The sequence below is a fragment of the Oceanobacillus sp. CF4.6 genome, from assembly GCF_051262635.1.
In the GTDB taxonomy this organism is placed as follows: Bacteria; Bacillota; Bacilli; order Bacillales; family Amphibacillaceae; genus Oceanobacillus.
On record NZ_JBIMEX010000012.1, the window covers coordinates 1 to 57,671 of the forward strand.

A 57,671-nucleotide genomic window follows, 5' to 3' on the forward strand; every position below is an offset into this window, starting at 1 on the left:
ACTGACCCTTAGGCTGGGCATTGGTTAATCTTTTTCGAATCAATCATTCCGACCATGGTGAATGTAAAATACATTGACAGAAGTTCTTATTTCTATATTCCGGTTGAAAATGTTGAATAACATCTTCTTTCATATTGCCAAAGGTCGTTTCTGGCTTATGCTTAAAGCCGTCATAAAACGCTGGAATAATATCCTTTTTGAAATTGTTTCGTGGATAGGCTTTTATAATTTCTTCACGCAAGTCGTCAGGGAATTGTTCAAATCCATCTCCCATCACATCTAATCCAACACCATGAAATAAGAGCGCCACTTCAGACTCTTTATGTTCTGCAACTCCTGGCGTTGTATGCAATGCAATAGCGTCCCATACAAGACGAATCGATTCATCTGGAATTTGGTATTGCTGCAGGAAACTTCTTGCTGTATTTGCACCGTCTACTTCAAACCGTAAATCAGGACTACTGTACTTTTTTGTTAAGCCTAAATCGTGGAATAAAGCACTGACATATAGCAATTCTAAATCATAACTCTGCTTCGCTTTTTGTCCGTTAACTGCACCAAATAAAAATACACGATTGGAATGATTCCACAACAGATCATTCCCGTACTCACGTAAGATATCGGCTGCATCCTTCGCCAGTTGAGAATCCGGAATTTTGATACCTGCTATTGATTGTTGCATGAATAAAAACCCCTTTACAATAAAATTTCTCATTTCAATGAGTTGTCTCCATTGTAAAGAGGCCTTCATCATTTGTCTATTTAATCATTTCTATGATAATGATAGATAAAAACTATAATATAGAACGTTGCAAAGAAGTAATCGCATCTTTCTCAGTGTGAAAATGTAGCTTTTCGATTTCGCGTATTAATAACTGAATATATTTACGTGCTGCATAATTAATAAAACAATTCTTTTTCATCACGAGATAAGCTGTCCTTGTCAAAAGCGGTTTTTCAATATGTTGGAAAAATAAATCTTCTGTATCATAAAATTCATATAATGTACGTGAAACAACACTACGACCTACACCACTTCGGACTAGATTCAAAATAGATTGAACACTAGACGTTTCCACAATAGGTTCTATTTGCTTGCCAACCTCATCACTCGTTATATCAAGTATCTTTCTACATTGATGCATACTAGGAAATAAAATCAGAGGACCATCTAAAACAGAGGAAAATGAAACCTTATCCTCTCCATTATTTTCATTACTAATCAGATAAAATTCTTCATCATACAACTTCGTGAATTGCAACCTATCACATGGATTAAGTTGGAAACTAATACCAAAATCAGCTTGATTCTCAAGAACGGACTTTTCCACCTGATCCGTAGTTTGAATGAACACATTAATGCTCGGATATAACTGGTTAAATTTAATACACAAAGTAGATACCAAGTCCGTTATTTCCCCTGGTAATACAGCAATTTTCAATTCCCCGATTTCTACTTTCGTGAATGCTTCTATTTGAGAGGACATACTTTGTAGGGAACCTTGAACATTCAAAGTTTCTTGTTGTACAATTTCCCCTACCTTAGTAAGCTCAATTTTCTTACCAACACGGTTAAAAAGTGGATAACCTACCTCTTGTTCGAGCATCTTAATTTGATGACTTAAAGTAGGTTGTGATATTCCTAATTTTTCAGCTGCTTTAGTAAAATGGAGTTCTTTACTAACCATTAAAAAATATTCTAAATGTCGTAATTCGATACTATTTCACTCCTTTCAAATGCAGAATCAATCTTTATTTACATATTTTTTTAATAAGAACTTCTATACATGAAGTTACTTTAATTGAAGAAATTAAACCACTAATTGGCCCGATTGTTGAACACATAAAATGGTATCTGCCTCCCACTACGCTATCGCTTTAACGTGGTGGCGGACTGACCCACCATTGGCCATCTCTTTCCATCCATTCCTTTTCTAATATACTCATTTCATACGAACTCCAATATTCATCCCCATTTTTTGCAGCGTCTCTAAGCAATCCCTCTTTTACAAATCCAACTTTTTCATAACAGGATATAGCAGGAACATTAAAGTCATAAACTCCTAGACTTATTCGATGTAAACAAAGATCATCAAAAGCAATTTGAAGGATTTCCTTTATCATTTGCTCCCCTATTCCTTTACCTCTTACGTTTTCATTACCAACTAATACTTTACCTATCCGTGCAGATCTGTTTTTTCGATCAATTTTCCCTAAAGAAATGTGACCAATAACAGCTTCAGTTTCTTTATCTATTACTTTATAAACCAATGTATCTGAGTTATCACAATTGGCATTCTCAATATATTTTTCTAACTGGTTTACAGTTAAAGGAAAGTCAAATGCAGGTCCTCCCCACTGCAGTAAAAGCTCTGGGGTTTCTATCCAATTAATAAGTTGCTGAAAATCCGATGTTTCGAAAAATTCTAATTGAATCATATTAAAATTCTCCTCGTTTCTTTTATTCATGTGGTCCATGGGTGGTCCATGGGGACAGGTTCACTGGTCCGTAGGTAATCAAACTAATGGAGCAAGGAACTGCGGTGTACTTTAAGCCCCACTGGGACAGGTTTATCGTAACTTAGATTAAACAATACATTAATTGAGACAAATTACCCACGGACCATATTAAGTTGTTTTATATTATTGAAAGGGATTTGTGATGTTTTAAGTCTAAAATAAGGCGGCGAAAGATTGATTGGTCCAAGGAACCTGTCCCCACGGGCCACTATCTCACATCGCCAAGTATCAATCTTTTATCCCCCTTGTCTCCTCATGCTCACATGTTTCGCAATAAAAGTAATGCAAGCATTGATGCGCTTCAAGTGAGTTCGGATCTCCATCAAAAAGCTTCATCATATCGATATCCATATAGGCACTATAGTCATCAAAATAATCGGTAATTTTCCCTTTATCTGTCAAGTCTGTCTGACATTTCGGACATGTAATTGTTACCGTTTCAAACCCATTACATAAAGGACAAAAATCCATCATTCCAGCTCCTTCACTTCCTACATACTTTTAGAATCTCACATGACAAATGGATTTATCCAAAAAGTTAAGGTGGTCCATGGGTGGTCCATGGGGACAGACAGGTTTACTGGTCCGGTGGTAACCCTAAAAATAATGGAACAAGGAACTGTGGTGTACCTTAAGGCCCGATTGGTCCAAGGAACCTGTCCCCACGGTCCACTAAAACAACAAATTTATCCCACCTAACGCCGCAAGTCCCAGAACAAGCCTTTGAAATACCTTCCTTGGTATAAGCGGTAGGATTTTAATACCAATAAATACACCAGCAATAATTGCCGGAAGCATCCAGAGGTTAAAAGTCAATGAAGCTTGATTAATCAACCCTAATTGCACGTAAAACGGAAACTTGATCACATTTACGAACAGGAAGAACCATGCAGCAGTACCGACAAAATCTTCCTTTGATAGACCTTTCACTAATAGATAAATGGTCATCACGGCACCAGCAGCATTTCCTACGATGGTCGTGAATCCGCCTAGAATCCCCATTAATGCTACAAACCAGAGAGATGTTGGCAAAAGTTGATTGAACCTTTCCCCGAATTTCTGCCGTGTTAGCTGAAGCACAATCATTGTCAGCACAATGATGCCAATGAGGGGTTTCAACTGATCACTGCTCGCCTGTGAAAGCACAAAATAGCCTGATAGAATTCCAATCAATACCCAAGGAATTAGTTTGATGAGATGTTTCCAAATGACATTTCTACGATAATATGTCACTGCAAATATGTCCCCTACCAATAACATAGGAAGCAGAATACCAACTGATTCTTTTGCTGGAAAAATGAACGTTAACACGGTAACAACGAGAATAATCATATTTGGCAATCCCGATTTTGAAAAACCTATGAAAATAGCACAAAGGATGACAATAAGCCATTCCATGATTGTTAGTTCAAACATATGTATACTCCCATTCTGAATCGTTTTAAAATTAGCTTATCACATTTGAGGATGTTTTGGTTTCTCATTTTGGTCCATGGGTGGTCCATGGGTGGTCCATGGGGACAGGTTCACTGGTCCGGAGGTAACACTTAAAACTAATGGAACAAGGAACCGTGGTGTTCCTTAAGGCACCACTGGGACAGATTTATCGTAACGTAGATTAAACAATAAATTAATCGGGACAAATTACCCACGGACCATATTAAGTTATTTTATATACAATATTGAAAGGGATTTGGGATGTCTTAAGTCAAAATAAGGGGCGAAAGATTGATTGGTCCAAGGAACCTGTCCCCACGGTCCACTTGCTTAAAAGCTAGATTTTTCTTTTCTATTTTGGATAAGATTAGCTGCAAGTTGGTTCGTACGTCTTTTATTTAGCGGATAAAAAATTGCCAGGACTAAAAATCCTCCTAAAAACAATACCCCTGGTACCAAGGTGGCAAGTGAATAAATGCCATCAAGTACATCACGCGACTGTGTTCCCTTCGCTGCATCGTACCCCACTGCCGTTATTGCAAACCCAGCAAGTCCACCGGCAAGTGCTTGACCGATTTTTCGCGAAAAGGAATAGATCGAATAAACGGTCCCGTCTTCCCTCATTCCAGTAATATACTCATGATAATCCGCAACATCTGTGACAAATGCCCAAGTGATGATGTTGAATAAGCTCATTCCAAACATACCTACTGCTGTTAACATGACGAACAAGGTTACGGAGACATCCGGTAAAATATATAATAGTAAATAGGCAACAGATGCGATAAGTAGTCCCGCCGAACCGATCTCTTTTTTTCCAAACCTCATAACTGCAGGGGTAATAATTGGCATCGCAATAAATACGGTAGCAGTCTGAATAAATCCAACAACACTTAATGCAATTGTTGTACCAAAGTAATTTTTAAACAAATAAATATTTACAACGCCAATCATCATCATCGTCGTCATCGAAATGAGTGAGACAAGTAACAACCACAGGAGCGATTTGTTTTTCATAAGCGCGCCGGCCGTTCGTTTTAAATCACCTGTTTTCTTTTCCATCTTAGGTACCGTAATTCGCTCCGTTGATAACCTGACACAAGTTTGAAGCAATGCTAGAGACAAGAATCCAAATAGAACTGCTGTCAACAAAAAGCGGTCCGCACTTGCTATATTATTTTCAAATAAAATGAGTGGTCCGCCAACACTAATAATTAACATGGCTATCGACGAACCCATCGTTCTCCAAGTGGATAGTGACGTACGCTCTACTGGATTATTCGTAATAACGGATGCCATGGAACCATAAGGAATATTCACGGTAGAATATAAAGTGCCCCATAGAATATACATGACAACTGACCATCCAACATAGAATCCATCCGGCATTCCAGGAATTTTCACAAACATGAGGACACCTGCAATGACAAGCGGAAATGACATACGGAATATCCATGAGATGAATTTGCTTTTGTTTCTATTTCTCCTTGAGTCTAGAAAACGTCCCCATAGTACATCAACACAGGCATTCCAAATATTTACAACCAAAAATAAACTACCAACCATTGCTGCGCTAACATGTAAGATATCCGTGTAATATATCATTAAGTAGGTAGTTACCAACATAAAAAATAAACTGCTTCCAAAATCTCCAAACATGTAACCTAATTTATCCCTTATACCAAAAGGCTTTACTGACCCTAAAGTATTATTTCCGTATTCCGCTTCTATTTCTTTCTGAGCCTGATCCATTATTTCATTGCCTCCTATTTTCCATTGTATTAGCGGGTATTGCAGCTTTTCATAAAGCCCTATTAGATGAAATATTCCGTCATAATAGAGTATAAAATATTAGGTGGAGTGAATCTTAATACGAGGCCTAAGTAGATGCATTTATAATTCGACCTTTTCATATATTTATATATTTTTCATATCTCAACGTACGTTGTCTATTTAGAGAAGCAATAAAAAAGAGGACACCTCCAGGATATTAAATCATTCCCCCACTCCTCTAATGCGTTAATACTTTACTACACTTGGTGTCAGGCACCTTCCAGAGCTAACTATTTGATTAAAAACGTAGAAGTTAGACAAAGCTAGTAAAAAAACTGTGCTTAATATTTTATTTGTTAAAGTGGAGGTTATCATATGGAACTAAGTTTGATGGATATATCTTTAAAAGTAATCTTCGGCTTTTTTTTACTCTTTTTTATTACGAAGATATTAGGAAAAACAACAATAAACCAATTGACACCTTTTGATTTCATCTCAGCAATTGTTTTATCTGAATTTTTAGGTAATGGTATATACGAAGAAAGGGTTAGTCTCTTATATATTATCTATACTGTACTTCTTTGGGGAATCTTAATGATCCTGATGGAAAAAATACTGCTTAAATATAAAGGATTCCGTGCTTTTCTAGAAGGAAATCCTTCTATTATTATTCGTGATGGTAGGATTGACAGAAATCAGTTGAAAAAGAACCGAATGAATATTAATCAATTATTAAGCTTACTTAGACAAAGTGAAATTTTTTCTGTCCGCGAAGTTGCCTTTGCCATCTTAGAATCAAATGGTTCTATAAGCGTACTGAAGAAGTCTAAGTATCAAAAGGTTACAAACAAAGATTTGCAATTGCCTGAACAGCCTACTTATCTTAGTTCAACATTAATTATAGATGGAGAAATTTTAGAAGATAACATAAAGGCGTTGGGTTTTAATGAAACATGGCTAAGCTCTCAACTCGCAACAAATGGAGTAAATAGTAGCGAAGAAGTACTTTATGCAGACTGGATAAATAATGATGGCATTTATATCATACCTTACCATACATAATACAATACCTACTAAGATAAAAAAATAGGTGAGATGTAAAAAATGGGTCCATGGGGGTCCATGGGGGTCCATGGGGACAGGTTCACTGGTCCGTAGGTAACACTTAAAACTAATGGAACAAGGAACCGTGGTGTTACTTAAGGCACCACTGGGACAGGTTTATCGTAACGTAGATTAACCAATAAATTAATTAAGACAAATTACCCTCGGACCATATTAAGTTATTTTATATACTATATTGAAAGAGATTTGGGACGTTTTAAGTCTAAAATAAGGGGGCGAAAGATTGATTGGTCCAAGGAACCTGTCCCCACGGTCCACCCACGGTCCAATAATCGTGGTGAAATAAAGGGGGGAAACTAGATGAAGATTCGATTCGGCTATGTAGCAAATGCATTAGGATTATGGGATGCCAGTCCTTCAAAGACGTTAACTTTTACACGCTATTCTGCGCTTTCTAAAAACGAGCGAATGGAAAAATTGAAGTCTATAACAGCACAAAATTTACATCATACAAAGCGAATTTTGCATTATAATATTGCACATGAAATAGAATTATATCGTTTTTCAAGCTCCCTTGTCCCTTTAGCAACCCATCCGGAAGTTATGTGGGATTTCATAACTCCATTCAAAAGCGAATGGAAGGAAATTGGAAATCTAGTCCGGCAATTCAATCTCAGAGTAAGCTTTCACCCAAATCAATTTACACTTTTCACAAGCCAAAGAGATGAAGTAACAATGAATGCAGTAAAAGATATGGAATATCATTATAAGATGCTCGAAGCGATGGATGCTCTCGATGCAGGATTAATTAATATTCATATTGGCGGGGCCTATGGCGATAAAAAGAAAACATTAGATCGTTTCCATGAAAACCTCAAGAAATTACCAAAGGAAATTAAGAAGCAGATGACCTTAGAAAATGATGATAAAACGTATGATGTTCGGGAAACACTCCTTACATGCGAAAAAGAAAACATTCCAATGATACTCGATTATCATCACCATATGGCGAATAACGTGGAGAATGATCTCCCTCAATACTTAGACCGTATATTTATGACTTGGAAGAATTTTAACATGGTACCGAAAGTTCACCTTTCTTCACCAAAATCGGAACAAGCTTATCGTTCCCATTCTGATTTTGTCTCCTTAGACTTTGTCCTCCCCTTCTTAAAGATGGCAAAGGAACTGGATCAGGACTTTGACATCATGATTGAAGCAAAACAGAAGAACCTTGCAATGCAGAGACTTGTAGAAGAAACAGCTGCCATTCGGGGAGTCAAACGTACCTCAGGTTCATCGGTGCAATGGTAACGATGTGGTACAACATCGTAGAGGACAGAGGATCAAGTTCATTGTCCCATTTGAAAATCATTGTAAAGGACTTTACGATTTAAAGTGGTAAGGTACCTGATTATTTGCTTCGCCCGTTTAATCGGCGCTCTCAACCGAGTGGAGGAAGCATGAGAACCGTCCCCATGCTTCCTTTCTTAACAATTAAGCGAGCTTTGCGCCGTCTTTGCTAAATTTGATGATTCCTTCTGAAGCTCGGTAGGCAAGCGCTGCTAAAGTATGCGTCGCATTGTAACCACTTTGGTGAGGGTATGCTGATCCACCAACAACGAAAACATTATCCGCTTCCCACATTTGCAGGTAATTATTGACAGCAGACGTTTCTGGGTCTGCTCCCATGATAACACCACCTGAATTATGTGTTGCTTGATATGTTGTAATGTCATAATGCTCAACGGATGTATTCTCAGAGACATGTGTTGCTCCCATTTCTTGCATAATTTTCTTTGTTTGGTCGTTCAGGAAGTGACCACGTTTACGGTCAGTTTCTGAAAAATTAAACGTCATGCGAATAAGTGGATTGCCGTGTACATCTTTATATGTCGGATCTAAATCTAAATAGTTATTCACATGAGGCATAACTGCACCATACGCATGAACGTTCAATGAGCGGTTATAGTACTTTATTGATTGCTTTTTAAATTCTTTACCCCATTTTGGTGTACCAGGAGGAACTTGGTTGTTCTCAATTGGTCTTTTTCCAGGTTGGTTTATGATTAATGCTCCACCATGTATAAAATCAAAATCAGTATGGTCAAAGTTATCGCCATTAAAGTTATCTACTGTTGCACCGAGTCCACCTGACCCAATTGCCGTATTGAACTTTCGATCATCGAAAAATCCATCTGTCCCGACAATTACTTGGTAACAGTAATTCTTGCCAATTGTACCTCTTCCAGTATCAGGGTTATAGGCGGTACCAAGTTTTGAATTAAGTAACAAGCGACTATTATTAAAAGTATAGCTTGTTATGGCAACGATTTCAGCTGGTTGTTCAAATCTTTCACCTGTACGTGTATTGACATAAATAACTCCTGTTGCCTTTCCACCTTTATGTAACACTTCGATAACTTCGGAATGTGTACGAAGGTCAAAATTTCCAGTCTTTAGTGCTGTTGGGACAACGGTAACGTTTGGACTTGCTTTTGCACCGTATTCACAACCGAATCGTTCACAGAATCCCTTCATTTGACAAGTAGCTATATTCTGACCGTCCGGATTTGTATAGGGTTGTGAGTTGTTAGCAGCTGGCATGGTAAAGGGATCCATTCCCATTTTTTTCGTTGCTTCTTTAAATAAATCAAGCTCTGGACCATGTAGCAATGCCGGATTTGGGAAGGTTTCTGAACGTTCTCCGCGAAGAGGCGTTTCGTCAGCAGAAATACCAGCCATTTTATCAAACTTTGTATAATATGGCTCCATTTCATCGTACGTGATTCCCCAATCTTGGATGAGTAGCCCATCCGCAATCTTACCCTCACCATATCTTTCAATTGTTTTTGATTTAATTTCAAAGTCATATGGTAAATAACGGTCCGTCATCCCATTCCAATGTGTACCTGCTCCTCCAACACCAGTTCCTAACAAGAAGGATCCATATTGACGCATTGGTAATGCACGTTGACCATTATTATGTCTAAATGTTAACGTTTCTCTTGATAAATCTTGCATCAATTCACCACGTAATGCATAACGAAGCTCATCATGCTTCATCGCAAAGTTTGCCGTCACACGATTTGGTCCACGTTCTAATCCGACAACTTTCAGTCCTGCTTTACTGGCTTCAGCAGCTATAATGCCGCCTGTCCAGCCTACCCCTAACGTTACAACGTCTGTTTTAGGCAGTTTCGTAACCATATTCAATTACCCCTTTTCCTGCTGTTAGTATTTTCTCAAGTATTAAACGTGGTATGAAGACTCGATGGGTTAATTTCAATGAATTCTTTAGATTCCACTTGTTCCGGTGTATAACTCAATTGAACACCTGGATACTCTTTCATCTTCCAACCTTGCATATCTTTATTCCCACCATAAAGCGGATCGGCATAGGCCCCCTCTAATGTCGACTGACGTAAAATATTAAAGAAGAAGCTTGATTTAATGCCAGGTATGTCCACTTCATCATTTTCAAGGGCTACTAAGACCTCGTCTTGTTGTTCACCATCTAATGCTGTAAACCCTTCATTAAAGGTCGCTTGACTATGATTCTCGATTGCTTCAATGCCTAAGTCATAAATCTGATGGTATTTTAATTGAGATTGATAGCCTAGGTTCGGCTGCTCCTGCTCCCGCCCTAGTCTCACCTCTCCCCCTAGGTCCGTCTTCCCATCAAAGAAAGGCCCCTGCCTATAATCCTTCGCGTTGATTCCCCATTTACCTGCTAATTGGTGATCAATATAGTAAGGAACTCCTAAACCAATCGCACCTGGTCCATTTTCATCTTCTGGAAAAATTCGCTCTGTTGCGTGCCCCAGCAAATCGAAATCCGCTCCATTCGTAAAATATTCTAAAGCCTGATCATGCTGCTGTGCAGGTTGTGTATCTTCTGTCGCTGTATCAGGAGTTGGTTGTTCACCTTTATCATTCATACTAAGTAAACCGCCTATTGCTCCACCAACTGCAATTCCCCCTACAGCCATCCCAGAACTTTTCAAAAATTTACGTCTTGAGGAACCCTTTGCATCAAGTTTTTTTTCATCTTTTGACATAAAAAAAGCCTCCAATAACTATAATGATATAGTTCTAAAACTAATTCACTATATCAGAAGATAATATTTGATTAATAAACGAACCAATATAGTCCTATTGCCCTTTTTACATGTTTTTTCATGGCATCCCATGAGTATCTATTTGCTTCGTGGAGATCGTTGATTGTTTCCATTGTAATTCGATTCATTCCTTTTCGGGGTTCAAAGAAATTCGGATCAACAAATCCATGAGATATAAATTCAGGTTAGCCTGAGGACTTTATTTTCCTGTTTACTCATCGGTATGCTAATCATGAGCATGCCATCCTATGAAATTTGTTTACGGTCAGTAACACAGTTTCCATATTCCATCCATCCATTCCGTCAACATAAGTATTACCACTCGGAATTGTTGTTATACTACGGTCAATAGAATTTTAAACCAGTCTGATTTAATAAAGTTTGATTAAAACACATTGTAAATTCGTATTTTACTGTAAATAAAAGGACTCCCATTTAGGAAGTCCTTTGCATGCCATAACCTTTAAGGGATGACTTTATTTCATTCTAATCTCTTTTTTTGGAGACATGATTGTCGTCATCTCTCTCTGTCTTGTTGTCCAGCTCGTCACCAACAGCACCTACAGCAGCACCAAATGGATCAAGAGCAGTAGCTATGTTATCTCCAGGAACAACACCTACACCACTTCCTACTCTTTTGCCAGCATCATTATCGTCACGTTTGCGTTTATTGTTATCAGCCATCTATTTCACTCCCTTGTTTTTTATAGGGAAGTACTATTTGTTTAGTAGCACTATCCTGTAATCTATTTTGTCCAATAGTTACAAATTTACGAGGTGGAATGAAGGAGCAGCTTTTGTAAATTTTTTCTTCTTTCAATTCTTCTGCCACGTTATCAAAAGAAAGACCGTGTATATTGATTGATAACGAATCCGTTACTCATCGCAAACATGTAAAAACTACAAATTCGTCTGCAAATTAGCATACATAAATATTGAAAATTGATTAGTTTTTGCTTGATTTCACAAGGGAATCTGAATATTTATTAAATCGTCTATGTTAGGCGATTTTTTATTTTTATGTATAAAAGGGAGAAAATATTTAAGGAAAAAACGTGGTTGATGAGGATTACGATAAACTGTGCAATTAACATAGTAAGAAAGAGTAGAAAAGTGGCTAAATTCAAACCAGAGTTTGAATCATAAAAGTTGAATTTTATATCATTATTATCCGCATCATGTGCTTTCACCATCGCATTCCCATACGCTCACATAAAGCTGATAATCTCGTATTTGTTTCCTCCCTTTTAACTTGTAGCGCTACCGCACCGCTTCCTCGTAATGTATCGAGAATAAATGGAGGTTGCAATGTTGTTATGGCAATAAAATTGCAAGGATATAGAAATACAAACATAAAATAATGTTGACGTTTATATTCCTATATCTTGCTTACTAATCTCCATTTCTGTTTACAGTTTTGGTAAAAGTTCGCATTAAACTATCTTCAAAATGTAGCTTTATTACCTAGTGATCGTTGGTTATTCTATTTTGTTTAAATTCTTTAAGTGATGATTCAGTGCCAAAAGGGATAAGTTCCTTCAGTTCATCTGTGTTATATTCTTCACTATTTTGTCCTCTCAGTGTCTTATATCTTATTTCAAATTCTTCTTGGAATCCAGGCATCTTTGTTTCTGAAGGTGATTGTTTCATGCCGGATATCCATGTTTCGAAGTCATTCATTCCTCTATCAATAATACCGCATAGATCTTCCAATGATTGAGTCAACTCCATCAAACAATCCAGTCCATTGTGTAAAACAATTCCTTTTTTCTTAGCTTTTTCAACAGAGTGTTCAAGTCTGTAAAAATTCTCATTGTAATGAAACTCAACAAAGCAGCTAGTGCGATCCCAATTGAAATTATAATTTTGTACCTTTAAACATTTCATAACGACAGTAAGGTTTTTTTCATACACGCTTTGCTCATTATTTGGTATCCATTTTAAAAATTTTTTTGCAAGAAAATTTTTCTTGAGCATATCATTCACCTTCCTTGTATATTCGGCTATTGTTTCGAGACAATGACCTTAATATTAATCAGTTCTACAAAGTGGACGAAATTCCTTTATTAATCGTTTTACATTTATCGACTATTTTTTCAATATAATTTGGAAATAAAAATAGTTTAATTGTATTTTCTATTTAATTTAGATAGCCTTGTCTATCTGAAGGAGTTAAATTAGGCAATCATAATTTGATAACCTTTTCTTTTTCTAATTGTTTTAAGAATATTATGTTAATGTTAAATAAAAGGCTGCTGAGCTATCTGGCAGGTTAATAAGAAAAATACTAAATATTGAAACATTACAGTAATTAAATTCAGGGGGGTTGCTTCATTAAAAGGTTCTTATATTATTTCGGTTGGACAGTCGTTATTGGATTTATTATTTTCTTGGGAACTAAATATCAGATTCGATTAGAAGAAGAAGCTAGTATAAATTTCGAATTGATGCCTGTTGTATTATTTGCAACAATATTTCCTATTGTTATTGGACTCTTTCTGAGATTACCTAGGTTGATAATTGAAATTAAAGAGAATAAACAATGGACATTTGATTGGGTTAAGTTTATTGCAATTGCATTACCGTCTCTTTATATAATATCAATGTCGATTTTACCATATTCTCCTTTAGGAGCAGGCTCGATTAAAATACCAGAGATAAATATGATTGGAAGTCCAACTATTCAAATAATCGCTGGCGTTGTTTTTGGATATACCTTATTGGATAGTTTAAAGAAATAAAGTTCATTAAATAACTGGTGCTGAGGTGGCAGGATTGTTGAATAAAGAGGAGTGATGTATTGGTAAGTATAGTTATCGGAATTGCGGGGATAATGATATCCATTTTAATGTTTATATTATTTATAATAGGACTTTGGATTAGTAAAATTCATTCTTTTAAACATGGTGTATATTTTTTTCTCCTTTTAATAATTCATGAAGTTTATTCATTTATAGCACCACCTTTGATACAAAAGTATATTGATATGCTTATGATTGAAAATAAAATACCAATAATGGGTATGACGTTGGGAGAATTTGTAGCATTCTTATCATATATTCCAAAAATTATTGTATTGATTGCATTCATTTGTCTAATTTTTGGTTTACGTAGGTTTTGGAACTTAAAAGTGTAATATTTTTTAATAGTAACTTGTGAGATATTCTACTTAAACAAATTGGTGCTCTACTACAATAAGTGGCGATGTTTTTTTAATTTTTAGTTTCTGGCAGAAAAGTTGAATAAATATTAGGAGGAGTTAATTTTGCGTTTAATAAAATTCACTCTTGGTTGGATTGTGGGAGTAATCGTTGGTGGTCCATAGGGACAGGTCCATTGGTCCATAGGCAACCCTAAAACTAATGGAACAAAGAACTGCGGTGTACCTTAAGGCCCCACTAGGACAGATTTATCATAAGGTAGATTAAAGATTGGTCCAAGGAACCTGTCCCCACGGTCCAAAAAAAAATTGAAAATCAATATTTAGCGCGGCATTTTCAGTTTTCCCAGTAAATTTGCTGTTTTGTGACAAATATTTAATAAAAAGTTCAAACAATTTTGATTTATAACGCGAAAAATAGGATATAATGTAGTTAGAACATAAGAAGGAGTGTCACATATGCGGCCAAGATCATTAAATTTCGAACAATTAGTTAATGTTAATAGACAAGAGCTTCTAAATGATAAAGAAAGTATATCAAAAATAGAGATGCGCTTAGAAAAGAAACAAGAAGCACTTGCCTTAAAACAACGTAAAGAATTTGAATATAAAAGTTAACTAATAAAGCAGGATGACTAGATGATTTAGATGATTAATTTGAATAACGTTAAAAGTATAAAAAAGCTGATTTTCTTATAAAAAGATAATCAGCTTTTTTATACTTATTTGATTAGCTTTTCGGTGTCGAACCTCAACAACTCGTCTATTTCAGAAGAACACTGAAATAGTACGCTTCACCTGTCTGTTTGTGTTTTCAAACAGCAGGGTTGTTTGCTTATTTCCTTTTCATTTGTTCCTGTGCCATCCTTACCATTTCTTTCACCATGTTTCCTCCTATTGGACCACCAACTTTTCCCACTTGTTCGGAGGTTAGATGTCCATTGTAGCCTTCCTTCAACGGGACTCCTTGCTCTTTTGCGACCTCGTATTTAACCGCATCCGGATTCTCATTGTCGATCGTGTACCCTTTCGCTTTCATGACGCGTCCTTTAAACTCGCTGAACTCATTTTTTTCCATTTCATTCGCCTCCTTATGTATAGATTTTCCTGAATGTATAAGATTACGCAAGCGAATTTGAAGGTGCCTGGAATCACCTGAGATATGGACAAATTAAGGGTCCTTTAGTGTAACTGGAGATTGTCAATAGGACAGTCTTTTTTACTAACGGGGAAGATTAGTTTTAGCTATATATATTTTTTATCGGGTACATTACTTCCAAGAAACAGTTAATAATATGTTTAAATACGTTTTCGGGAGAGATATATGTGATGGATAAAAAGAAGATATACCAATTAGCTGTGCTCATTCTGCCGTGGCTTACTGTTCCTTTCTTGAGAAGAAAATCCTTTTTTAGGTTTTTGCCTGCAGCAAGTTTTATTAGCTTATTTTTAAACCTTTTAAGCGTCACCTCTAATAAGCAAAGATGGTGGAAAACGAAAAACCCTCTATTTGGCGTGCCTATCGATTATCCATACATATTAGGAACATATTTTGTTGGAACATTATGGATATTTAAGTTAACTTACGGCAATTTTCCTAAATATATAATTACAAATTTATTAGTGAATTTGTTGAACGCTTACCCCTTCATGTACATATCGGAGAAATTAGGAGTAATTAAGTTTAAAAAGATGACGAAGACAATGTGGTATTTTATTACTGTGCTCATGTCACTTTGGATATATGGATTTCAGTTTATAGTGGAAAAAGCGATGACACAGAGACAAAAGGCAGATTGAGAAATGTATCTTCTTAGTATTATTTTGCTATACCGCTTAGTAAAGTTATGCTGATTATTCAAGAAAATGGTGCGTATCTTTAATAAGTATTTGCAAAATCTAAATATAAATCCATTCTCGAATAGTATAGAGAATGGATTTATATTTTTTCGGTATGAATTTCTATCACTGAAATAATTTCGTCAAATGTATATTTATGATTAACCAGAACAGCTCATGGTTGGAAAAATAATACTGTGATAACTACATTTAGTTATTAGAAGATATCCTAAAATACTATTCGTATTTTGTTGGCGGCATCCCCTATTGGAAAAATTAAAAAAACTGTAATAATTATTTTTAATAGTTTACAAACTGACTGTAGTCAGATACAATTTATCTGACTACAGTCAGTTAAAATAATTGTTATGGGACTAATTTTATTTTTAGAAGTGGGGTAATACCATTGATTACGATTGCGAATCAACGACCAAAAACAAAATTATGGAATCGTTCATTTATTTTTGTTTTGCTAGCAAATGCATTCGTATTTTTAGCATTTGAAATGCTGGCGCCTACATTGCCACTTTATGTTTCAAGTATCGGAGGCGAGGCAACACAGATTGGACTTGTGACTGGAATCTTTGTGATTTCTGCCATTTTAATTCGACCATTTACAGGCATCATGGCAATGAAAATGGATAAAAAATATTTATTAATAATAGGCGTAGCTATTGGGGCACTTGCGACTGGTGGATACTATTTAGCGACAGAAATCTGGGCACTAGTCCTGATTCGTATTCTACATGGCTTTGGCTTTGGCATTACGACGACATATTTCACAACAATTGCTGCTGAAAATATTCCTAAAGAACGACTAGGAGAAGGGATCGGATATTTTGGTGTAGGAGAAACGACCATGGTTTCCGTTGGACCATTAGTTGGTGTAATGTTTTTGGAAATATGGGATTTCAAAGGACTTTTCATGAGCGGAATGGCGTTTATGTTGTTGACGTTACTCATTACATTGTTTATATCACGTAAATCAACTGATTCAAAAGGCTTAAAGAAGCCAACACCGGCTATTCAATTTAAATTAATTGAAAAACGTGTGCTATTTCAATCGATTCTTATTGCACTAATAGGAATTGCTGCAGGTGGGATTATGTCCTTTATAGCATTATTTGCTGTTGAAAAAGGTCTTGATCAAGTAGCTTTGTTCTTTACAGTAGTAGCGCTAGCAGGACTTGTTGTACGTTTGTTCTCTGGCAGAATGTATGACCATTTTGGACCGGGTCTTATGTTAATTTTGTTTGGATTAGTTGCGATGGCTGGGCTTGTTTTACTTGTGATTGTACAAAATGATGTGCAGTTTTTGATTGCAGCGTTTCTCTATGGTCTTGGTTTTGGTGCGGTTTTCCCTGCAATTCAAGCTTGGTGTATCAGCTCTGTTGAAAAACATGAACATGAGAACGCAGTTGCATCATTTTTTAATTTTTTCGACATTGGTATTGGTATTGGGGCTATGGCACTCGGGATAGTAGCACAAGTGTATAATACATATGCAGCAGTATTTTATGTTTCTATTGGTGCCTATGTATTATTCCTATTGTTATCTATATTTTATGTTAAAAGGCGTACTGCGTAATGTAGAAGAAAGGGGATTTATTTTTGAGTAAAGGAAAAATTAAAAGAATTGCTGTCTCTCATTTTAACAAATTTGGTTATGAGGGGACGAAGCTTTCCCAAATTGCAGAAGAAGTAGGCATCCGCAAACAATCACTTGCATACCATTTCCCGAATAAACGATTGTTATTTCAAGAAGTGTATAAGGAAGCAGTAGAAGGAGAAGTACAATTTATTAAGCATTATTTTTTGCAACATGCAGAGAAACCGATTAAGCAGCGATTGTATCACTTTCTAACGGAACATAAAGTACGGTTTCAAACAAATCCAAATACACAACTGATGCTAACAATTTCTTTTCTTGTACCGGATGAGATGTATGAAGATGTTATCCAAAAACCGTATAAATATATAGATATTTTGACTGGTACATTAGAATCTTGCTTTGCAAAACAAACATTCCGTATAAATGCGATAGAGTGTGCTCTGGCTTTTGTCGCATTGTTAGATGGACTGGATATTCAATTAGTATATGAAGATAGTAAAAGGTATGAAAAATTACAAAAAATAACATGGGATATCTTTTGGACAGGTATCAGTTTATAAGATATTAGTACAATATTGTGAAAGGATGTACAAAATAATCTGGTGCAAGAGTTTAAGAGGGCGATCATCAAAATTGATTGTCCTTTCTTATTTGAAAACCATATGGAATATTATGTTAAGGTTAATTAAAAGATTATTGAGTAAACGTGGCAGGTTACTATAAGAGTCAATGATACGTTTTAATTTCCTTACAAAGTGGTCTAGGGGGTCAAGAATGTTTAGGAAATGGATTAGACTTATTCTAAGAGCAGTTCCATTAGGAATTGGTGTAGCTACAATTGTTTTGGTTATTCAAGGGTCTATTGAAGTAAGTAGCCCAATCACATTTTTATCAATTGGAATGATATGTTTAGCGATATTACATTATGAAGAAAAGTGATTAGTAAAGCTAACTGGTGCGAAACAGTTGTTTGATAGCATTTTTTCCAGCAAGGGTTGTCTCGATTGAAAAGTCTTTACCCTCATTATTGTTATATCTGATTGGTGGTTAAAGAAAAAGTGTAGCATAAAAAGGAAAAAGAGATAACAACCAAAAATGGTAGTCGCCTCTTTATTGTTTTAAAAATTTCTTTTTATTTCGATAATCCTAAAATTAACTCTTTATAGATATCGAAGAATGCAAAGTAGTAATCTTTGTAGACATATTCATCTGTTTTGTGTGCCATTTTTGTTTCGCCTGGACCATACATCATGAATGGGAAGTTATCATCTTTACCTCGTAATAAGTTTGATGCATCCGTCACCCCTGGCGAACCTTTAACAGAAATTTCTAAATCTAAATGTTTTTTACCGAGTTGTTTAGTAAGATCAACCATTTCAGACTGTCCTGAAGTGAAAACACTTGGTAATGACATTGTCACTTCAACATCAATTTCAGAGCCTTCTTTATTGTAAATGCTCGCTGTTGTGTTGAATAAGTCAATCACTTCATCGTTATCAAATTCTGGAATAGTCCGCACGTTTATTTCAGCTACTGCTTTTTCTGGAACGGAGTTTACTTGGTTCCCTGCATTAAAAATAGTTGTACTCATAACCAATTTATCTAGAACTTCATTTTTACGATCATCGCCATTCAATTTTCCGTCTACTTCTAATAGATATTCCATTAATGGATTAATCGCGTTATAACCTTGGTCAGGCATAGAACTGTGTGCTGCTTCACCAGTAGACGTTACACGCAAGTTTAGTGATCCTTTGTGAGAGTAAATAATCGTGTCATGAGAAGGTTCAGCTACCCATAGATAATCTACATCATCCATATAGCCTTCTTCGTATAGTTTTTTAGAACCTGCGCCACCGACTTCTTCACCAGTCGTTGCCATAAAACGGACAGTACCATTTTTTAGTTCATTATTTTCTTTGAGTTCAATCATCACTAAAGCAAGGTTTACTAAACCTGCTTTCATGTCATTTGTTCCACGTCCGTATAATTTTCCGTCTCTTTCTGTCAATGTGAACGGATCAGTTGTCCACTCGCTTTCATCACCAGGAGAAACGACATCCATATGACCAGAAACACCAATGACTGGGCTCCCGCTTCCAATTTCAGCCACTAAGTTAACACGAGTGTCTGTAACTGGAACAATTTTAGATTCGATGCCGTATGCAGCAAATAAATCTTTCAAGTAATTTGCCACTTCGATTTCGTTTTCATTAATAGTTTTAATCGCTATAATGTCAGATAAAATCGTTATCTTTTCTTCTTTTGTAAAATGTTTCATACTAAATCCCTCCAGTGTATTTAACCGAAAAAGTCCATTAATATGTTAGCCACTTCCGAAAATATTATACTCCTTTATACACTAGTGATGTGGCCTTTCTGTATTTGACAAGTAAAAAATGTATATGTATATAATGGCATTTAAAATTGTATGCCACTTGCCAGCACCGACTATCCATGTAATAAAGAATCTTCAGGCTTCACAGCTATAAATTCGTCAATAGTTTCAGGAGTGTTTTTTCCTTCTTTTCCTTGGAAAAGCTCGATATTAACGGTCACATCCATACAGCCAAGGTATTTTCCATTTTCATCACGTACTGCCATGAATTTTTGGTAAATTTGACCAGGTTCACCAGAGCGTTTTGGGAACCAAAATTCCCATTCGTCGCGTACTCCTGAATGGAAATCGTTCAACAATTTTTTAACGTGGTGAGTCACTTTTGGGTGAAGCTCAAGTACATGGCGACCAATCGCTTCTTTACGGCGACCATGCACGCGGTCTGGATTATTTGAATACCATCGGAAAATATCGTTGGCATCGCAAAAACCCATTTCAAATGGCAAAAGATTAATGATTGAATCCAAAGTGCTTGCTTTAATCGCACAGCTTCAGGACTAATTAATTCTGACAATTTTTCTTCAGACATTTATAAATCTCCTTTATGTAATCTCCTTTATAAGAAGAATAGAATAATTAAAATATTAGTGAGAAAAAAATCGCCCACTTCTAGGTGATCATTATTTAACCTCATAAATAATGATAGCACATTGTGATTTACTTCACAATGATTATTTTAGCCATTACTAATTCCTAATGGTTAGGAATACTAAAAATTTCGTTAATATTTCTAAGAATGAGTAGCATTTTGTTCCCTTTGTCATTCTATATTTATGGCTCGAGCCTGGCCTAAGAATTGGTTCAGATTAAGTGGTCCATAGGGACAGGTTCACTGGTCCGTAGGTAACCCTAAAACTAATGGAACAAGGAACTGTGGTGTACCTTAAGGCCCCACTAGGACAGATTTATCGTAAGGTAGATTAAAGATTGGTCCAAGGAACCTGTCCCCACGGTCCCTTTTATCAATGCTTACCATTCTGAGTAAAGAAAATTGGAGCCGAATCAACGTTCTTAATCCATATATGTTCCCGACCACTTAATCCTTCCTTCACTAATACATCACCTTTTGTATTATTTAATCCCTTTCGAAACCAAGTAAGTTTAGAATCAATAACTTGAGGTTCTCTGTCAAATTCATTTTTCTTTGGAAAAGAGATTTGTTTTTGCTCTTCTGTTTTAATATTGATAACATAAAGTGCTGTCAACATGGTTGGGACAGGTCCTTCATCCCATTCCTTGTTCTCTGTGGCACGAGCAACAATGACTTGTTCGGGTGAAAACCATTCCAAATCAAGATCGACATAACCTTTAGGTGTGTATTCCTTTTGCTGCTTTGAAGTTGGTATATCAGCAATTGTGGTGTTTTTGTTCTCAACAAAAAATCTTCCTTCTCCAGAAATATATGCGAGTTTGTTAGCCGATGGAGCCCACTTCATCCAGTCTTGATACCAAAGCATTTTCCCAATTACTTGAAAATCCTTTCCCTCTGATGACAAAACGCATAATGTATTACTATCATTTGACCAAGAAGATGTTGGAGTGGCTAAAAAGCTAACCCACTTTCCGTCAACGCTCCATTTAAAGTCAACTGCGGAAATAGCAAAGAAATCTTGTTTTTTTGTTTGAATGGTATAAAAAGGTTTCATTTTCTCTTCAGAAAGATTCGCATCTACGGGAACCTTATAAAGTGGTATTGGTCCCCACCCAGTTGGACGCAAACTGGCTTGGGAAGAAACGATAAATTCTTTTCCGTTTGGGAACCAATCAAAATCACTAACACCTAGAAAGACATTTTCAAAACCATGTGGACGACCATTTTTCATTTTTGTAACATTTAGTATCCCATTTGAATTATAAGCTAATTGATTTTTAATCGGGGACCATTTGAAGTTCGTTGTTTCAACCCTTACATATGGCTGGTAGTTTTCTTTTTCCTTTGTGTCATATATGAATAAGTCTGCTTTTTCTCCTTGCTCATCACCATCAACATAAGCAATAAATCGACCGTCATAGGACCATTTTGGAGAATACACATATTTGTCCTTTGTAAGTTGGATTTCTGTATCACCGCTTTTAATCCATAACTGGTTGTCACGAATAAAAGCTGCTTTTAATGGGGAACTTGCACTAACCATTGTTGTTAGATCTAAACTAATGAAAATAAGTATTAATAATACCCGAAGTATCAAGATCATCCCTCCTGCTTTTAGGATGACCTAATATTGGTTGAAAATTCTACTTAGACTATCTTAGAATAGATTATTTTCACTTATCTTTTTTTTAGCTACTCTGCCATTTGGAACACTAAAGGAAGCAATTTTTGGATACTATTTTTCTGTATAACTCTTATAATACATCCATTGTTAATTCTCCCTTTTTTCCTCCCAAAGCTGTAATCGTTCTTCATGACTAACTTCTTTATATACTTGATGCAGCATCCATACATAACCAAAGGGATCCATGAAAATAGCATTCGACACTCCGTAGTCAGCCAGTTCAGTCACTGGTTGTATCTCTGTACATCCCAAATCCATCGCCTTGTTATAGGTCTCCTTAATATCTGGGACAGTAACGTTAACCCAACTAGTTTTAGGGTCGTCAGGTTTTGGTGCGATTAAATGGAATTGTGGGTTTTCATCTAACATATGAAATTGAACCCCATATAGAGTGAAAACTGCTTCGTTTTCCCCTCGTGGTAAGTTGGAAACCTCAATCCGTTCGGTTTCAAATATTTTTTCGTATAATTCCAATGCTTTTAAGCTATCAGTAACTACCAAGTCTATTTCTACTCCAGTCAATCTGAACACACTCCTTTTACAAGTTAATAAATATTCTTTACTTTATCATTTTCCCCTGTTTATCAATTAAAGTATATCAAACTTCAATTAATAACACGGTGTTATATGGTTTCTTACTTTAAGAAAATTTCTTTACAATATCACCTATCAACAGCATTTTATTTATTATTAACATAACATTCCTACCATTATTCCCCCTTTAGTTAATGACCGCACTATCGACAATCCGGAAATTAAAGCCGTTTGAAAAAATTGAATAAATTATGTCAATTCTAATTTTTTATATGTAGAAGGCAGTAAAAGTAGTATAATATAACTTAATAATCATAAGTGGGGTGGATCTTAATGAGGTTAAAAATCATCATAGTTACTTTGCTGATTTCAGTTTTATTAGCTGCTTGTAATGGTAATAGCACTAATGAAGAATCAAAAGATAATGAAACGATAGATATTAAAGAATTAGTTCAAGATTATAGTACAGGTGAGGTAACAAACCAGACTGCTTCCATTACATCAACACAACTCGTAGTGACAGAAAACGACGATAATGAAACGGTCTATGATTTGCCTGAAGAAGAATTTTTTGTTTCTATTGCCCCTTTCATCAATGCAACTCACCCGTGCACCGATCATAGCTTGACAGGTTGCCAAGGGGAACTGGTCGATAAGGACTTCGGTATTTATATTGAGGATATGGAAGGTAATGTAATACTTGACGAAAAGATGAACTCCGAATCAAACGGATTTGTGGATTTATGGCTACCACGGGATAAGACATACCATGTAAAAATTACTCATGAAGGTAGAACAGTAGAATCAGAAATTTCTACTTTTAAAAATGATGGCACATGCATTACTACGATGCAATTAACGTAACATAAAAAGCACCTGTTGATACCAGGTGCTTTTATTCTATTTAAAGGAAAGGAAATGGTTTTCGTAAGGATAATTACTTCCGAAGACTTTTTCAACCCTCTCCTTGAATGGACAACGAAATTTATTTATTGAACAAATTACTTTCATTCTCATACATTATAATGAAATAACCTATATTGAATGGAAGAGGTGTCTTTATGGTTGCTTTGCCTGCTGTAGATCTTGGGCTAATGGCCAATCACTTATCAGCCCACGAAGGTGTGATTAATAAGTTAAAGGCTTACCGAGAAACAGTTACTAATCACCAGTTGAGAGATATTATTAGCTTGCAAGAAAACGTGATGCAAGCACATGTCTGGGTGATGTTGGCGTTAATTAACCCCGAATATAGCAATAAGGTTGAGGTGCCACCTTTAAATATTTATGATTTTAAACATAAATCCAATGGCGGAAGTAACGAAACGGGTAATGATAATAAGTGGATTGCTTTGGAAGTACGTCATACAGCCAAAAATATGTCTAGTACAAATTATAACTCTGCTCTAATGATGCAAAAGCCTAATGTGAAAACTGCACATATTGAAATGGCATTACAACAACTACAATTACAAAAAATATATGATGAATTTATAGAGAGTATAGGATGGAAGTTTGTTCCTCATGCATCTGTAGAGGAACAGGTTAACACCTTTTTACATTTCCAACATCTTTTATAATTTGATTTGATAGAACAACACAATGAGAGTCTGCCTGTTAATATGTCAACTTTATTGGAAAATTGTAGCAAAATCTAATTTTTATGGTTCCCCACAACCGATTACAACCTAGTATGGCAGTACACTTCTAGGTCAGTAATTTACCTATTGAATCTCTCACAACTGGCATCCCATCTTCCTGTCACCTAAAATAAATAGTTCCCTAATACCACAACGTTTCGTTAAAGTATATTAACTTTCCCCTTGAGAATACTACTATTGATAAATTTTTAGAGGGGAGGGATAGATGATGGGAGTTCTTTCTAATTCACCATCCAATATGGATCAATGTATTGAAAAATGTTTAAAATGTGCTCGTGCTTGTGAAGAGTGTCATACAGCATGTTTGCAAGAACCGGATGTTCAAGCACGTATTGCATGTATGAAGCACTTAAATGATTGTGCTGAAATATGTTTCCAGGCAGCAGGACTGATGGCTAGGAACAGCCATAGTTCCAAGGATTTTTGCAATCTTTGTGCAACTATGTGTGAGGGTTGTGCAACTGAATGTGACAAATTTCAAGATGAGCACTGTAAGGAATGTGCCAACATTTGTCGCTCATGTGCCAATGCATGCAGACAAATGGCTTCCTAATTTTACACATAAGTACGAGCTTTGGTTTACAATCCCTAAGCTCGTTCTTAATTTTTCCTATCTCCCGCAAGATCCTTCATTCTTTATTGAAAACCCTAGGTTAATGGAAGTTGCACAACACAGACTTCTTACCAAAATAGAAGATAATGGTTGGAACACAGAGGAAAACGAACCAATTGAAGACATTTCCCCATAAAATCGCCATTTCCCCTATACTGTACGCACTATTTTTACGAAAATAACTGTATTTGGGGTTTGTTTGATATTCATAAAAAATATAGCATTAAGTATGTTGCGTTTTGATGAATATGGTGTGCACCATTTATGACAGGTACAAAAATAGCAATATATAAAACGAAGGAGAGTTACAACATGTTTAACATCAAATGGAAAAAATTAGGGTTAATTGCTGGTTTATCCTTATCCCTTATCGCTGCAGGTTGCGGAACTGATGATGAGGATGCACAGACTGAAACCAATGTTAGTAAAGAAATGGAGTATACAATTACTGGTATAGAGCCTGGTGCTGGGCAATCTGAAACAAATGATGAGGCTATATCTACGTACGAGAGCCTTAATGGCTGGGAACATCAACTATCTTCAACTGGGGCAATGTTATCCGCGTTAGATGATGCTATGAAGACGGAAGAACCAATTGTCTTTAGTGCTTGGTCTCCTCATTATATGTTTGCCAATTGGGATATAAAATACTTAGAAGATCCTAAAGGTATATTTGGGGAAGAAGAAGCCATCACAACAATTGCAAGAAAAGGCCTAAAAGAAGAAATGCCTGAAGCTTATACCATTATTGATCGATTCAATTGGGAACTAAAAGACGTAGAATCGGCCTTGTTAAAAGCCCAAGAAAAGGAATTTGAAGAAGTAGCTCAAGATTGGGTAGATGAAAATCAGGAAACCGTTGCAGAATGGACAGAAGGGGTAGAGCCTGTAGATGGTACTTCCATAGAATTAGTTTTAACTCCTTGGGATGCAGAGGCTTTTACAACAAATGTAGCTAAAATTGTATTGGAACAACAAGGTTATAGTGTCAAAACTACATCCGTTGATCCAGCTATTTTGTTTGAAATCATAGCAGAGGGTGGTGCTGATGCATCTCTAGCACCATGGATGCCATCCACACATGGTGCATTATATGCTGAGTATGAAGGTGAATTTGAGGATTTAGGACCGAACGTAGATGGTGCCAAAATTGGATTAGCTGTACCATCTTATATGGACATTGATTCCATTGAAGATTTACAGCCAAAAGAATAACTTTCGTTAATAAATCTCTAATATTAACAGGACCACCCCTATTAGGTATAGCTAATAGGGGTGGTCCTGTATTGTTTAGTACAAATAATAAGCCCCTCTGACAATATGGCCTAGTTGAATAAATTTTTATTTATTTCATTTTTATGGTATATGCTTCTTCTATAAACTCCTTTAACCCTTCACATTTTCGGTGATCTCCCACCTCGTGGATGGTATTTTTATTAATTGCATTTATTTAAATCAACTCTTAATATTTTTTTTAAATAAGGGGAGAATAAATGTCATGATTTAAAATGCTTATAAATCATCCTACTTTTAGAATTAGCCATTGAAAGGCGGTCTTATATACTATGGATAAAAGAAAAGTTAAACTTTGGACAAGCCAATATTTAATTATTATATTATTGTCTTTAGTCATGTTCGCTTCTTTTTATATGATTACTGCAGGCTTCCCTATCTTTGTAACAGCCATTAGTGATGATCCTGCGATTGCAGGAATCATGACCACGACCTTAATGACAGCATCACTAATTACACGCTTCTTTGCAAGTATAATTATCCAAAAAGTTAATATGAAATTTCTCCTCATTATTTCCCTGCTTTATTTTATAGGCACTATCGCTCTTACTTTTGTAAATGACTCCATCGGATTTTTAATATTCATTCGAGCGCTACAAGGTATTGGTTTTAGTATGCTTACGATTTTAGTCTTTACGATATCAAGTAATATCGTTCCTAAATCTCGCTTAGGTGAGGGTATTGTTTTTTTCGCAATGTCTACAAGCGTTGGGACGACACTTGGACCACTAATTGCTATTTCTTATCTTGCAAATTATTCCTTCCAGTCGTTGATGATGTTGACGCTGGGCCTTATGGCTTTTTCACTTTTGTGCAGTTTTTTTACAAAGAATACGGTTAAACAAGAACAAAAAAAGGAACTTCCACAGACTACCGATAATGAACCTTTCTATAAGTATATGTTCGATAAGCGCGTCCTTCTTCCGAGTATTCTGGTATCGTTAAATTATATGACAATTGCAGGAACGGTAAACTTTATGGGGGCGTTTGGTAATGAGATTAATGTTGGCGGAAGTATTTCACAGTTTTTTATCGCACAAGGGATTGCAATGGTTTTAGTTCGGTCTTTCTCCGGTAAGATTTTCGATAAATTCGGTCACAGAATTCTTATTATTCCAGGTGCTATTTCAGGGACTGTAGGCTTAATCTTATTAGGTTTCTCTACGAGTATGTGGATGGTTCTCGTTTCCGGGGCATTATTCGGAATCGCTTTTGCCATTATCCATCCAATTACACAAGCTTGGGCATTAACTCTTGTGCCACCCGAGAAAAAAGCAACAGCCAATTCGATGCTGCTTATTTTTATAGACTTTGGTTTGGCCTTTGGATCATTTGGGCTTGGATTCTTAGCAAAATTTGTAGGATACGGCATGACCTTTACTTATTCTGCTGCATTTATGATTATTATTTTGTTGCTGTATCTAATCGGGAGCAAGAAAGCAGAACGAAACATCATAGCAAACGAACGGGATAAACCATAACAAGCTAGGGGTGCCAAAAGAAAAAGACCACCGTTTGATGATCTTACTTGTCCCACAATTAGCACCACCTCGTTTAAGTGTGGGTTAGACGATTAAGTAATGGAAATCCCTTTACTCCATACTCCCATATTGGTAAGGTATCTCCATATGTTCTCGTAACGTTGTGCCTTCATAATCTTCATGGAACAAGCCTCGTTCTTGTAGAATTGGAATGACTTGATCAACGAAATCGCTTATACCATCAAAGCTCACGTCTGGTTGAATGGCAAACCCATCACAGGCACCTTTAAGGAACCAATCTTCCATAAAATCAGCAACTTCTTCAGCAGTACCAACAATAACAGGGTGATAGTTAATCACGCCATGTGCCAAAACATCACGAATAGTTATACCAGTCTTCACGAGCTCTAATGCATAAGAAGAACGTGGATCTTGTGAGTTCGCATAAGCATGTTCAAGCATTTCCTTTGGTACCGGCTGATCAATTTGATTGTAGGATAAAGAAAGGCCAATCATTGAACCTAAGTATTGCAATTTCCCTCTTAAATCAGTATTCCGATCAAGTTGTCTGCGGCGTTCTAACGCTTCTTCTTTCGTCGGTGCAATGGACGGGATAATACCTGGAAACACTTTTATCTCATTTGGGTTACGTCCAAATCTTTTGGCACCTTTCCGAAAAATTTCTCTGTATCCACTTGCAGTCTTACTATCATACGGGTTTGTATACAGACCATTGGCATAGCGTCCAAGGATTTTAAGTGTTTCTTCGGATCCGCCAGCTGTAAAAATAACGGGTTGCCCTTGTTTTGAAGGTGGAATTGGCAAAGGGCCTTGGGATTGAAAATGATATCCAGCTATATTTACGGGTTGAATTTTGTCCATATCCGCAAATTTCCCATTTTTAGCATCCATCAGAAGCGCATCTTCTCCCCAGCTTCCCCACAAAGCCTGGACAATTTGAATAAATTCATGCGTCTTTTCGTATCTTTCTTTACGGCTAGGTATCTTGTCCCCGTAATTCAACGCTGCCACTGGATGAGAAGTCGTCACAAAGTTTACACCAATTCGGCCATTGCTGATAACATCCAGTGCCTTTAGCTGACGGGCTACATTATATGGATAGTTGAAAGTCGTAGACACAGTCGAAACGAAACCAATTCGTTCCGTTTCTCTTGCCATCGCTGTCATTGCAATAATAGGATCCATCGGGGACTGAGGTGGTTGATTATTGAGATCGTTCGTTAATCCTGGTGTATCAGCGAAAAAAATCATTTGTATTTTTCCACGTTCCGCGATTTCCGCAAACTCCACAAGCTTATCCATATTCATATAGACAGCTGGATCTGCATGAGGCATTCGCCAAGCGCCTTGGTCTATACCATAACCTGAACCCATTTGCATCGCCAATTGCATTTTTCGTTTGTTTTCCATTTAATTAAACTCCTCTATCTATAGTATTTTTATTGTCCTTTTAAATTAAATTCTTTTGCTAATAAACGATAAGCATTTTGACTAGCTGTTTTATCAGAGTAGAATTCCATAATCATCACTTCATCTATCATTGTTTCTTTTGCTTTAGTTACTATCATTTTTTACATTCGTTTAAAGTGCAAATCTTTAAAAACTTCATACAAAGACTAACATAAGTATCCAATATCGTTAAAGATTATTACTCCTTTATGTGGCGCTATAACAAAATCCGTTCCTTTTACCGTCTCTTGCTCACACTAAAACACACCTTTTATTATCCTTAATTGAATTCTAAGAATCTTTTTTTAAAACCTTTCGTCTATAATGATGAGAGAGAACAGGAGGACGATCATGGAAGATCACGAACTCATAAGACAGATTCTTAGCGGTGACAATTTAGCCATTCAGAAATTGCATAGCCGCTATGTTGATCGTATTTTCAATTATATTTACGTACAAACGAATAACTATCATGATTCAGAGGAACTTTTGCAGGATGTGTTCTTTAAAACTGCAAGACAATTACATAATTTCGAGGGGAAATCATCATTTAAAACGTGGATTTTCAAAATTACCCGGAATGTTGTAATTGATTATTATCGAAAAAATAATAATCGGAGCAAGTCTATTACAATGGAGGGGAGCGTTATCGAAACAAAAGTTGTTGGGGGTGAATCAGCAGAGAATACGGTTCTCCGGAAATTACATATGGACGAAGTGATGCAAACACTCAATAAGCTGCCAAAACATTATCAAACTGTTCTTCACTTGAGGTTTATCGAGGGCTTTTCTATAAAAGAAACGGCTGAAATTATGGGTAAAACGACGCTTTCTGTAAAAGCATTGCAACACCGTGCTAGAAAGGAACTGGCTGAACATATCAAAATGGAGGTGAGCAGTTGATGAATAAACGTAAACAAAAGGACGATCCATTTCTCGATTCTCTAAATAAAGAAAGGATAGAAGCTTCTAATGAAGCACGTAAAAAAAGTCTTCTTGCCTTTCAGGATGGTTTAAATCAAGCTGGATTGCGCAAAACCAAAAGTAAGCGTCGTAAGCTCAGGCAACGAGTGATTGGAATTTCTTCTACCGCAATTGCTGCAAGCATTGCTGGCTTGTTATTTCTTAGCACCGGAATCTTAGGGGATAGTAATTCTAACGTTACAACAGATCAAGGAAATAGCGTTGAAGAAATACTGCAGGACGAGGAAAATGCAAGAGATGTGCAAGACAACGAACCCGAAGATTTATTAGAAACTATTTTGAACAGACCACCCTTTGATTACGATGATTTAAACGGAATGCCGACAAGCAGTATTTTTAACAACGATTTAAAAGTTTATCTTCCTAGGGACTGGACAATTGATGAAACAGAAGTGAATGATGCATATTCGATTCATATGTCCGGAGAGAATGGAGAGCAAATGAACCTCTTGCTGTTTAATGAAGATTATGATCAAGAAGTATTTGATACCCACCTTCAACAGTTGACGGCCAGTTTTGCTGAGGCTGAGGAGGTTTCCATACCAGTCGATTCGTTTATTAACGAAATAGAGCTAAGCCACCAGGTCTCTTTCCCTCATGAAAATGTGTTTCCGTTTGAAACAGAAAACGCAGAAATAACGGCATTTTTTGATGAAGAAAACGGGAAGTTCATGGAATTGTATATCTCTGAATTATTTGGTCATCCGATGATTTTTACTTCTGAACTATCACTAGATGATACCGAAAGCTGGATGTTGCCTATACGATTTTTTACTTTCATGCAGGCCAATTATCCCCATACGATTCATGGTTCAGAAGGTGACCTTCACCCGGAATTCAACAGACCTATTGAAAAAAGTGTTCTATTACCAGTAGGTGCAATGGGAGTGGAGGAAGTCGATGTGGAGTTATATGAAATGGAGGAACTAAATATGACTAGCTATCTCCCTCGTGATACAGAAGTAGAACGAATAGAACATGCTCAGTTTACAGAATGGCGTTTTACAGAACCAAACGTTTCTGAAAACAGCTTTTATGCCTTTGGTAAGCTAAAGCATGGATTTCCTCTTGAAAATAGGAAAGAAATTATGTTTGAAGCATTGAACATTGACCTTTCTTATAGCGATAACATGGAGGGAGTGAATTCTTACCATTACTCTTACCAAAGTGGAATGGATGAGGAGTTTTTCGATGGGTATATCGAATTATTTGAAGCGAACGGAGAATGGTATTACAAGCAAAAGCATGCGGATCGACAGGATTATAATGGCGGTGTTTATTCACAAAGATTGGATCTATTTATAGATTCGATGGAATGGCATTAAACGGTTGCAATTTTGCATCTAAAAATCAGTGGGAATAAAACTCACTGATTTTTTAGATACATTCTTAAAATTACAAGAAAACGGACATTCTTTTCTCTCTTTTTATTTAATTATTAACCTGCCTCGATAGTTAAAGACCATTATTTACTGAAAAGACATAAAAATATAGTATAATAACAATGGGAACACTACATCCAGAAAACCTTGTTCTGAAATTAAACACGAAATTATACTCATTGAAGGAGTCGATGCACGTGAAAAAGGTAAACGAACAAACTTCCAATAAAGAACAAACCATTTTTCATCACATCGGAAATCGGTTTCAAACAGAAGATCGAGAGATTCATATCGTTGCCCGTCTGGAAGAACCACTCGTGGTAGTTCTAGGGAATGTTTTGAGCGTTGAAGAGTGCGACCAACTCATTCGATTATCAAAAGATAGCATGCATCGTTCAAAAATCGGGGATTCCCGGCAAGTGAATGACATCCGAACAAGCAGCAGCATGTTTTTTGAAGAAGAACACGACTTACTGACAACCATTGAAAAACGAGTAGCGAGCATTATGAACATTCCCACCGAACACGCAGAAGGACTACAAATCCTGAAATATACACCCGGACAGGAGTACAAAGCTCATTATGATTATTTTTCGGATTCAAGCAAAGCATCCAAAAATAACCGAATCAGCACGCTTATCATGTACTTAAATGATGTCGATGAAGGCGGTAAAACCTTTTTCCCGGAGCTCGGCTTTTTCGTTTCGCCGAAAAAGGGAATGGCGGTTTACTTTGAATACTTCTACGGTGATCAAGCCCTGAATGAACGAACCCTGCACGGTGGGGCACCCGTCATCACAGGAGAAAAATGGGTAGCCACACAATGGATGAGAAAACAAAGAGTGAGATAATCAGGAATTATTGAACCCGAAAATAGGCTTGGTCAAACAAGTCTCTTTTATATCGCACAAGCTTAGCCCCTGTTTATTCTACCAACAACAACCACTTCAAAATCATCGCCACTTATTGTATTAAAGCCCCAGTTAGCTCAACAATAAAATTTCTATTTATTACTTATCTTTTGCTCTAACTGCAATAAAGCCCTCCTACAAGCCCATTTTTTTGTATTACGCATTCGAATTGCGGAAACAGGTTGGAAGTGTTTTTTATATATCTAAAACTTCAAATTTGGCTTCGTTTGTGTTCATTTCATCTATCAATTCTTCAATGATAAAATCATCTGGTTCAATTTTCGATTTAAAATTTTCTGTATCTAGTACTAAATTACATTTACTGTTGATTTTATCGATATTTTTATAGAGATAATTTGCGATATCTATCTCATTTCCATCAACTGAAAATAGAAGATCATTCAGATAATATCCTTTAAAATTAAAATGATATTCACTTCCATACCATTCATCTTTAAATTTGCTGAAAATAACAGTATGAGGATAGTTGTCTTCGTACAAATTAAATTTCACTTTATTTGCATTAAACGGAAAATTAGATGTATCGTATTCTAGGAAATATTCAACTGCTTCATCAATATCTTTAAAATTACTATCAATAGATTCAATTTTTTCTTCGCCATTTTCTAATATAATTATTTTTTCTGCATTAATATTGTCCATCTGTTATCGCCTCCAAATATTATGTTTTAGTCATAGCAAAAATAATTACAATCTAACATTCAGCACCGTTCGATCTCATATTCATCTTTTGCACCAGTTAACGAAAGAGTATTATCCTTCTTAGTCTTCTTGATAATCAATATTTTCCTTAATGTAGTTAGCATCGCTTTTATCGATTTGGTAATATTCTACTTGGTCCCAACTTTCCCCAATACGCTCGCCTATAATAGCACCTTCATCGATAAACCACACCTTAGAGTCAGTTAAGCCTACCGATTGCTTTGGACTTATTAAACTAATATAAATATCTGGGTTTTCCACATCCAGATTTACATTTGCTATCTTATCTCTATGTAAATAAATGATCATAAAATTATCAATTACAGTTTGGTTTTCAGTATCAGTAAAAATATTACTATAATCAACTTGGTTTGGATTTTCATTATTTTTGTATCCAATCCTTAATTCCCTAGAAGCTTCGTTATTGTTTATGTTACCTGTAAAATAACCGCCCAAAAATATAATAATAACAGTTGCAATAACACTAATTATTTTTATTAATTTAATAAAACCTTCCTCCTTTCTTTAAAACCACCTGCTCACGTTAATTGAGCAAGGTTGCAATTTCTTATTTAAGAAACGCACCCGTTAACTTAATAAAAACTTGATGACGCTAATATTGCTATGGTCCACATAATAAGTGTAAAAGAAATTGTAAGCCAAACAGTATTAACCGTATTTTTTTCTTCATTCTTTACCTTTTTCAATATAGATACTAAATTCAAACAAAATATAATGCACAATATAGGTATTAAAAACCAGCCTACATACCAAGATACAATAACCATAAATTTCTACTCCTTTTGTTAATTATTGTTGTACTAAACTGCACCGATACTTAAATACTAAAGAGAAACAAGAACCATCATATTCGAAGGTTCCTGTTATTATTTATGTAATGCACCCATTAACTATTAAATTTATTTTTTATTTCGGAGGTTAACAAAAATTATAAATGAAAACAGTATAAAGAAAACAATACCAACACCAAGCAATATGTCAATAATCCATCCCATAAAATCCCCCCTATTAAAGCAATTATGTTATCCCGTCTTGAAAAATACGTTACTTATCTTGTTCAACAATTCTGTCACGTTAACTCATTATTTTTTTAATTTAACTTTAACATAATATTCCATATAGTTTTTTAAAAAAAGAAAGGACTAATCAATTTTGATGATTGCCCTCTTAAACTCTCGCTACCATTTGGTTTAGTAACAGGTTTCTCTTAAAAGAATCATTATTTAATTGATATAGCAAGCCGCATCGCCAGTCGTATTGGCAATGCAGGCTTCGCCAACTGATTTACATCTCCTACTAAAAACAGATTCTTATTAGGAAAATAAAAAGCAAATGAACCCGTTGAGCCCGAATGTCCAACTAACTCTCCTTTGCCCATAAAAAGTGTTGGAAGACCATTTAATGGTATTCGCATGTAGCCACCGCCATATTGAATTGGATACATGGAAGTTTGTAACTTGTTATATTTTTCTAGTTGATGAAAAACATCTTTGTTAAACAATTTCCCTCCAAAAAAGGCCTTAATAAATATCATTAATTCACGAGCTGTGCTAATACCGCCACCACTAGCACGACAGCTTTTGATGAACTTCGGACGGGAAATGGCGGTTTCCTTATAATATATATTGGGAACAAAGTCATTTTCACTTTTAGGCAAATATGTATTCTCAAGCTCCAAGGGGTCAAAAATCATCAGCTTATATACATCTTCTAATGCCGAATTAGTAATCGTTTCGATTATCTCTCCGAGTATATCAAAGTTTATATCTGCATAATAAGCTCTTTTGATTGTGTCAGGTGCAAAGTGGGGTTTCAATTGTTTGGTCAGTGTTATCATTTCATCAAAATTAATGTGCATATCTTCATGGAGGACACGTTTTTTAATGTTATTTTTACTTTCTTCAAAGGCATCCGGCAGTCCGCTTGTTTGAAACAACAAATTAGAGATTTTCAATTTAGAAGAATACTCTTGACCCCTATATTTATGAAGCCTGCTGAGTGTCCTACTATCGAAGTATTTTGTTACCTCATCATCTAATGACAGCTTACCTTGCTCCCGCAAAACCAAAATACAAGTGGTTGTAAACAATTTTGTGATGCTTGCCATAAGTAATGGTGCGTCTATATTTTTGCCTCCATACTCATAACTGAATGCAAAATCTCCATATGTGTTTTCAACAAATAGAACGCACTCATGTATTTGCTTTGATTTTATAGTTTGGTTAAATATTTCCTCAATTTTTTTGGTCTCCATTAGTTTCCATAAATCCCCTTCCTGCAGATTATTTTTACCCTAGCTTTTAATGTACGCCTTCCTCATGCACAAGAACTTCGTGGGGATTTCTAGTCTTATTTTTTCTTTATTTCAGCCACGATTAATCAAGGCTTCCTCCATTAACCTGCCAGATAGCACAAGATAGGCTGACATACCGCCGATCTCCTTATTGTGTTAAAGCACCATTTAGTTTAAGTGTAATATCACAATTCAATAAAAGTATCGTTAGTTAACGATTTTATTTAGATGTTACATCCAAACCTTCACCTTTAAATTTAGTCGCTTCATATAGCACTCGATTGTCATAACTTTTAATATCAAAATAGCCATTATAATAATCCCATACATCTGAATGATTTGAGTATGATGCTATATTTTCTATTATTTCGTTAAACAATATTGTAGCTTCCTCATTTGTTGGGTTTTCTTCAACCATAAGCCTAAACTTAACATCTTTTTCACCATCAAAGGAAGATGCAGTTGTTTCTATTTCTTCTGATTCTCTAAGTGTATTCTCTGTTTTCCCTAAGACTTCAACCATATCAATGTTTGATTGTTGATTACAACCAGTAATCAACAACAATGATAAAACGATTAAAAATAGTTGTTTCATTTCTTTCCCCCTTCACTTTTTATTAACACACCAGCTACTTTAAGTACACTTATTCACAATTCATTTAAGAACTCAGGGATGATTGTTTTCTTTTCCTATGTCACCCAAGATATTTAATATCAAGTGTGTCACAATTATAGATAACAGATATACAATTGCCTGATTATCAGTATTCCATACAGAAGTCAAAGAAAAAAACAGCACTGTTGAAATACCAAAGAGAATTATTAAATATATAAAAATGCTAAAGAACGCTGTCATATTTATTCCCCCATTTTCGCTAAAGCACCAGTTAGCTTAAAAATTAAGAATCATCTTTCTTAATTTTTTCTAAGTCATCAACTCTTCTTTCAAGAATAGAAATTTGTTCTTTTAAATCATCTGCTGGACTCTTAATTCTATATGTAATCCCTCTAACAATTGCAATTATAGCTATAACAAATACAATAATCCCTGCAACATACATAAAAATAATTTCCATCAAATAGCCTCCTTTTATTTCCTTTATCTACTTTCACTAAACTGTCCCATTGTATAAATTCGACAAAAAAGGTGCTTCTCCTTCTTTAAGGATGGCACCTTTTAATTGTATATCTTTCATTTGCTTTTCATTAAACTAACAGCTGGTTTCTTCGCCTTTAACTATCTTACCGCTTTGGTCATCTATATAATAAGTGCCAAAATTACAATCTGCGTCAATTTCCCACTTAACTATATGCTCGCCACTTTTATGACTTACCGAATTGAATTTAACTTCACCTATCTCACCAGAATGATGTTCAATAGGGATTGACTCTGCTTCTTCTTCTGTTACTTTTGGACTCGCACTTTCACAGCCAGTGACGAGATAAAGTATAAAGAAAAGTAAAATAATAAAACTAATTTTTTTCATTTTTCCAACCTCCTTCATACACAGGCGTCAGTTCATTGTTAGACGTTTCATATTTCTCCTTATTCCATAATCCTGCCTCTTTAGTAAAAAAAGACCGCCATTGTGACGATCTCATTGTTGTGCACCAGTTATTTCATTAAAAAAGGTTGCTTCAACAACCTCCCTTATTGATGTAAAGCACGTATTCCCTGACTTTCTTTGAGTGTGGGGTGTTGAGAAAGTATCTTGCTGAAAAGATCGAGACTTATCTTTTTATTCAGCTACCTAAGCCAAGTGAGTATCCAAATGTTTTAAAAATTTCTGCTGGAGATTACTGGTGTATCCAAAATAACGGCTGGTCTATTGATTCTGCTACTGAAATTTTTAGTGAGGAATGGATATCTGATGACGAGTTTTTTGTCACCGAATCTGAAATTTATGGGAATAATAAACTCTATTATCAAATGAGAAAAGAACTTCGAATAAGAAAAACATAGGGAGATTTTAGTCTTCCTATGTTTTCATTCATATTATTTATCTGTTTGTTTTTGCTTCTTTTTCAAATACTCCGCACGTATTTTTTCAAGTTGCTTCTTTTTATCAAATTTGTCAGGCGTCTGTTTTTCATGAAACTTTGTCACAGCTACCTGACCTTTGTAATCCAATTGATATTTTCCCACTTTGTTCACCTACTTTTCTTGTCTTTAAAAAGAATCTATTCAACAAATATAATATACCTTATTTTACTGAAGTAAACCTTATTACTTTATTAATGTACTGCTAACTTTGCATATATCTGTAAAAACATTAAAAACTTAGTAAAATTATTCATCGCCAAATGGTATTCATTTCATTGCTATAATCAAAATAAAATGCCTTGACACTCTGCATAAGCCTCAATAATTCTATTTCTTGTTTGTTCAGCTCTCTTCTAAAGGTCCATTTGTTCGGTAAATAAGGTTTAAAATATTAAAACAATCTAAGTCTACTCCATCTTTTAAATGGTTCTTAATGCTAATAACCATTACGTTCTCGATGATTTCAAATTTAGGTTTCTGAGGTTAAATATTGTTTATTTTGCAAAGTCTTTTTACTACTTGTTAAAAAAACTACATCCCAAATATTTTTCTCCAAAAAATCATCCCTTATTATTAACTTTTCTACTTATATCTATCTTAATCCAAATATTACCTTCTTCAACTAACCTGCCAAATGGCCAATAAGAGCGGTCGCCTCTTATTGTGCTACCTCAGCACCAGTTATTTAAAGAACTTTATTTCTTTAAACTATCCAATAAGGTATATCCAAAAACAACGCCAGCAATTATTTGAATAGTTGGACTTCCAATCATAATTATCTCTGGTATTTTAATCGAGCCTGCTCCTAAAGGAGAATAGGGTAAAATCGACATTGATATTATATAAAGAGACGGTAATGCAATTGCAATAAACTTAACCCAATCAAATGTCCATTGTTTATTCTCTTTAATTTCAATTATCAACCTAGGTAATCTCAGAAAGAGCCCAATAACAATAGGTAATATTGTTGCAAATAATACAACAGACATCAATTCGAAATTTAACCTAGCTTCTTCTTCTAATCGAATCTGATATTTAGTTCCCAAGAAAATAATAAGTCCAATAACGACTGTCCAACCGAAATAATAGAAGAACCTTTTAATAAAGCAACCCCCCTGAAATTAACTTAACTTACTTATATATACGAATATAATTATTATATTGTTTCAATACTCAGTAATTTTTCCTTATTACACTAACCTGCCATTGAACAGAATAGGAGCTGTCGTATCGACAACTCCTTGTTAAGCTATTGCACCATTTAGCACAATAAGATTATAAAGAAGTATTGATATGAAACACTTTTAATTTATACCAAGTTGATTTCCAATTCTTTTTAGTTATTCGGCCTTCGTAAATTTCCACACGTTTTTTATAATCTTTAAAATATGGAGTAGGCTTTACCTCTAAATTGACAACATCGTTAATTCCACAGGGGGCTGTTAATATCACATTATCTTTACCATCTAATTTCACACCTAAAGCTGTCGCTGTTTCTGGAAACTTGGAAATAGCATCAACTGAAGAAGAATAAGGAGACATATTGCTATGTATATGCATTCTTGCTTCGTTCATTACAGACCACGGGATGTTCGGCATTAGAGCCATAAGCATTTCTTCAAATCCCTTTTCTTCCATTTTATTAATATTTGTAGGTTCAAAATAAATTACGTCAATATCTGGGATTGGTGATCTTTCATTAAAATTATGTAATGTATCCCATATTTTTGACCGAACAAATCCAGCACATATCCACCAATCGGGTAAATTCAATGATTTTGCGGATAGTAATATATCCATCATCCATTCATCTTCTTTAATAAGTGAAATAATGTTTTCTTTATCTATCACTATAACCCCCTTAAAAATATATACTACATTAATTATTTTTTAACCTTGATTACTTATCCTAAATTATGCATTATTTCAATAAGAAGTGCCATACAAACTATCTTGAAGTATGGCACCAATTTGTTTAAGAAGCACTATGCTTTCTCTTTCTCTATTTCGAAAAGCAAAATAATGCTATTACTAAACAGAGCATACTCAATGCCCAAACAATTCCAGAAATACCTATTTGGAGGGAAATCTCTTCTGAAGCCATTGGATGATTGTAGTCAAAAGCTATACCCTTCAATGCAAAATATACTGCAACAGAAACTAATAGCAAATGAAGTAATGTCCAGATGTATCCTGAACTATAATTTTTATTTTTAACCCAAAGGAACACAGAAACTAAAATTACAATCCCTATAACAATAGAAAATCCACCAATTAACAAACCCATTACTTCCTGTTCTAATGGCATAAGATTACACCTCCATATTAATTTCATCATAAACAATCAATGTTTCTTTAATTGAAAAAGGGTGCAATTCCTTCTTTCAGAAACGCACCATATAGTCGCAAAAAGCTAATAAGATAAGTGTTTAAGAACCCGTAGGAGCCTCTGTGGGTATGATAGGATTGATTGCCTGAAGAAACACTGCTTCAGGATTTCAAAACAAATTAGTTGAAAATTAGGGATATGATTACAGCCAGTGAAATGTACCATCCTTGACATAGTTTTTACCACTGGATGATTAAAACTAAAAACCCATAGTTTTTAGATTCAAAAATGTTATACTTGTTGTACATATTTGATTGATTTGCAATAAGAGCAGTCTTGCGCAATAGGGCATATTCTGGAACATTAAGTATCGTACACCAAGGACGTTTCACCCAATTAGTGCAACACAAAATAAAATCTTATATACTAATTATTAATTGGAAATGTGGAGGTGTGTTAACCTTCCAATACAACCAAAAAAACGAGATGTATTCCTTTTTCGGGAAAACCTTTCAAAACTATTCATTACTCGACAGAAGTTGACGAAATACTTTTTCCAAGAATCAAGTAAATTAGTTATTCATACATTAGAGAGAGAAAAAGGAAGTGCGAAATGAAAGACTTTGGACTTATGGTATTGGGTACTTTTTTCTTTGCTTTTTCAGTAGCAATATTTTCAATGCCTAACTCGCTCGCAGAGGGTGGTATCCCTGGATTATCCCTCTTACTTTATTTTGGGTTAGGATGGTCTCCTGCATTGGTGAACTTCATCGCGAATGGACTAATTTTATTAGTTAGTTATCGCTTCTTACCTAAGTCGATAATAATAAAATCAGCTTTTGCTATCCCCCTATTTTCAATATTTCTGTTCGTATTAGAGGATTTTGGGTCTGCAGTGAATGATCCCCTTCTTGCTGCCCTTTATGCGGGAGTATTTACTGGGATTGGCTTTGGTTTCATCTTTCGCTCGGGAAGTACTATAGGTGGAACGTCCACTATTGCAAAAATGCTAAACTATAAATTTGGTTGGGAAATAACAGGAACAAACTTTGTGTTAGATACTTTAGTTGTTGTGGGTGGAGTATTAGTTATAGGTCCAATTCTAACATTAAACACTGTAGTGGCTTTATTTATTGGAAAGCGAGTGACTGACTACGTCTTAGAAGGCTTTGAATCAAAAAAGATTGTTCATATATTCTCAGATTATAGCGAATCAATAGCTCGTTCTATTCGAGAGAATCTTGGTGCCCATACTACGATCTTGCAAGGTAAAAATGATGGGGATGGAAACGATGAGAATCTTATTTATGTTGCAGTTCCAAAACAGCAATTATTTTATTTAAAAAAATTGATCCGTGAGATTGATGAAGATGCGTTTACTGTTGTTAATACAGTAAAAGATGTGAGTGGTGGTTCGCTTGCAAAAGCTCACTATCCAACACAAAAAACGTTTAGTAGTGCAAAGGAAGAAAAACAGTACTACAAAGAAAAAGCTGAAGAATGACAAGAGCATCTAATCCTTGACCAATTATTTCTTTTAAAGTAAGCGTTAAATAATCCCCACCTGTTTTCAGATGGGGATTTTGTATATACTTTATTTAGATTTACTTGGAACGCGGCAGTCCTGCGGAAGTGACGCTGACCACGCAGAAGTTGAGCCAATGTCTCTTTTTCTGTTGTATTCCTATTGGGAAGTTCCTCAAACAGATGGCTGAGGTAGTTGAATGGATTCTTACGGACAAGAGCCATTTATGGAATAACTCCTTGTTAAGCTATTGCAACATATAGTGCAATAAGAGAGTTGCTTCTATTAGCTGGTTTAGCTGAAAAAGAATAAAATAAAAAAAGCTGCCTGGTATGGCAGCTGGATTGATTTATTTTACTGATTTGATTTTGAAAGATGAGCTTCAAATAAATCTATAATTTCCAAAAACCTTTCAGCTTCTCTAAATGTATGGTCAGCTAATAGTGGATGAATATTACTTTTAATACGACAAGCCTCAATTAAATCTCTTGCTGTTTTCTTAAAGTCGCGTAAGGAAACTACTGAAACTCTGTTTTGATCCAAGAATTGATCCAGTATTGGTACAGTTTCAGATTGCGGGCGCATTGAGTCTAAATCAACAGCCTGGAAAACCAGTTGATCAAAATCATGACTAAATTCTCTCGCCTGTTCTACTAGCTTCCTTTCAGAAGGATCTAAAAGATGTCCGATAAATTTAGAATGGTCAGCCATAATCCTTAAGAAGAATAAATTTTCTTGAATGATGGTATCAGGTTCAGGGGCAAGTTTTCCTTCGTTGAGGTCTTTTATTCTGTTGGCAAAATAAGCTGCTTCTCTACTAATATGGTCAACTAATAATGGGAAATTATTTGATTGGATTTCACAACGTAAAGTTAACCCTAAAACTTTTCTTTTGTAACTCCAAATCGCAACAGCTGCTTGATAAACCTCACTGTTAAAAACTTGAATTTGACGTAAATCCGAGTTTACAGTAAACCTTGCCAACTTTTCTTCTATTCGCTCAAAAAGAGTGATGAACTGTTGGGCTTCTTCAATTAATTGGTTCTGTTCATAGGTAAATCCCAAGCTTAAAAATAAAGCATGCTCCTTCATGATCCTCGACCAGAATTCGATTTCATCCAAGGACCTCATTACGATTGGATTCGTCATTATGTCCCTCCCTATTTGCACTTCCTTCCCAAATATATGTAAGTGTATTTGTCCTTATTCTTGCTATTCTTAGGACTATTGGTTATTTTTTCGCTACTTTTTTAGGTTCTTGGCTACTTATTATAGTAACGTACCAGTTCCTACAACAAAAATAACTAAACTTGTAATTCGCCTTTAATTGATAATAAGATTATAAAAGTCTCCATCTCGAATAAGAATATCTTCTATTTTATGTTCTTCATTTAAATTGGCTTGACCAGTCACCGATTCAACTCCTGATGATTCCCTGCCTACTTGTTGGTATTGTAATTCTACGGTGAAATTATAAATGATCTCTTCAGATTCTGTTTTTTCATATTCAATATTTTTCACCTTTAATTTGTAATCATTTCTTGCCGCTTCAATCATAATCCTCGAACCATTGTTCATTACAAAATCCAGGTAGGCCATATCGTCAGCAAAATAATCTTTATATAGTTCTTCTTCGTGTTTCACTAAATCAATTAATTCCTCACTATTAAATACTTTCTTAAATTCATCACTTGGACCTGTAAGAGCATTTTGTAACACAGCTTCAATTGATCGTATATTCTCTTCTTGAGTTGTTACAACGTCACTAGGCATTGGATCCGAATCAAGAGGTATTCCAATTAACCCAAGCGGAACCAAGATAGCTAAGCACGCTAGCGCAACTATATAGGGAAGAACTTTTTTCTTCTTACGTACAGGCTCAACCTGTGTCCACATTTCTTCTTTTAATCCTTTTGGTACTTTAATTGAATCCATTTTTTTTGTTAAATGTTTCTTTAACATTTCTTCTTTCCGATTATTCTCCAACACTATTTTCACCTCCTGAATGATACTGTTCATATAATTTTTGTTTCGCACGGAATATTCTTGATTTAACGGTTCCTAATTTAATAGAAAGCTGGTTTGCGATTTCTTTTTCCGTTAAATCTTCTATATACCTTAAAACCAATACTTGTTTATGTTCAGGTGGGGGTGGGATATGATTTAAATATTTTTCTAACTCATCTTTCTTATCGTTGAATTCATCTGTGATTGAAACATATTCTTCTATAAACTCAAAAGCTAATTGCATTTTATTTTTATTATAAATGTCAATGGCAGTACGTGTAGCAATAGTAGTTATCCAAGCGTTAATTTTTGATTGCTGGTTAATGTCCCCCCAATTTTTAAACACTTTGATAAATGTATCGTGTGTAGCATCTTTTGCTAGTTCCTCGTTTCTTAAGATATAATAAGCTGTTTTATACACCTTTTCAAAATAGCTTTCATATATTTCCTTTTCATTTGACCGACTGATTTCAACCACCTCCCTATATATACAGACCGAATAATCCTCTGAAAAGTTCCTCTTTTTATAAATAATTTTAAATTAACAATGTCAGTATTTGAGGATTCAAATCCAAGAACAGAATAAAACAAGCGATACCTTTTGAAGTATCGCTTTATATGGCGGTAATTTTTTTATATTGATAAGTTACATCCTATTGAAATTAAGCCATTATCTTTGGCTGCGTTTATATCAGAAAGTCTATCTCCAACTACTGCTCCGTAAATTCTAATAGGAGAAACGAAGCTAATATCCGTATGTTTCTCCTTCTTTTAAATTTAAGGTCCGATTGTTAATCGATACTGTAGTATTATTCTTCCATTCCACTTCAACTTGGTTTTCTGTGTCACGGATAATAATTTATTAAATTTAAACCAACTTAGTATCCAGCCAATGATAAGAAAAGTTACAATTGCCATTTTCAAATTTCCTCCTTCATTAAAGTAGACCAATATATTTTCCGAAGATTGATCTTCTTATTGTGTTTACACCGGATAGTTGAATTTAAAAACCTTTCAATCAAAAAACTCCATATCTAACTTAATACTACTATAATATTCAAAAAACATTTATTAAAGTAAAAGACAATCGCTTTGAGATGGAATAGGTCAGTTACTGAAAAAATCGTCGCCACTATTGTACTAACGCACCATCCAGTTGAAAAACTTCTGTTTCCTTTCCTCATTTAAAAAATTGGCTTATCAGATTTGATAAGCCAATTCCTAAAATACTATGCTATTTTGATAATGCGATTTTTATATGGGCCAAGTGATGGTCTTCATGCCAAGCTAATTTGGCAACCTTTGTTGCAACTGTTATTTTACCGTTTATCTGGTGAGTAAAAGCTCGATCTAATTGCTTTTCAGTTAAACTATTACCCAAAGATACGATACGCTCGTTTATACCTTCTAGCATTTTAATAGAACTTTCTATAGGAAGGTTTGTATCCGGTTGAACAGCCCACTTGTCTTGAACAAAATTTGGTACGGTTGGATTCTCATCTGTTAAAGCTAGCTTCAAACGTTGATACATGTTCAACTGAGAATCTGCAATGTGATGAACAAGCCCGCGAACTGTCCAACTACCATCACGATACGTTTTGCTTAATTCCTCATCACTTAATGAGTCGACTGTCTCTCTTAAACGAATCGTGTACGTTTCGATTTTCCTTATCCATTCTTGAATATTTTCAAGTGTTACCTTTTCGGGTACTTGTAATTTGCCAATTGGGTATCTTACATCCATTTTCAATCCCTCTTTTCCCTATTTTAACCTATAATATACCTAATCTACTCAGTTCTTGTAAACCTTTTGATGTAATACAGAACCTACTTGTGCACCAAATCGTTTAGTTAACGATTAATAGAATGGCAAAAATTTAAATCATACTTTCGTTTGCCTTTTCTTAGAGACTACTGCTTCAAATAGAATAACAATAAATGACATTATCCCCATTCCTACAACTGTATATTTGAAGGCAGTTTCACCATTACTAGAAAAAAGAGTATTCATAGTTAAAGATCCTACCAATATAGCCATCCCCAACTGTTTTATAAATTTGTTATTGGATTTTTTTGTTTTCTTAAAAAGTTTAGTTTTAGTAATGACCAAATACAGGTGGTTTAATATCTTTTGCCAATAAAGATTTCCTTATTACTTGTTGAATAAGAAAAAACGATTCACTTTAGGAATTGCACTTCTGGTTTGTTTAATTAGATTGTAACTTTCTTAGTATTATTCCGTTTGCAATAACTCCGATAAACCCAGTAATTACAAGAACATATGCTACAAACAAAGGTGTTGAAGAAAGTGACTCAGTAAGTATTCTAAACATACCAACAGCAAAAATAAGTAAACTACCTACAAGTGTAATAATTGTTCGAGTTTTATTTTTCACTTTTCAAACCTCCTAACAGTAATTCCTACTTAAATGGTAACCTATATAATTTTGCGTTAACATTTAAATAACTAATCTTCCAGTTAGAATACAGCAGGCTTCCAAATCGACGATCTACTTATTGTGTTAGAGCACCAAAAAGTTAAACAACATTTTTTAGCCATGTTACTATACGGAGAACCTGAAACGGCTCAAACCAAGTTATTAAAAATAAAATAACAAAGAAAGAAACAATTGATATAAATTAGATATAATAGCAAAAATGATTAAAAAGAAACTTAGAATGCCATAAGCTCCACCTTCGAACCCTTTAATGTTAACAAAACCGATATAAAAGAGAATGACAGCAGTTATAATTAATAGGATTCCAGGCAACATCCTTACAAATAAGGAAAAACGCTTTTTTCTGAACCACCACGCAAGGACAACTATAAAAATTCCTGGTATAAGAGCCATTAGGAAAGGTCCTAAAAGCATCATCTAAATCTTCCCCCTCTAATTTAATACTACTATAATATTCAAAAAACATTTATTAAATTAAAAGACAATCATTTTGAAATGATTGTCCTTTTTAACTCTTGCACCAGTTAGTCAATTTTCTCCTTATTAACTTTTAATATTTCCTTTAAAGTAGAATGGATATTTTGAAAGCTTAATATAAAGAACAATTCTTATTACAAAAGTGCACCAGTTAATGAAATAAGCATTTGTACTTCATAAATATACATTTTCAATTATAATTAGACTTGTTAGTGATTTTTTTGCAAAGGAGTACAAACAATGATAACAGCTTTCTTTACATATTTTTTATTAGGTTTAGTATTATCTCTAACCCCTGGAGCAATGACTGTACAAATGGTTAATCAAGCATTGAGAAAAGGTTTTTTAAGTGGATGGTTTGTAGGATTGGGTGGTATGACAATAGACTTAGCATTAATTACATTGGTTTACTTTGGGTTTTCATATTACTTAGCTCATCCAATGGTTGAACTTATTATGTGGTTCATAGGAAGTATATTTTTATTAGTTATTGGGATTGACAGTTTAAAGGAATCGAAAAATAACGTTGATTTTAGTGGGACCACCCCAAAAAAATCATTAGCAAAAGCTTACACTTCAGGCTTTTTAATGGCAGTCTCACCAGGAAATATAGTATTTTGGATTGGGATATTCGGTCCATTATTGATATCCTCGATTAACGGAGAGAACCAAGCACATTTTATAATAGTAGCACTAGGGATTTTACTTGGAATATTAACCCACGATATAGGATTAATGAGTATTATTCACTTTTCAAGAAGATTTTTAAACAAGACGTTGTTAAAATGGGCTGCGATCGTGGCTGCAATCATTCTATTTGGATTTAGTGTTTATTTTGGATATGAGTTTATAACCCAACTTATTACATATGTGTAATTTATTTGTAGACATTTTTCCTTTACCATAAGACGCAATTATTAAAATAGGGTGCAAATCCTTACTAAGGAATGCACCCTATAAGTGAAGAAGAAACAGAGACGCCTTATGAAACAATCACTCGTCGTTACCTCACTAAATTTTATGGTCCACCAATTGCTAGTGCAATCAACAGAAAATAAGCAAATACTAACACTGCGCTATTCAGTATAATTCCTATTACAATAAACCACAGTTTTTTAGATGTTATAGCAAAAATAATTCCAAGTACAGAAAGCACGGTAAAGACACTTATAGCCAAAGTCAAACTTGAATTAGGTCCTCTTGTTATAAAGAAAAAGATGATGCTTATTACCACAGTTAATATTGATAAAACTCCCAATATATTTTTTGCTTTTTTCTTATTCAAGATTGCAACCTCCCCTTAAAACAATAATCTTGTTCAACAATATGGCCCGATTGTGGAACAGTGAATTCAAGGTACTTAAGCTAACGCACCAGTTACTTTAAGTATATTGCTTCACAAACCTACATTAACCACCTTGTCTATCGATTACTTCTCCATTTTTAGATAAACCTCTAACAATTGTTTCCCTACCAATTTGAAGGTAATATCGTCTACCTTGCTTCATAATAATTTCTGCTTCTTCAAATGCTTTATCTTGCTTAGTTCTCGTCTCCACTTTTTCAATTTCAGCATTATTTAACTCACCGAACACCACATAGAATTCATGGAGTACATTACCTTTATTATCATGTTCACGTAAAGATTCAGTATAAACAGTCATGTTGTCATTCTCGTAATGGTCCCATCCGTGATAACCAATGTTTTCCCATCCTTTATCGTCATTACCTTTAAAGAAAGCAACTGCAAGTGCTTCATAATTTGCAAAAGGTAGTTCATCTTTATCAGGTTGAGTAGTGTACATCACAATTGTTACACCATTATACTGTTCCGTGTGGATTATAGTATTGACTTCATAAGGGATACCTTTTTCAATTGCTTCTTGAAAATCATCGTATTTTCCAAGTTCAAAGTCGGACATCTTAACCCCAATAATTAAAACTATGAATATGATAACTGCTAAGGCTATTCTTAGGAACCTTTTCATTCTCGACCTCCTTAACAATAATCTAATTTCATTCAACAACATAGAACCCCTTATTTACACCACAACATAAGTGACACCTTCCTAATAAGATAGCACCAGTTTGTTTAATATCCTTATCCCATAAAGTTAGTTAAGTAATATAGGAAACCATAAGTTCCTAAAGAACTAATGCTTGTAACAAAAACCGCAATTAATAAAAAAGGGGTTTTCCATGATCGAAATAAATAAAAAACGGCTAAGCACAAACTGATGATAAAAAAGACAACCCAAAGACTGTTTAAAGTTATAGAAGTTTCATAACCAGTATGGAAACTTACTATGTAAAAAACGTTAACCAAGAGCAATAAAAATAAACTAAATCTCCTCAAAATTACACCTTCCCTTTATCTGTTAATATATTTTAACTTTATAAAATATAACTTTTGCTAATTGAATAATCCTGCGTCGATAGTTAAAAAACTCTAACGGACTTGTATAAACCTTATCTACGCACTGAGCCGAAAACAGTCCATCCCAACAATACGAAACCTTGTGTAGTTGGAATTTTAATATCCCCTGCTGTTACTTTCGGTGTAGGTGGTTCTGAATGAAATTGTTTAAAAACAAATAAGCTTATAACAATCAATCCAATGATAATAATTAAAGCAAAAGTTTTTTAAATTGTACTCACCCCTTTATATATTCTGGTATATGGAAAAGCTCACTACTCATAACACATTCCATTTCTTCGGCATACAAGCTTTGTTGTAACAAATTTAAAACATGCGACCAGTTGTTGACTCTGTAGTAATAATACGGATACAAGAAATCATCTCCTTTTTGAAAAAACTCTCATCTGTATAGATATGATTAAGTATCCAAATTAGTGTAACTGTATTAATCTGGCATACGTTTTTCAAGAACACCACACCATTGCCCAATCATTGCCCAAGCTAGGTGAATATCATTAGGATATAAAGAAAGGAGAGATGTTCTAATGGATAACAACAATCCAATGCATCATCAATTTCAAGGAACTTATCAACCTATGGATCACGATATAAAAGCAACCTGCCGACGGTATATGAACTACCATGTTATAGCACAAATGGGTGATGGATCACAATTTGATGGTATTATCGAAAGTATGGACGATGATGGCGTAACCATGTTAGTTCCTGAAGAGGTTGATGCAGAACAAGTAAGGCAGAATGAAGAAGGGGTAGCCAGACAATTTGGCTTTGATTTTGATGATTATAATGATTATGATGATTATGGTCGTCCTCGCAGAAGAAGGTTTCGTCGTTTCCGTCGCCAACGTTTCCCATTCCGTTTATTTAGAAGTTTATTCCCTTACCCATATTATTACCCTTATTACCCTTATTACCCTGGGTATTGATATGGTGGAGGACACTGGTGGTAGGTACTATAATAGTGATTAAAAGGCAGCTTTATGCTGTCTTTTAATATGGAATAGAGCCAATAATTGGAAATCTCAAAGTCATTGATCAATTATGTTGATTAATTTTGTATGTCTTACAAGATTATGTTGTACTTACTATGTTTATTTTTAATAACAAAAATAAAGCTATTATAAAGAGAATCACATATTGATGAAATAAAAAGGAGATCCCCTTTTTATAATAAACTGCTGCTTTAATTGAAAAAGGATGCAATTCCCTCTTTTACAAGCGCACCAGGTTAACTCAATAAGGGAAATTTCTATGTATTTGAAAAAACACTTCGCAAATACTACCCTTTTGGATTAATGATTCCATAATAAACGAGATTTTCATATTTTTCTTCTTTTCTTATGTGGTCTATTAATATTCCTTATTTTTCCATACCTATTTTTTGCAAAACCCTACCAGAGGCTGGATTTGAACTAAAGTAACGTGCAAACACTTTATGGTATTTTTTTCATCAAATGCAAATTATAATATAGCTTGTGATGCTTCCGTAGCGTAACCCTTTCCCCAGTACTCTTCACCAATCCAATAGGCAATTTCCCCTTGATTAAATCTTTGGTTGTTCGTTAAGGCTATAGCTCCATATATTTCCTCTGTTTCCTTATCAGTTATTGCGAATTCATATGATTTGTTGGCATTAAAATTATCAAGATGACGTTCAATCCACATTAAAGCATCTTTTATAGAGTATGGATATGGTAGATACAATGTACTTTTAAAAATATTATAATTATTACATAGTTTAGTAACAGCTTCTGCATCAGATTTCTGAAACAGTCTTAGTACAAGTCTATCCGTAAATATTGTTTTATTTAGATCATCGTACACCATAAGAAATCTCCCATTTATTAATATCGAATCAATACTTCTTTCTATAGAACATCCTTATTTTTTCCTATTCAACTCTTCTGCCAAATAGATCAACAGCCTCTTATTTAACATTGACATAATATTCCTAACATTATTAGCAAAAGAAAAGACAATCAAATTCTGATTGCCCTGTTAAACTCTCGCACCAGTTACTTTAAGTACATTTTTTCACAAACACTCTTTATAAATAAATATGTGTCTCTCTCAAGAAACCATTTTTTCTAGACTACTTTTTTCATCAATAAATTTAAAATATGGTAAACATATTCCTACTAAGGAAACTCCACTAATCAATAGACCAATTAAAAGGTACAATGGTCTGACACCAAACACTTCACTTAACACACCACCAACAAGCACTCCTAACGGCATGACGCCCCTTATAATTAGCAAACGAACTGAAAACACTTTCCCCATTAGGTCATTGGGTACAGCTTTTTGAATAATAGTTGTATTATGGATGCTAAAAATAGCCATTACTATACCCGCAATAGTTTCTGTTGAAATTGCTAAAGGGATACTATAATTAAAGCATAGTGCAATGTAGGTTAGCCCGCTAAATCATGGGCACTCCGATTCGGGCGGAACCCATAACTGTGTTCAGAGAACGTTGGGTCGTATATCCTCGACAGGACTTGGGCTATCGCTTGTTGAATTAAACGGTCTGTCACGGTTGGGATACCTAGCAGCCGGATGCCGCCATCAGGTTTCGGGATTTCGACCCTGCGGACAGGCATTGGTTCATAGGAACCCTGGAGAATACTCTCTTTAATGGATGACCAGTTTTCGACCATGTGCTGACGCAGGTTTTGTACGGGCATCATGTCTACTCCGTGGCTTCCTTTATTCCGTTCGACTCGTTTGAGTGCGAGGAGCATATTCTCCCGTGATAGAATTTGATTCAAAAGCATCGTTATTCTTCCTTCCGTGAATAGCTTATCTTCTTATGCCAGCAGTCACTCCACCCTCCTAAAGGTCCCCAACGGGATTCACCGTCTCCTCCCTCTAGTGAGGTACTGCGTTTTCTGTGTTCATCATGACTCACTGAATGCAAAGGGCTATTCTCTCTTCGTTGTTCCGTCCTTCCGAATCGTTCTAGACCGATTCGTACTATGACTTCTGCTGACTTCTGATGGTTCAGCTGCTTATCACTAAGCAGGTTATGAAGGGTACTTCACATTTCCATCAGATCTCCCCGGGTAAGGATGCAATCTTTCCTTCCATCTATCCGCTTCATTTACTCTGTATCACCTTTGGCAGAAAGGACTTTGTTTTGTTTTGCAAACTCATCCAATGATACCTAGCCTTATATGAAGTTCGTGTTCCTCGGACCGGAAGTTTGCCGCACGCTTCCTTCAGATTCCGCGTCGCCACGTACACCCTTGCGTTAAGCTAACCACTACTTCTGCCTTCGTGGGTCGGGACTCTCACCCTAAAGATTGCACCCATGCCGGGCGCACAAAAATGAGGAGAACCAAAAGGCTCTCCTCATAATATTTATATTCGGTTACTGTTCTATCCAAAAATGTTGTTTAATAGAACTAGAACAGATAGCTCAGTTCTAGGAATGTCTCATCAGTCGAGAAGTGCGACAGCTCTTCCAGTGATCTCTCCCTGAGCCAGTTTTTCCACGGTATCTCCGATCTGATCGAACGAAATGGTAGTGACGTTAGACTTTACTTTGCCCTCGGCTATCAAGTTAAGCACGTTCGCGACGTCTTCCGTGGTTCCGCCGAGAGATCCCAGGTAGCGCAATTTCTTTAAGACCACGCTCTGTGCGGAGATGTTCGCTTTTTCACGACCTAGACCGACTTGTATCACTGTCCCGCCCATACCAATGGCCTCAATAGCCTCGGCGGTCGTGGTGCCAAATCCTGCATAGTCAACGATGACCTCAAGGTCCCTGTCTGCGAATTCGGTGATGGATGTGGCGATCTCAAGATTGCCATATTTGCGGATATTGTCATGGGCCTTCTCATTAATTTCGGCCACGAAGACCTCGGCACCCATTCCCAGCGCGAACTGAATCGCGAGAGATCCTAGACCACCAGCACCTATGATTCCGACCTTAGTTCCTTTACGGACTCCACCCAGATTTAACGCGTGCATCGAAGTCATTCCAGCATCAGTGGCAGTAGCTGCCTGATCCCAGGACACTTCGTCAGGCAATGGCACAAGCAGTTCAGCAGGGACCATCACCTGCGAGGCAAAACCGCCATGGTATCGGGTACCGGGTCCGTTCTCATTCCCCGCGGCTACTACCCGCTGTCCTACCGAGAACCCAGTAACCCCCTCGCCCAGACTAGCTATGGTTCCCGCAATCTCATGGCCGAGAGTTAGCGGCATGTATCCAACATAGTGAGTGAGAGTTCCGTCGAGGTAGCCGACATCGCTGTGGCAAATTCCAGCGGCTTTAACGTCAATAACGACTTGACCTGGGCCAGCAGTTGGTGGATCGACTTCATTTAATGTGAGAGGATTGTTAGCTCCTATTAATTGCCATGCTTTCATTTCTTACACCTTCCCTTATTTTTTAAGATTGTTAACTCAAACATTTAAATTCCCTTGCACCATTATTACAAACTGCTTAAACTCCTTTTGTAAGTACGCACTTTAAAGTGGTATAGTTTACAAAAAGATACTATTGGAGGCGTTATAGGGGAAAGGTGCCAGAACTATGTAAGGTAGAAGATGCATTAGGTATATTAGTTGGAAAGAGGAAACCTCTTATTTTATTGCATTTATTGAAAGACGGTACGTTGAGATTTAGTGAACTAAAACGTAGTATTCCTGAGATTACAAAGAAAATGTTAACGGAAAATTTACGAGAGTTGGAAGTAGAAGATATTATTAATCGAGTTGTTTATGCACAAGTCCCACCAAAGGTTGATTATTCAATCACTAAATATGGAAAAGAATTAGAACCAATTTTGGTTTCTATGCATGAGTGTGGTACAAAACATGCACTCCGTAAACGGCAAAGACAGATTATAAAAGCAATTAAATAAGAGATGAACTTTTACGTTCGGCTTTTACTTAATTGCCCAGTTTTAATACTTATTTTACATAAATATAAAGTGAGAAATTCTCTCAAATAAACGTTCTTTAGTTTAATAATAATTAATTAATTTATTCTTATTAATACACTAGTCTATTAAGATTTAATTGTTAACAATCTTTTTCCTAGTATTTGATTTTAATATTTAGAATCGAAAAAAATTTCACCACACGATTCTTTATAATAGTATTTCAACGTCTTCTTAACAAATTTTTCCTCTTGTTGCACTAACCTGCCAGTTAGCACAAGATAGGCTACCAAATCGACGATCTCCTTATTGTGTTAAAGGACCAGTTACTTTAGTATATTCTTTCACAATTCTTCGGGTAAGTGGCAAGATGCTGGTAACTGACAGGAAACTAGGAGAAATCCCAAGGTTAAAGCCTCGTGACAAAGCAACCCCCTAGCGAAGCAAATCATCATACTGCAACTAATTGGCATCCTTTCCTTTGTACAATACAAAAAGCCATTTTATTCATATTACAAGTAATTTACAATTCTATTACATCCCTAATAAGTCAGATAGATTTCCGAATTATATAATGCAAGACTTTTAAAACTAAATAAATTTGGAGGGCTTTTTTTTATGAAATATATTATTCTAGTAACTTTATTTACAGTTGGACTGTTCCTGTTACCTGATTCAGCTTCTGCTCATGCAAAGTATACAGTTCAATCAGGGGATGTTTTATTAAAAATTTCTAAGAATCATAATGTTGACATCGATACGTTACTCGCTTCGAATCCTTATATAGAAAATCCGGATATCATTTTTCCTGGACAAATGATAACGATACCGGATGGAAACGGACAACAGTTTACAGTTACTGCGTTTACAGCGGGATATGAGTCAACCGGGAAACGACCAGGCGATCCAGCTTACGGTATTACCGCATCAGGTACCACAGTAAAGGAAGGTCAAACGATAGCTTGTCCGTCATCAATTTCATTTGGAACTACAGTACATATTCCAAACTTAGGTCAAACATATACTTGTGAAGATCGCGGGAGCGCGATTACAGATGGGCGATTAGATGTATATATTGCAGATTTGGATCAAGCTTTACAGTTCGGTGTAAAAGAATTGCAAGTACATATTTTAGATTAACTTAAGTAATTTAAAGATATATGATAACAAGCATTCACCCCACTATCATAGTTGGGTGTTCGTGTTGTTGTGGGGAAATTACCCATCTATTGTTGGTTATTTCATTTTCAAGACCTAAATCATAAAAAGGCATAAAATATGGAGAAATTCTCTCTTATTGGAAAAGTAAATGTAGGATTAGGAATTATTTTTTTCTTATATGGTATTTTCTTCCTCCGTTATTAAAAATTCACTTCTTTTCCCACACCTTTAGAACTCCATCTTTATATTACCATAAAATTCAAACAACATTTATTAAAGAACAGGATGAACGTTTGATAATCATCTTGTTTTACTTTCACACCATGTTTGTTGAAGAAGACAATTACTATTTTCCAGACAAGTTAACCCTTTCAAGCAAACTAACATCTATATTATCATTTGGTTTTCTTTCCAGAGAATAAACTGACACCGTATCAAGAATGAACTCCTCGCTAATTTCCTTTGACAATAACTCTTGAGTTTCTATATTTGCTAGAGATGAGTTATTACATAACGTGCAATGTGGCTTATAAGGAAATGGATTTTCTAAAAATTTAATATTCGATTTTACAAGCTCTTCCTGAAAGTCTCGAATAGAACTTTCATCTTGTAATGTGAAAAAGAAAACATCCGTACTTGGAAAGCTGCTGACTTCTCCGAATATACCTTTAATCGGCTTTGTTCGTGATGCTATATCTTTAACAGTTGTATAAACATTACTCGGGTTTTGTTCATACTGTAATACCCCTATTCCACTTGAACCAGCAACCGTTATTTCGACGGGAAAAGACATTGTATAACTATATTCAGACCTTATTTTCTTTACTTTATCAGCAATTTTCTTTGGTAAATCCAATACTATATATGTATGATTTTTAAAACTCTCCATTTTACTACCCCCTAATCTTTATTTAACAATCCTGCTCCGATAGTTAAATAACTCCTTCTTCATAATACCATAATATTCAAAAAACATTATTTAAAAAAAGAGACGATCGTTTAGATGACCGCCTTTGTTGAACTTTTGCACCATTTAATTGAATAAGATTTTCTCTAGCAGTTTAGTGAAAACAAAACTAATAACGCCGACACCAAAAGAAGTCGTTCCCCAAATAAACTCATAAGCACCTTCTAGACTATGAGGACTGTCCAGAAACCTTATGAAAAAATACAGCGTTAAAAGAACAGGAAATATAGAAAATAAGTATTTTAGCTTGTTAACAAATTTATATAATATTAAATTAATGATGACGATAATGATTACAGGTGTTACTCCGTATGTTAACCAGAATATATCCCCACCTCCTGAATAACCTTTATTATCTAGCTATCTCAACTAACCTGCGACATTAACGTAATAAGGGTGCTGTTCCTTTTTCAAGAAAAGCACCACATAGTTGAATAAGAAAATTTGCATATTAACTTCATCGCTTTATCAATACGGTTAAGTCACCCTCAAAAACTTTTTCTTCATTATCATTAAAAGTAGATAACAATACCGTAATGAGACCCGTTTCATTCTTTAATGCTTTTTTATTAATAACCTCAACAATGATATGTAATTCATCATCAGGATACACTGGCTTTATAAATTTAATATTATTCATTTTTGTTCCAGCAATAACATCCGCACCGTACCTACCATCTTCAACCCATAACTTAAATGAAATAGCCAGTGTATGTATTCCAGAAGCAATGATTCCATTAAATCTTCCCTGATTTGCTTTTTCCTCATCCAAATGCATATATTGGGGGTCAAATTCACCTGCAAACCTCACAATATCTTCTTTTGTTAATTTATGTGATTTAGTTTCGAACACATCTCCAATTGTAAATTCATCTAACTTCATACAAAACACCTCTTAATTATTAGTTAACACTAGAACTTAATCTATTTTAACATCTGTTATTAAGAGTTGGTACTAATAATATTTTTTTCTTGTAAACTAACATGCCATTTACCTCATATTACTTCTCTCGCTAATGCACCATAGAGTTGAAGATGAAGAAGAGACTTTTATTAAAGAATCGTGTCCTTTTGCGGATTAAAATATATTTCTTGAAGCAGTGGATTTCACAACGTAATCCACTGCTTGTATAGCTTCCTATTTTATAGGAATCCAAATTTCTGAATATAAATCTGGGCAAGAGGGATCTTCATCTGAATAAACCTCTAACTCTGGTGTTCCTGCATGCTCATAACTACTTGAGGGAAACCATTCTGAAAAGATTTGTTTCCACACCTTTTGCATTGCGTCTGGCATTGGTCCCCGAACTTCGAACACAGCCCATTTGGATGCGGGAATCTCTAAAACAGATAATCCATCAGAGATATTGCCCTCATACGCTGTACCGATCCAATAATCAATGGCTTTGGAGCTTTTATCGACACATACCCCCAACACCCCTTTGATCGGACCATTGTTTAACTTAAATAATAAATCGTTGGTTCCATCTGCATGTACGTCATCCCACATTTTTGGAATACCCACCTGATTCTGTTCATTGATCAATGAAAATTCTCGCTTAACACCTGCAACCTTAAATGCATCACGCTCGACAATTTTGTAATTCATGGGGTCTGCTCCTTTCAAATTCACCTGGACCACCAGGCGATTATAAGATTTTAACTTTCCCGTATACTTTCGTGCTTCTGTTGGGGATACACCATGTTGTCTACGGAACGCCTTTGAAAAAGCCTCGGGGGTTTCGTAGCCATACTTGTAGGCAAGATCAATAACCTTTGTGTTTGATTTCGTTAACTCATGGG

At 35.3% G+C, this 57,671-nt stretch carries 64 protein-coding genes and 4 pseudogenes (1 of these 68 running past the window's edge); 24 read left to right on the forward strand and 44 right to left on the reverse strand.

Annotated elements, in window-relative coordinates; genetic code table 11:
- Positions 1-43 precede the first annotated feature (43 nt).
- The 6 genes from ACHABU_RS16005 to ACHABU_RS16030 all read right to left on the reverse strand — a co-directional run bounded on the left by ACHABU_RS16005 (position 44) and on the right by ACHABU_RS16030 (position 5,709).
- A complete protein-coding gene (locus ACHABU_RS16005) occupies positions 44-682 on the reverse strand; it encodes an HD domain-containing protein (protein WP_435765943.1) in 639 nt (212 codons plus the stop codon).
- A gap of 112 nt (positions 683-794) precedes the next feature.
- A complete protein-coding gene (locus tag ACHABU_RS16010) occupies positions 795-1,688 on the reverse strand; it encodes a LysR family transcriptional regulator (protein ID WP_435765944.1) in 894 nt (297 codons plus the stop codon).
- Between the two features lie 190 nt (positions 1,689-1,878).
- Positions 1,879-2,439, reverse strand: coding sequence for a GNAT family N-acetyltransferase (locus tag ACHABU_RS16015; RefSeq protein WP_435765945.1), 561 nt, complete (start codon positions 2,437-2,439; stop codon positions 1,879-1,881).
- 309 nt (positions 2,440-2,748) lie between these two features.
- Positions 2,749-2,991 (reverse strand): hypothetical protein, encoded by a 243-nt coding sequence (locus ACHABU_RS16020; RefSeq protein ID WP_435765946.1) that lies wholly within the window; start codon positions 2,989-2,991, stop codon positions 2,749-2,751.
- 201 nt (positions 2,992-3,192) lie between these two features.
- Positions 3,193-3,936 carry a sulfite exporter TauE/SafE family protein gene (locus ACHABU_RS16025; protein ID WP_435765947.1) on the reverse strand — a complete coding sequence of 248 codons (744 nt, stop codon included), beginning with the start codon at positions 3,934-3,936 and terminating at the stop codon, positions 3,193-3,195.
- 351 nt (positions 3,937-4,287) lie between these two features.
- Positions 4,288-5,709 (reverse strand): MFS transporter, encoded by a 1,422-nt coding sequence (locus ACHABU_RS16030; protein ID WP_435765948.1) that lies wholly within the window; start codon positions 5,707-5,709, stop codon positions 4,288-4,290.
- A gap of 396 nt (positions 5,710-6,105) precedes the next feature.
- Between ACHABU_RS16030 and ACHABU_RS16035 the strand changes: the two genes are divergently transcribed.
- Both ACHABU_RS16035 and uvsE read left to right on the forward strand, forming a co-directional pair.
- Positions 6,106-6,792, forward strand: coding sequence for a DUF421 domain-containing protein (locus ACHABU_RS16035; protein ID WP_435765949.1), 687 nt, complete (start codon positions 6,106-6,108; stop codon positions 6,790-6,792).
- A 363-nt stretch (positions 6,793-7,155) separates the two neighbouring features.
- Positions 7,156-8,109, forward strand: coding sequence for a UV DNA damage repair endonuclease UvsE (uvsE, locus tag ACHABU_RS16040; protein ID WP_435765950.1), 954 nt, complete (start codon positions 7,156-7,158; stop codon positions 8,107-8,109).
- A 183-nt stretch (positions 8,110-8,292) separates the two neighbouring features.
- Here the strand turns inward: uvsE and ACHABU_RS16045 are convergent, their stop codons facing one another.
- The 4 genes from ACHABU_RS16045 to ACHABU_RS16060 form a co-directional block, all read right to left on the reverse strand.
- Positions 8,293-10,005, reverse strand: a complete 1,713-nt coding sequence (locus ACHABU_RS16045) for a GMC family oxidoreductase (RefSeq protein ID WP_435765951.1) — start codon at positions 10,003-10,005, stop codon at positions 8,293-8,295.
- Positions 10,006-10,040: 35 nt separating this feature from the next.
- Complete coding sequence (locus tag ACHABU_RS16050) at positions 10,041-10,856, reverse strand: gluconate 2-dehydrogenase subunit 3 family protein (protein ID WP_435765952.1); 816 nt, start codon at positions 10,854-10,856, stop codon at positions 10,041-10,043.
- A gap of 546 nt (positions 10,857-11,402) precedes the next feature.
- Entirely contained in the window at positions 11,403-11,600 is a 198-nt protein-coding gene (locus tag ACHABU_RS16055) for a hypothetical protein (RefSeq protein WP_435765953.1), read from the reverse strand.
- Between the two features lie 780 nt (positions 11,601-12,380).
- Complete coding sequence (locus tag ACHABU_RS16060; protein WP_435765954.1) at positions 12,381-12,893, reverse strand: hypothetical protein; 513 nt, start codon at positions 12,891-12,893, stop codon at positions 12,381-12,383.
- A gap of 413 nt (positions 12,894-13,306) precedes the next feature.
- On the opposite strand from ACHABU_RS16060, the gene ACHABU_RS16065 reads away from it, so the two are divergent.
- The 3 genes from ACHABU_RS16065 to ACHABU_RS16075 all read left to right on the forward strand — a co-directional run bounded on the left by ACHABU_RS16065 (position 13,307) and on the right by ACHABU_RS16075 (position 14,694).
- Positions 13,307-13,657 carry a hypothetical protein gene (locus ACHABU_RS16065; protein WP_435765955.1) on the forward strand — a complete coding sequence of 117 codons (351 nt, stop codon included), beginning with the start codon at positions 13,307-13,309 and terminating at the stop codon, positions 13,655-13,657.
- A 59-nt stretch (positions 13,658-13,716) separates the two neighbouring features.
- The gene (locus tag ACHABU_RS16070) at positions 13,717-14,052 is read left to right on the forward strand and encodes a hypothetical protein (protein ID WP_435765956.1); all 336 of its coding nucleotides are present in this window, start codon (positions 13,717-13,719) and stop codon (positions 14,050-14,052) included.
- Between the two features lie 483 nt (positions 14,053-14,535).
- A complete protein-coding gene (locus tag ACHABU_RS16075) occupies positions 14,536-14,694 on the forward strand; it encodes an FbpB family small basic protein (RefSeq protein ID WP_435765957.1) in 159 nt (52 codons plus the stop codon).
- A gap of 217 nt (positions 14,695-14,911) precedes the next feature.
- Here the strand turns inward: ACHABU_RS16075 and ACHABU_RS16080 are convergent, their stop codons facing one another.
- Positions 14,912-15,154: an alpha/beta-type small acid-soluble spore protein gene (locus ACHABU_RS16080; RefSeq protein ID WP_435765958.1), complete on the reverse strand. Its 243-nt coding sequence runs from the start codon at positions 15,152-15,154 to the stop codon at positions 14,912-14,914.
- Between the two features lie 251 nt (positions 15,155-15,405).
- Here ACHABU_RS16080 and ACHABU_RS16085 point away from each other — a divergent pair, with 251 nt between their 5' ends.
- The 4 genes from ACHABU_RS16085 to ACHABU_RS16100 all read left to right on the forward strand — a co-directional run bounded on the left by ACHABU_RS16085 (position 15,406) and on the right by ACHABU_RS16100 (position 18,466).
- Entirely contained in the window at positions 15,406-15,876 is a 471-nt protein-coding gene (locus ACHABU_RS16085; RefSeq protein ID WP_435765959.1) for a hypothetical protein, read from the forward strand.
- A 445-nt stretch (positions 15,877-16,321) separates the two neighbouring features.
- Complete coding sequence (locus tag ACHABU_RS16090) at positions 16,322-17,503, forward strand: MFS transporter (RefSeq protein WP_435765960.1); 1,182 nt, start codon at positions 16,322-16,324, stop codon at positions 17,501-17,503.
- Positions 17,504-17,526: 23 nt separating this feature from the next.
- Positions 17,527-18,087, forward strand: a complete 561-nt coding sequence (locus ACHABU_RS16095; protein ID WP_435765961.1) for a TetR/AcrR family transcriptional regulator — start codon at positions 17,527-17,529, stop codon at positions 18,085-18,087.
- Positions 18,088-18,301: 214 nt separating this feature from the next.
- Positions 18,302-18,466 (forward strand): hypothetical protein, encoded by a 165-nt coding sequence (locus ACHABU_RS16100; protein ID WP_435765962.1) that lies wholly within the window; start codon positions 18,302-18,304, stop codon positions 18,464-18,466.
- 193 nt (positions 18,467-18,659) lie between these two features.
- On the opposite strand, the gene ACHABU_RS16105 is transcribed toward ACHABU_RS16100, so the two are convergent.
- The 4 genes from ACHABU_RS16105 to ACHABU_RS16120 form a co-directional block, all read right to left on the reverse strand.
- Positions 18,660-19,808 (reverse strand): ArgE/DapE family deacylase, encoded by a 1,149-nt coding sequence (locus tag ACHABU_RS16105; RefSeq protein ID WP_435765963.1) that lies wholly within the window; start codon positions 19,806-19,808, stop codon positions 18,660-18,662.
- A 170-nt stretch (positions 19,809-19,978) separates the two neighbouring features.
- The gene (locus ACHABU_RS16110) at positions 19,979-20,392 is read right to left on the reverse strand and encodes a PAS domain-containing protein (RefSeq protein ID WP_435765964.1); all 414 of its coding nucleotides are present in this window, start codon (positions 20,390-20,392) and stop codon (positions 19,979-19,981) included.
- A 495-nt stretch (positions 20,393-20,887) separates the two neighbouring features.
- Positions 20,888-22,114 carry a translocation protein TolB gene (locus ACHABU_RS16115; protein ID WP_435765965.1) on the reverse strand — a complete coding sequence of 409 codons (1,227 nt, stop codon included), beginning with the start codon at positions 22,112-22,114 and terminating at the stop codon, positions 20,888-20,890.
- A gap of 174 nt (positions 22,115-22,288) precedes the next feature.
- Positions 22,289-22,723 (reverse strand): VOC family protein, encoded by a 435-nt coding sequence (locus ACHABU_RS16120; protein WP_435765966.1) that lies wholly within the window; start codon positions 22,721-22,723, stop codon positions 22,289-22,291.
- A gap of 345 nt (positions 22,724-23,068) precedes the next feature.
- Between ACHABU_RS16120 and ACHABU_RS16125 the strand changes: the two genes are divergently transcribed.
- The 6 genes from ACHABU_RS16125 (at position 23,069) to ACHABU_RS16150 (ending at position 27,783) form a co-directional block, all read left to right on the forward strand.
- Entirely contained in the window at positions 23,069-23,599 is a 531-nt protein-coding gene (locus ACHABU_RS16125) for a CueP family metal-binding protein (RefSeq protein ID WP_435765967.1), read from the forward strand.
- A gap of 197 nt (positions 23,600-23,796) precedes the next feature.
- The gene (locus ACHABU_RS16130; protein ID WP_435765968.1) at positions 23,797-24,315 is read left to right on the forward strand and encodes a hypothetical protein; all 519 of its coding nucleotides are present in this window, start codon (positions 23,797-23,799) and stop codon (positions 24,313-24,315) included.
- 421 nt (positions 24,316-24,736) lie between these two features.
- The gene (locus tag ACHABU_RS16135; protein ID WP_435766081.1) at positions 24,737-24,949 is read left to right on the forward strand and encodes a four-helix bundle copper-binding protein; all 213 of its coding nucleotides are present in this window, start codon (positions 24,737-24,739) and stop codon (positions 24,947-24,949) included.
- Positions 24,864-25,145 (forward strand): hypothetical protein, encoded by a 282-nt coding sequence (locus ACHABU_RS16140; RefSeq protein ID WP_435766086.1) that lies wholly within the window; start codon positions 24,864-24,866, stop codon positions 25,143-25,145. Before ACHABU_RS16135 ends, ACHABU_RS16140 begins: the two co-directional genes overlap by 86 nt.
- A gap of 176 nt (positions 25,146-25,321) precedes the next feature.
- The gene (locus ACHABU_RS16145) at positions 25,322-26,224 is read left to right on the forward strand and encodes a glycine betaine ABC transporter substrate-binding protein (protein WP_435765969.1); all 903 of its coding nucleotides are present in this window, start codon (positions 25,322-25,324) and stop codon (positions 26,222-26,224) included.
- 350 nt (positions 26,225-26,574) lie between these two features.
- Complete coding sequence (locus ACHABU_RS16150) at positions 26,575-27,783, forward strand: MFS transporter (protein ID WP_435765970.1); 1,209 nt, start codon at positions 26,575-26,577, stop codon at positions 27,781-27,783.
- A 111-nt stretch (positions 27,784-27,894) separates the two neighbouring features.
- Here the strand turns inward: ACHABU_RS16150 and ACHABU_RS16155 are convergent, their stop codons facing one another.
- Together ACHABU_RS16155 and ACHABU_RS16160 are read right to left on the reverse strand one after the other, a co-directional pair.
- Positions 27,895-29,214 carry an NtaA/DmoA family FMN-dependent monooxygenase gene (locus tag ACHABU_RS16155; protein WP_435765971.1) on the reverse strand — a complete coding sequence of 440 codons (1,320 nt, stop codon included), beginning with the start codon at positions 29,212-29,214 and terminating at the stop codon, positions 27,895-27,897.
- A gap of 29 nt (positions 29,215-29,243) precedes the next feature.
- Complete coding sequence (locus tag ACHABU_RS16160) at positions 29,244-29,372, reverse strand: hypothetical protein (RefSeq protein ID WP_435765972.1); 129 nt, start codon at positions 29,370-29,372, stop codon at positions 29,244-29,246.
- A gap of 232 nt (positions 29,373-29,604) precedes the next feature.
- On the opposite strand from ACHABU_RS16160, the gene ACHABU_RS16165 reads away from it, so the two are divergent.
- From ACHABU_RS16165 to ACHABU_RS16175, 3 genes are all read left to right on the forward strand, one after another.
- Positions 29,605-30,156: an RNA polymerase sigma factor gene (locus ACHABU_RS16165; RefSeq protein ID WP_435765973.1), complete on the forward strand. Its 552-nt coding sequence runs from the start codon at positions 29,605-29,607 to the stop codon at positions 30,154-30,156.
- A complete protein-coding gene (locus ACHABU_RS16170) occupies positions 30,156-31,562 on the forward strand; it encodes a hypothetical protein (protein WP_435765974.1) in 1,407 nt (468 codons plus the stop codon). The genes ACHABU_RS16165 and ACHABU_RS16170 overlap by 1 nt, the downstream gene beginning before the upstream one ends.
- Positions 31,563-31,816: 254 nt before the next feature.
- Complete coding sequence (locus ACHABU_RS16175; protein ID WP_435765975.1) at positions 31,817-32,470, forward strand: 2OG-Fe(II) oxygenase; 654 nt, start codon at positions 31,817-31,819, stop codon at positions 32,468-32,470.
- A 255-nt stretch (positions 32,471-32,725) separates the two neighbouring features.
- On the opposite strand, the gene ACHABU_RS16180 is transcribed toward ACHABU_RS16175, so the two are convergent.
- From ACHABU_RS16180 to ACHABU_RS16205, 6 genes are all read right to left on the reverse strand, one after another.
- The gene (locus ACHABU_RS16180; RefSeq protein ID WP_435765976.1) at positions 32,726-33,193 is read right to left on the reverse strand and encodes a hypothetical protein; all 468 of its coding nucleotides are present in this window, start codon (positions 33,191-33,193) and stop codon (positions 32,726-32,728) included.
- 120 nt (positions 33,194-33,313) lie between these two features.
- Positions 33,314-33,709, reverse strand: a complete 396-nt coding sequence (locus ACHABU_RS16185; protein WP_435765977.1) for a hypothetical protein — start codon at positions 33,707-33,709, stop codon at positions 33,314-33,316.
- 784 nt (positions 33,710-34,493) lie between these two features.
- Positions 34,494-35,528 carry a serine hydrolase domain-containing protein gene (locus ACHABU_RS16190; RefSeq protein ID WP_435765978.1) on the reverse strand — a complete coding sequence of 345 codons (1,035 nt, stop codon included), beginning with the start codon at positions 35,526-35,528 and terminating at the stop codon, positions 34,494-34,496.
- A gap of 259 nt (positions 35,529-35,787) precedes the next feature.
- Positions 35,788-36,162: a hypothetical protein gene (locus ACHABU_RS16195; protein ID WP_435765979.1), complete on the reverse strand. Its 375-nt coding sequence runs from the start codon at positions 36,160-36,162 to the stop codon at positions 35,788-35,790.
- A 304-nt stretch (positions 36,163-36,466) separates the two neighbouring features.
- On the reverse strand, positions 36,467-36,643 hold the full coding sequence (locus ACHABU_RS16200; RefSeq protein ID WP_435765980.1) for a hypothetical protein: 177 nt from the start codon (positions 36,641-36,643) through the stop codon (positions 36,467-36,469).
- A gap of 135 nt (positions 36,644-36,778) precedes the next feature.
- Positions 36,779-37,054 carry a hypothetical protein gene (locus tag ACHABU_RS16205; RefSeq protein ID WP_435765981.1) on the reverse strand — a complete coding sequence of 92 codons (276 nt, stop codon included), beginning with the start codon at positions 37,052-37,054 and terminating at the stop codon, positions 36,779-36,781.
- Between the two features lie 212 nt (positions 37,055-37,266).
- On the opposite strand from ACHABU_RS16205, the gene ACHABU_RS16210 reads away from it, so the two are divergent.
- Positions 37,267-37,530, forward strand: a complete 264-nt coding sequence (locus ACHABU_RS16210) for a hypothetical protein (protein ID WP_435765982.1) — start codon at positions 37,267-37,269, stop codon at positions 37,528-37,530.
- A gap of 33 nt (positions 37,531-37,563) precedes the next feature.
- On the opposite strand, the gene ACHABU_RS16215 is transcribed toward ACHABU_RS16210, so the two are convergent.
- The 4 genes from ACHABU_RS16215 to ACHABU_RS16230 all read right to left on the reverse strand — a co-directional run bounded on the left by ACHABU_RS16215 (position 37,564) and on the right by ACHABU_RS16230 (position 39,919).
- Positions 37,564-37,713 carry a hypothetical protein gene (locus tag ACHABU_RS16215; protein WP_435765983.1) on the reverse strand — a complete coding sequence of 50 codons (150 nt, stop codon included), beginning with the start codon at positions 37,711-37,713 and terminating at the stop codon, positions 37,564-37,566.
- Positions 37,714-38,306: 593 nt separating this feature from the next.
- A complete protein-coding gene (locus ACHABU_RS16220) occupies positions 38,307-38,657 on the reverse strand; it encodes a hypothetical protein (RefSeq protein WP_435765984.1) in 351 nt (116 codons plus the stop codon).
- A gap of 229 nt (positions 38,658-38,886) precedes the next feature.
- Positions 38,887-39,414: a nucleotidyltransferase family protein gene (locus ACHABU_RS16225; protein WP_435766083.1), complete on the reverse strand. Its 528-nt coding sequence runs from the start codon at positions 39,412-39,414 to the stop codon at positions 38,887-38,889.
- Between the two features lie 199 nt (positions 39,415-39,613).
- Positions 39,614-39,919, reverse strand: coding sequence for a hypothetical protein (locus ACHABU_RS16230; protein WP_435765985.1), 306 nt, complete (start codon positions 39,917-39,919; stop codon positions 39,614-39,616).
- Positions 39,920-40,553: 634 nt separating this feature from the next.
- Between ACHABU_RS16230 and ACHABU_RS16235 the strand changes: the two genes are divergently transcribed.
- Positions 40,554-41,444, forward strand: a complete 891-nt coding sequence (locus tag ACHABU_RS16235; RefSeq protein ID WP_435765986.1) for a YitT family protein — start codon at positions 40,554-40,556, stop codon at positions 41,442-41,444.
- 375 nt (positions 41,445-41,819) lie between these two features.
- Here ACHABU_RS16235 and ACHABU_RS16240 read toward each other — a convergent pair whose 3' ends face one another.
- From ACHABU_RS16240 to ACHABU_RS16275, 8 genes and pseudogenes are all read right to left on the reverse strand, one after another.
- Positions 41,820-42,614, reverse strand: a complete 795-nt coding sequence (locus ACHABU_RS16240; RefSeq protein WP_435765987.1) for a DUF2935 domain-containing protein — start codon at positions 42,612-42,614, stop codon at positions 41,820-41,822.
- 174 nt (positions 42,615-42,788) lie between these two features.
- A complete protein-coding gene (locus tag ACHABU_RS16245; protein WP_435765988.1) occupies positions 42,789-43,454 on the reverse strand; it encodes a hypothetical protein in 666 nt (221 codons plus the stop codon).
- Complete coding sequence (locus ACHABU_RS16250) at positions 43,441-43,950, reverse strand: RNA polymerase sigma factor (RefSeq protein ID WP_435765989.1); 510 nt, start codon at positions 43,948-43,950, stop codon at positions 43,441-43,443. The genes ACHABU_RS16245 and ACHABU_RS16250 overlap by 14 nt, the downstream gene beginning before the upstream one ends.
- Before the next feature lie 167 nt (positions 43,951-44,117).
- A pseudogene (locus tag ACHABU_RS16255) lies at positions 44,118-44,189 on the reverse strand (nucleosidase); the annotation flags it as partial.
- A gap of 60 nt (positions 44,190-44,249) precedes the next feature.
- Positions 44,250-44,390 (reverse strand): hypothetical protein, encoded by a 141-nt coding sequence (locus tag ACHABU_RS16260; RefSeq protein WP_435765990.1) that lies wholly within the window; start codon positions 44,388-44,390, stop codon positions 44,250-44,252.
- Between the two features lie 316 nt (positions 44,391-44,706).
- Positions 44,707-45,216, reverse strand: a complete 510-nt coding sequence (locus ACHABU_RS16265; RefSeq protein WP_435765991.1) for a YfiT family bacillithiol transferase — start codon at positions 45,214-45,216, stop codon at positions 44,707-44,709.
- Positions 45,217-45,354: 138 nt separating this feature from the next.
- Positions 45,355-45,483 (reverse strand): hypothetical protein, encoded by a 129-nt coding sequence (locus ACHABU_RS16270; RefSeq protein ID WP_435765992.1) that lies wholly within the window; start codon positions 45,481-45,483, stop codon positions 45,355-45,357.
- A 196-nt stretch (positions 45,484-45,679) separates the two neighbouring features.
- Positions 45,680-45,868 (reverse strand): hypothetical protein, encoded by a 189-nt coding sequence (locus ACHABU_RS16275; RefSeq protein ID WP_435765993.1) that lies wholly within the window; start codon positions 45,866-45,868, stop codon positions 45,680-45,682.
- A gap of 780 nt (positions 45,869-46,648) precedes the next feature.
- Here ACHABU_RS16275 and ACHABU_RS16280 point away from each other — a divergent pair.
- On the forward strand, positions 46,649-47,284 hold the full coding sequence (locus ACHABU_RS16280) for a LysE family translocator (RefSeq protein ID WP_435765994.1): 636 nt from the start codon (positions 46,649-46,651) through the stop codon (positions 47,282-47,284).
- Positions 47,285-47,426: 142 nt separating this feature from the next.
- Here the strand turns inward: ACHABU_RS16280 and ACHABU_RS16285 are convergent, their stop codons facing one another.
- Together ACHABU_RS16285 and ACHABU_RS16290 are read right to left on the reverse strand one after the other, a co-directional pair.
- On the reverse strand, positions 47,427-47,693 hold the full coding sequence (locus tag ACHABU_RS16285; protein ID WP_435765995.1) for a hypothetical protein: 267 nt from the start codon (positions 47,691-47,693) through the stop codon (positions 47,427-47,429).
- Positions 47,694-47,817: 124 nt separating this feature from the next.
- Positions 47,818-48,396 carry a hypothetical protein gene (locus ACHABU_RS16290; RefSeq protein WP_435765996.1) on the reverse strand — a complete coding sequence of 193 codons (579 nt, stop codon included), beginning with the start codon at positions 48,394-48,396 and terminating at the stop codon, positions 47,818-47,820.
- Between the two features lie 976 nt (positions 48,397-49,372).
- Here ACHABU_RS16290 and ACHABU_RS16295 point away from each other — a divergent pair.
- Positions 49,373-49,774 (forward strand): hypothetical protein, encoded by a 402-nt coding sequence (locus ACHABU_RS16295; protein ID WP_435765997.1) that lies wholly within the window; start codon positions 49,373-49,375, stop codon positions 49,772-49,774.
- Positions 49,775-50,127: 353 nt separating this feature from the next.
- Here the strand turns inward: ACHABU_RS16295 and ACHABU_RS16300 are convergent.
- The 4 genes and pseudogenes from ACHABU_RS16300 to ACHABU_RS16315 form a co-directional block, all read right to left on the reverse strand.
- A pseudogene (locus ACHABU_RS16300) lies at positions 50,128-50,675 on the reverse strand (GNAT family N-acetyltransferase).
- A 243-nt stretch (positions 50,676-50,918) separates the two neighbouring features.
- A pseudogene (locus ACHABU_RS16305) lies at positions 50,919-51,269 on the reverse strand (MFS transporter); the annotation flags it as partial.
- Between the two features lie 5 nt (positions 51,270-51,274).
- Positions 51,275-51,625 (reverse strand): annotated as a pseudogene (locus ACHABU_RS16310) (reverse transcriptase domain-containing protein); the annotation flags it as partial.
- Between the two features lie 664 nt (positions 51,626-52,289).
- The gene (locus ACHABU_RS16315) at positions 52,290-53,225 is read right to left on the reverse strand and encodes a zinc-binding dehydrogenase (protein WP_435765998.1); all 936 of its coding nucleotides are present in this window, start codon (positions 53,223-53,225) and stop codon (positions 52,290-52,292) included.
- A gap of 155 nt (positions 53,226-53,380) precedes the next feature.
- Here ACHABU_RS16315 and ACHABU_RS16320 point away from each other — a divergent pair, with 155 nt between their 5' ends.
- Entirely contained in the window at positions 53,381-53,722 is a 342-nt protein-coding gene (locus ACHABU_RS16320) for a winged helix-turn-helix transcriptional regulator (RefSeq protein ID WP_435765999.1), read from the forward strand.
- Between the two features lie 636 nt (positions 53,723-54,358).
- Positions 54,359-54,880, forward strand: a complete 522-nt coding sequence (locus ACHABU_RS16325) for a LysM peptidoglycan-binding domain-containing protein (protein ID WP_435766000.1) — start codon at positions 54,359-54,361, stop codon at positions 54,878-54,880.
- A gap of 367 nt (positions 54,881-55,247) precedes the next feature.
- On the opposite strand, the gene ACHABU_RS16330 is transcribed toward ACHABU_RS16325, so the two are convergent.
- The 3 genes from ACHABU_RS16330 to ACHABU_RS16340 all read right to left on the reverse strand — a co-directional run.
- Positions 55,248-55,790, reverse strand: coding sequence for a 2'-5' RNA ligase family protein (locus ACHABU_RS16330; protein WP_435766001.1), 543 nt, complete (start codon positions 55,788-55,790; stop codon positions 55,248-55,250).
- Positions 55,791-56,325: 535 nt separating this feature from the next.
- Complete coding sequence (locus ACHABU_RS16335; RefSeq protein WP_435766002.1) at positions 56,326-56,751, reverse strand: MaoC family dehydratase; 426 nt, start codon at positions 56,749-56,751, stop codon at positions 56,326-56,328.
- 255 nt (positions 56,752-57,006) lie between these two features.
- A protein-coding gene (locus tag ACHABU_RS16340) for an AraC family transcriptional regulator (protein ID WP_435766003.1) crosses the window boundary here: on the reverse strand, positions 57,007-57,671 show its 3' portion. The gene runs 187 nt beyond the window's last position; the window shows 665 of its 852 coding nt (coding positions 188-852); the start codon falls outside the window, past its right edge; it ends in the stop codon at positions 57,007-57,009.

What these genes read in the sequence shown, in the direction of transcription:
- ACHABU_RS16005 (WP_435765943.1), bottom strand. Translation starts at nt 682, where the DNA reads ATGCAACAATCAATAGCAGGTATCAAAATTCCGGATTCTCAACTGGCG.
- ACHABU_RS16010 (WP_435765944.1), bottom strand. Translation starts at nt 1,688, where the DNA reads ATGGTTAGTAAAGAACTCCATTTTACTAAAGCAGCTGAAAAATTAGGA.
- ACHABU_RS16015 (WP_435765945.1), bottom strand. Translation starts at nt 2,439, where the DNA reads ATGATTCAATTAGAATTTTTCGAAACATCGGATTTTCAGCAACTTATT.
- ACHABU_RS16020 (WP_435765946.1), bottom strand. Translation starts at nt 2,991, where the DNA reads ATGGATTTTTGTCCTTTATGTAATGGGTTTGAAACGGTAACAATTACA.
- ACHABU_RS16025 (WP_435765947.1), bottom strand. Translation starts at nt 3,936, where the DNA reads ATGTTTGAACTAACAATCATGGAATGGCTTATTGTCATCCTTTGTGCT.
- ACHABU_RS16030 (WP_435765948.1), bottom strand. Translation starts at nt 5,709, where the DNA reads ATGGATCAGGCTCAGAAAGAAATAGAAGCGGAATACGGAAATAATACT.
- ACHABU_RS16035 (WP_435765949.1), top strand. Translation starts at nt 6,106, where the DNA reads ATGGAACTAAGTTTGATGGATATATCTTTAAAAGTAATCTTCGGCTTT.
- uvsE (WP_435765950.1), top strand. Translation starts at nt 7,156, where the DNA reads ATGAAGATTCGATTCGGCTATGTAGCAAATGCATTAGGATTATGGGAT.
- ACHABU_RS16045 (WP_435765951.1), bottom strand. Translation starts at nt 10,005, where the DNA reads ATGGTTACGAAACTGCCTAAAACAGACGTTGTAACGTTAGGGGTAGGC.
- ACHABU_RS16050 (WP_435765952.1), bottom strand. Translation starts at nt 10,856, where the DNA reads ATGTCAAAAGATGAAAAAAAACTTGATGCAAAGGGTTCCTCAAGACGT.
- ACHABU_RS16055 (WP_435765953.1), bottom strand. Translation starts at nt 11,600, where the DNA reads ATGGCTGATAACAATAAACGCAAACGTGACGATAATGATGCTGGCAAA.
- ACHABU_RS16060 (WP_435765954.1), bottom strand. Translation starts at nt 12,893, where the DNA reads ATGCTCAAGAAAAATTTTCTTGCAAAAAAATTTTTAAAATGGATACCA.
- ACHABU_RS16075 (WP_435765957.1), top strand. Translation starts at nt 14,536, where the DNA reads ATGCGGCCAAGATCATTAAATTTCGAACAATTAGTTAATGTTAATAGA.
- ACHABU_RS16080 (WP_435765958.1), bottom strand. Translation starts at nt 15,154, where the DNA reads ATGGAAAAAAATGAGTTCAGCGAGTTTAAAGGACGCGTCATGAAAGCG.
- ACHABU_RS16085 (WP_435765959.1), top strand. Translation starts at nt 15,406, where the DNA reads ATGGATAAAAAGAAGATATACCAATTAGCTGTGCTCATTCTGCCGTGG.
- ACHABU_RS16100 (WP_435765962.1), top strand. Translation starts at nt 18,302, where the DNA reads ATGTTTAGGAAATGGATTAGACTTATTCTAAGAGCAGTTCCATTAGGA.
- ACHABU_RS16105 (WP_435765963.1), bottom strand. Translation starts at nt 19,808, where the DNA reads ATGAAACATTTTACAAAAGAAGAAAAGATAACGATTTTATCTGACATT.
- ACHABU_RS16125 (WP_435765967.1), top strand. Translation starts at nt 23,069, where the DNA reads ATGAGGTTAAAAATCATCATAGTTACTTTGCTGATTTCAGTTTTATTA.
- ACHABU_RS16130 (WP_435765968.1), top strand. Translation starts at nt 23,797, where the DNA reads ATGGTTGCTTTGCCTGCTGTAGATCTTGGGCTAATGGCCAATCACTTA.
- ACHABU_RS16135 (WP_435766081.1), top strand. Translation starts at nt 24,737, where the DNA reads ATGAAGCACTTAAATGATTGTGCTGAAATATGTTTCCAGGCAGCAGGA.
- ACHABU_RS16145 (WP_435765969.1), top strand. Translation starts at nt 25,322, where the DNA reads ATGTTTAACATCAAATGGAAAAAATTAGGGTTAATTGCTGGTTTATCC.
- ACHABU_RS16150 (WP_435765970.1), top strand. Translation starts at nt 26,575, where the DNA reads ATGGATAAAAGAAAAGTTAAACTTTGGACAAGCCAATATTTAATTATT.
- ACHABU_RS16155 (WP_435765971.1), bottom strand. Translation starts at nt 29,214, where the DNA reads ATGGAAAACAAACGAAAAATGCAATTGGCGATGCAAATGGGTTCAGGT.
- ACHABU_RS16160 (WP_435765972.1), bottom strand. Translation starts at nt 29,372, where the DNA reads ATGATAGTAACTAAAGCAAAAGAAACAATGATAGATGAAGTGATGATT.
- ACHABU_RS16165 (WP_435765973.1), top strand. Translation starts at nt 29,605, where the DNA reads ATGGAAGATCACGAACTCATAAGACAGATTCTTAGCGGTGACAATTTA.
- ACHABU_RS16170 (WP_435765974.1), top strand. Translation starts at nt 30,156, where the DNA reads ATGAATAAACGTAAACAAAAGGACGATCCATTTCTCGATTCTCTAAAT.
- ACHABU_RS16180 (WP_435765976.1), bottom strand. Translation starts at nt 33,193, where the DNA reads ATGGACAATATTAATGCAGAAAAAATAATTATATTAGAAAATGGCGAA.
- ACHABU_RS16190 (WP_435765978.1), bottom strand. Translation starts at nt 35,528, where the DNA reads ATGGAGACCAAAAAAATTGAGGAAATATTTAACCAAACTATAAAATCA.
- ACHABU_RS16195 (WP_435765979.1), bottom strand. Translation starts at nt 36,162, where the DNA reads ATGAAACAACTATTTTTAATCGTTTTATCATTGTTGTTGATTACTGGT.
- ACHABU_RS16200 (WP_435765980.1), bottom strand. Translation starts at nt 36,643, where the DNA reads ATGGAAATTATTTTTATGTATGTTGCAGGGATTATTGTATTTGTTATA.
- ACHABU_RS16205 (WP_435765981.1), bottom strand. Translation starts at nt 37,054, where the DNA reads ATGAAAAAAATTAGTTTTATTATTTTACTTTTCTTTATACTTTATCTC.
- ACHABU_RS16225 (WP_435766083.1), bottom strand. Translation starts at nt 39,414, where the DNA reads ATGATGGATATATTACTATCCGCAAAATCATTGAATTTACCCGATTGG.
- ACHABU_RS16230 (WP_435765985.1), bottom strand. Translation starts at nt 39,919, where the DNA reads ATGCCATTAGAACAGGAAGTAATGGGTTTGTTAATTGGTGGATTTTCT.
- ACHABU_RS16235 (WP_435765986.1), top strand. Translation starts at nt 40,554, where the DNA reads ATGAAAGACTTTGGACTTATGGTATTGGGTACTTTTTTCTTTGCTTTT.
- ACHABU_RS16240 (WP_435765987.1), bottom strand. Translation starts at nt 42,614, where the DNA reads ATGACGAATCCAATCGTAATGAGGTCCTTGGATGAAATCGAATTCTGG.
- ACHABU_RS16260 (WP_435765990.1), bottom strand. Translation starts at nt 44,390, where the DNA reads ATGGCAATTGTAACTTTTCTTATCATTGGCTGGATACTAAGTTGGTTT.
- ACHABU_RS16265 (WP_435765991.1), bottom strand. Translation starts at nt 45,216, where the DNA reads ATGGATGTAAGATACCCAATTGGCAAATTACAAGTACCCGAAAAGGTA.
- ACHABU_RS16270 (WP_435765992.1), bottom strand. Translation starts at nt 45,483, where the DNA reads ATGAATACTCTTTTTTCTAGTAATGGTGAAACTGCCTTCAAATATACA.
- ACHABU_RS16280 (WP_435765994.1), top strand. Translation starts at nt 46,649, where the DNA reads ATGATAACAGCTTTCTTTACATATTTTTTATTAGGTTTAGTATTATCT.
- ACHABU_RS16290 (WP_435765996.1), bottom strand. Translation starts at nt 48,396, where the DNA reads ATGAAAAGGTTCCTAAGAATAGCCTTAGCAGTTATCATATTCATAGTT.
- ACHABU_RS16295 (WP_435765997.1), top strand. Translation starts at nt 49,373, where the DNA reads ATGGATAACAACAATCCAATGCATCATCAATTTCAAGGAACTTATCAA.
- ACHABU_RS16315 (WP_435765998.1), bottom strand. Translation starts at nt 53,225, where the DNA reads ATGAAAGCATGGCAATTAATAGGAGCTAACAATCCTCTCACATTAAAT.
- ACHABU_RS16325 (WP_435766000.1), top strand. Translation starts at nt 54,359, where the DNA reads ATGAAATATATTATTCTAGTAACTTTATTTACAGTTGGACTGTTCCTG.
- ACHABU_RS16330 (WP_435766001.1), bottom strand. Translation starts at nt 55,790, where the DNA reads ATGGAGAGTTTTAAAAATCATACATATATAGTATTGGATTTACCAAAG.
- ACHABU_RS16335 (WP_435766002.1), bottom strand. Translation starts at nt 56,751, where the DNA reads ATGAAGTTAGATGAATTTACAATTGGAGATGTGTTCGAAACTAAATCA.